The following is a 57,671-nucleotide window of genomic DNA, read 5'->3' on the forward strand; positions in this document are numbered from 1 at the left end:
TTATCAGCAAGATTGAACGGCTCGCCGGTCTGCGCTCCAAAGGTATAATTTCGGACGAAGAATTTGCAGCTAAAAAGACGGAGTTGCTGGATCGGCTGTGAGGTTGCCACAAAGGGAAACGCGCAGATCGATATAGTGGGCAGGCTGGCGCTTAGTGGGAAGCGTCGCGCCTGTGGCGCTGACCAACGCAGCCAAATGATCAAGCACCGATAAAAGCCAGGTTTTCGACAGGAGCCCTTGTCACTCAAGGGTCATAATGGCGGAGAGGGTGGGATTTGAACCCACGATACCCTTGCAGGTATGCCGCATTTCGAGTGCGGTGCATTCGACCACTCTGCCACCTCTCCGCGGGCACGACGTTTGTGGGTCGTGCGGGCGTTCTCATAACCAGCAAACCGGCTGCGTGCAAGGGTTAAATGGCTGTTCTGGCAGCGGTGTTGCAAGTTTTTGATGCTTTTGTGAACTTGCACTGTTTTGCCTGCCGAAATGTGTAAGCAGAAGCGGTTCCCATATCGGAATAAGGAACAAGTTGCATGTTTTCGTGTTTCCAAATCAACGCGTGAGGAGAAAACATGGCAAACAGCGTCGCGGAAACGGCTACTGGGGGACGGCATTTTTGGTCGATTGTATCAGGTGATTCTCCCGTCATCGCTACTGCGGTTCACGATGGCCACGCAACGCGGTCTGAGGTAGAGGAACTGCTGGCGCTGTCCTGTGCGGAGCGGCTTCGGGAAGAAGACCCGTTCACGGGTGATATGATCGCCGGCCTGATCAACCGCGTGATCGTCAACCACTCCCGGTTTGAAGTCGATCTCAACCGTGCAAGAGATGCGGCGATCTACCTTGAGCCGGAGCAGGCATGGGGGCTAAAGGTGTGGACGGACAGACCGCCCGAACAGGTGATCTCAAAGTCTCTCAATTTTCACGATGACTATTATGCCACACTCGAGCATCTTTTGATGCAAATGCAAGATCGTCACGGTGCATTCGTTCTTCTTGATGTTCACAGCTACAACCATCGGCGCGATGGTGCGGACGAAAAGCCTACAGCGCAAGCCAAGGCGCCCGATATCAATATCGGCACTATCTCGATGCAAAGAGACCGCTGGGCGGACGTGATCGACGCGACGATAGAGCACTTTAGCGCTGCCAAGATCGGCGGGCGACACCTCGATGTGCGGGAAAATGTCGCTTTTCAAGGCAAGGGTGAACAGACACGCTTCGTACACGAGCGCTTTCCTGAACATGGCTGCGCAATTGCAATCGAGTTCAAAAAAATCTTTATGGACGAGTGGACAGGCGAGCCGGACGTCTCGATGATTCGAGATATCGGCGAAGCGGTGAAATCGCTTGAACCGGTCCTTGAGGAACTGCTGGCAGGGCGCAGATGAGTGCGTCACAGACCAAGGATTTGACTGATACGTATCGAGGTTTGGAAGAGGTCTCAGCGCTGCTGGGCGCGGGAAAGGCCATTCGGCACGATATCGGTCATGATGGACGGTTGCACATCGACAGACCATTACCATTCATCTGCCTGCACCTTATCAACGGCTCGAACGGGCTCGCCGCGCGTGACATTGCGGCTGCAAATGCGTCCTATCTGATTGCAGCCAACATAGCGGAAGCGATTCCGATTCTGGATCTGGTCGGCGCCGAGATGAAGAAGCGCTTCGGCACCTTCGTCGTACTCGATATGGGCGAATTGGAACACGACGTCCTCCTGGCGGACGACTCGCCATTTTTACCGCAGTACGACGTGAGGGTCTCTGCCACGCAGGACCCCGAGGCGCAGAATGCGAAGCGTGTTTTTGTGAAAGCGGTTTGCGACGCTGATATTCGATTCCGGACGCCTCGCATTATCGACACGGAAGCTGAAAACGATCCCGTCTCGAAACTGAAGGCAGCCGGGCTGCGATTTTCTTGTATCGGCGTGCGCTTCGCGCCCATCTATCGCCAACCGGAATCGGGTGCGGATTATCCTGGACTTCGCGAAACAATGATTGCGGATTTGTTCGACGCGGGACTGCGGACATTTGCGGCTTTCGCAAGCGCGACGGATACGCTGAAAGCGACGTCTCATCGTGCGTTGGGTCGCAAGGCCTTCGTGGATGCCGTCCGCCGCGCCGACCGTTCGATCGATGACATCGCCGCGTCTTTCGACTTTCTTATTTCAGTTACGCCGATCAATGCGCGAAAAGCTTTTGCCGACTTCAAAGAGAGCGATTTTCAGTCCGCTCCGCATTTTCTCTATCGTCCTTTGAGTGTCGATATCGAAGAGCAGAAACGTAAACTTTATTCGGTTGCCTTTGATCACCTCGAAGACCCTGTCCTCTACCATCTCTACCGTGAAAAACAGCAGGAGATCGATCTTCAGCTCAGTATGCTGGCACATCTCCACAAACGTCAGTTCACGGATTTCAGCCGGGCGCTTTACGGCTCTGTCGAGCCATCGTTGCTTGCTCTTGCCCAGACTGTCCTGGTGCAATGCCCTCGTCCAGATCATGGCGAGGAGATTGCCATGGTGGATTGTTACGAGGTGACGAAAAAAGCCCGCGAAATGGTGGATGCCTATCGCCATGATGATCCTGAGTTCGACGCCCGCGTTGACATCCGTGACGATCTGCCACCGGGCTTGATGGTGTCTGGCAGCAAGTTGTTCGTGTCGCGACACACAGTCATGGAAAAAAGACGACTGGATGCCTTGTTGCATCATGAAATCGGCGTTCATCTTCTAACCTATTTCAATGGCTCCGCGCAGGGTCTGCGGCTCTTCAGAACCGGGCTTTCGGGTTACGAAGGTGTGCAGGAGGGCTTGGCCGTTCTGGCCGAATACCTCGCGGGAGGCATGACGCGTGATCGGTTGCGGTTGATCGCCGGGCGCGTCGTTGGTTGTGCGGCCATGCTAGGTGGTGCCGACTTCATAGACACTTATCGCTTGATGACGAGCGAACATGGCTTTGATGATGCTGCCGCGTTCAACATGGTGTTGAGAATTTATCGTGGAGGAGGGCTTTCCAAGGATGCAATCTATCTTCGTGGCCTGAATGAAATCCTTGAGCATTTGAGAAACGGCGGCTCACTCGATCCGTTCTGGATGGGCAAGATTTCTGCGGCTCATTTTCCGGTCATGCAGGAACTGGCGTCGCGCGGCCTGCTGCGGTTACCCGCCATAAGACCCGCATTTCTTGGTTCTGCTAAGGCCAAAGAACGCCTCGACATAATACGATCAGGACTACCGATAGCCGAAATGGCAACCTTGTAAGGGAGGACACATGCGTATCGCATTTTTCGTGAATTCAATCGAAGGCGAGCAGCCGACATTCGCGACAGGGCTGCTGGCCATGGCGGCACTCAACCGCGGCCATGAAGTAGTCTATCTGACGCCGGGCGATTTCACGCTGCGCCGGGACGACTCGCTTGTCGTGCATGGCCTCATGGTTCCACGTCAGAAATACAAGAAGACCGAAAACTTCCACGCGGTGCTTCAGGAAAAGAAACTGGAGCGGGAGACGATCGACATCGAGGATATCGATGTCCTGATGCTGCGGAATGACCCCTCTTTGGATCAAACCGCACGTCCATGGGCGGTTCATTCCGGTATTCTGTTCGGTCGTCTGGCCGAGCAGCGTGGCGTCGTCGTTCTGAACGATCCAGAAGGTCTCGCGCTGGCTCAGAACAAACTTTATTTCCAGAGCTTTCCGGAAATCGTCAGGCCGACAACGCTGATTTCGCGCAACGTCGAGGAAATTCGTGCTTTCGCCGATGCCCACCCAAAGGGCGTTATCGTCAAGCCCTTGCAGGGTTCGGGCGGTAAAAATGTTTTCAAGATCGGATCCAGCAAGGAGACAAATCTCAACCAGATTTTCGAGGCCGTCAGCATCGAAGGATATTTGATTGCGCAGGCCTATCTGCCTGCCGCCAAAGAGGGTGATATTCGCTTTTTCATGATGAATGGCGAGCCATTGATGCGTGACGGTCAGTATGCCGCCCTTCGCCGCGTACCTGCGAAGGGCGACCTACGGTCTAACATCCACGCCAGCGGCACCGCAGAGGCCGTCGAAGTGAGTGATGCGGTGATCGCACTGGCAGAAATGATGCGGCCTAAACTGGTGGAAGACGGCATGTTTTTGGTCGGCCTCGACATCGTGGGCGACAAGATACTGGAGGTTAACGTCTTTTCGCCGGGCGGACTTTCGCACATCCGGGAGCTTGCGAAAGTGGACTTTACCGACACGATTATCGAAGCCATCGAAAAGAAGGTCGCCATGCAGCAGGCATCTGCAGGCATGCTGAACAACCGGTTGCTGGCGACGCTGTAAAGGCCGCCAGCGAGATTATAGTCACGCGTTGCGAAGCCGCCCTTGCATCAGATCGATGACGGCACGGGCTGCTTCCAGCACGTTGGTGCCGGGGCCAAAAACAGCCGCCACGCCATTGGCCAGCAGGAACTCGTAGTCCTGCCGGGGAACCACACCGCCGACGATAACGATAACATTGTCCGCGCCCTTGTCCTTGAGAGCTTGAACAAGTTGTGGCGCAAGCGTCTTGTGGCCAGCGGCGAGCGATGACATTCCCACGACATGCACCTTGTTTTCGACGGCGAGCGTTGCAGCCTCCTCCGGCGTCTGGAACAGTGGCCCGGCCACAACGTTGAAGCCGATGTCACCAAAGGCAGACGCGATGACTTTGGCGCCGCGATCATGACCGTCCTGACCGAGTTTCGCGATCAGCATTTTCGGTTTTGAACCGACGATGTTGGCCAGTTCACCCAAGCGCGTACACAGTGTCGTATATTCCGGGTCGTCTTCATATGCGGCGCCGTACACATCATGCACGACTTCCGGGACTGCGCTATGGTCTCCAAAAACACTGCGCATCGCATCTGAAATTTCTCCGACACTTGCACGAGCACGTGCCGCTTCAATGGCGGATTCCAGCAAATTACCTTTCCCGGTGCGGGCAATTTCGGTCAATGTTGATAGAGCCGCATCAACGGATGCTTGATTTCGTTGGCGGCGGAGCGTGTCCAGACGTTTGATCTGCGATGAACGCACAGCACTGTTATCGATATCAAGGATCTCGATGGGGTCTTCATTTTCGAGACGGTATTTGTTGACGCCGACAATAATTTCTTCGCCGCGGTCCACCGCCGCCTGTCGCTTGGTGGCCGCTTCCTCGATCAACCTTTTCGGCAGGCCATCATCGACGGCCTTCGTCATGCCACCGAGCGCTTCCACCTCTTCCATCAACGCCCAGGCTTTCTCAGCCAGGTCGTTCGTCAGACTTTCAACATAGTAGGAGCCAGCCAGCGGATCGATAACTTTCGTGACGCCCGTTTCATGCTGGAGGATAAGCTGGGTGTTGCGGGCAATGCGTGCGGAGAAATCGGTCGGTAGCGCCATGGCTTCATCGAGCGCATTGGTGTGCAGCGACTGCGTTCCGCCGAGCGCGGCCGACAGTGCTTCATAGGCGGTGCGAATGACATTATTGTAGGGGTCCTGCTCCTGAAGCGATACGCCTGATGTCTGGCAGTGGGTGCGCAGCATCGAGGACGATGCCTTCTGCGGCTTGAACTCCTCCATGATCCGCGCCCACAGCAACCGGGCTGCGCGCAGCTTCGCCGCTTCCATGAAAAAGTTCATGCCGATGGCGAAGAAAAACGACAGTCGTCCGGCGAAATCATCGACGTTCAAGCCCTTGTTCAACGCCGCGCGGACATATTCGCGACCATCTGCCAGCGTGAAAGCCAGTTCCTGCACCAGTGTCGCTCCGGCCTCCTGCATGTGATAGCCGGAAATCGAAATCGAATTGAAGCGCGGCATCTCTCTGGCCGTATATTCGATGATGTCGGCAATGATGCGCATAGAGGGTTCAGGCGGATAGATGTAGGTGTTGCGCACCATGAATTCTTTGAGAATGTCGTTCTGAATGGTGCCGGATAACTTTGCTCTGGAGCATCCCTGTTCCTCACCCGCGACGATGAAGCTGGCGAGGATGGGGATGACCGCGCCGTTCATCGTCATGGAAACCGACATTTCGTCGAGCGGTATTCCGTCGAAGAGAATCTTCATATCTTCTACGCTGTCGATTGCGACACCGGCCTTGCCGACATCGCCGACCACACGCTCATGGTCGCTGTCGTAGCCACGGTGGGTCGCAAGGTCGAAGGCCACGGAAAGTCCTTTTTGTCCGGCGGCTAGGTTGCGTTTGTAGAACGCGTTGGATTCTTCCGCCGTTGAGAAGCCGGCATATTGGCGGATGGTCCAGGGACGGCCCGCATACATGGTGGCGCGAGGCCCGCGCACGAATGGCTTGAAGCCAGGCATGCTATCGAGGTGGGGAATGTCCTTGATATCATCGGCGGTGTAGAGCGGCTTGATATCGATACCTTCCGGCGTCTGCCATACAAGGCTGTCCGGCGACTGCTTGAGCTCCTTTTCCGCAAGCCCAGCCCAGTCCTTTACCGTCTTTTCGTCGGACATTCCCGTCTCCTCACATTGTTGCATTCCGGCCCTTGGCAACCGAAATGCGTCACTCCCGAACGGGTGCACGCACTCCACACACCTCTGTCGGCAAGATAGGCAGCCCGCAGCGGCAGCACAACCAAAAACACCGGTCCAGCAGGCTGGCGTCGTTTGGCAGCGATACGGCTGGCTTCAGAAACTTGTGCGTTTTTTAACAATACGCTCCCCGAAATTGATGTATCTTGAGGTCAATAAAAGGAACCGGAAAATCTGGACCACAGGGGAATGTCGAAGAATGAGATATGTCGTCGATAATGTCGGCGGTCTTGCTGGAGGCGATGCCTGGCAGGCCGCAGTAACAGAAACGTATTTTCCGCTGGATACCGAGTATCGCAGCCGACGCGAATTTACCGGGAAACTGGAGACTTGGTCTCTTGGGCTGGTGGGTGTGTCGCGGATGCAGTGTGACGGCGTGAACTACAAAAGGCACCGCCGCCATTTCCTGAACGAAAGTGATGCCAGCCTTCTGGTTTCCATTCCCGAGCTCAGCGAGATCAATTTTTCTCAGGGCTCGCGCAGCGTCAAATGCAATCCCGGCGGTTTTTTGTTGGAACGCGGTGATGCGCCCTACGAATTCTGGCATGGGCGACCCAACGCTTTGTGGGTCCTGAAGGTGCCATCCGCCAGCGTGCGGTCCCGCATCGGCTCGACCGACCGGTTCAGTGCTTTGAGTTTCGATGGCACGAGCGGCGTTGCCGCATTGTTTCTGGATACCGTGCGCACGACCATCGGGCATGTTGACGGGCTCAGTGAAGCGGCACGGGAAATGACCGGCCGGCATATTCTCGAAATGCTCTGCCTGTCGATCGTCAGCGACGACCGGGTGCTGGATAGCAGTATTTCCTCCATCCGGGCGGGCCATCTGCACCGCGCCGAGCAGTATATCCGCGACAACATCAAGAGCCGGTTGCTTGGGCCGCAGGCTGTGGCGGAAGCTGGCGGAATTTCCCTGCGCTACCTGCAGGGCCTGTTCCAGGAAAGCAACAAGTCGATCAACGGCTTCATCCGCGATAGCCGCCTCGACCATTGCGCCGAGGAATTGATGTCGGTGACCAATACGACGACCATTGCCGAAATCGCCTATCGCTGGGGATTTGCCGACCAGTCGCAATTCTGCCGACACTATCGGACCAGATTTGGGTGTTCCCCCAGTGACACCCGCCGACAGGCGGTGCTGCGGGCACGCTCATCGCCGGACACGCTTCGACACTGACGCAATAATCCATTCCATTTGAGAGGATATCCACCCTGGCCGCCCGTGCGGTTGGCCGGGCAGGGTAACTGCGGCCTCACATAGTCTTAAGGATACGAGAATGACCAGAACCAGAGTTGCCGTGGATGTCGGCGGAACCTTCACGGATATCTGCATCATGGATGAGGATACAGGCGCGATCCGTATCGAGAAAACCGGTTCAACGCCGGACGATCCGATGCGCGCCATTCTGAACGGGGTAGAGCAGGCCGGTATCGACCTGTCCGAAGTGACCATGTTTTCCCATGGCACGACGGTTGCGACCAATGCCCTGATCACGCGCCGCCTGCCGCGCGCCGCCATGGTCTGCACCGAAGGGTTTCGTGATGTCGTCGAAATTCGCCGGGCCAACAAGGAAGACCTCTGGGACACCTACAAGGATGTCGCAAAGCCTTACATTCCCCGTCGCGACCGGCTGACGGTGCGTGAGCGCGTGGATGCAGAGGGTGTGGTTTTGGAAGTGCTGAACGAGGAGGATGCGCTGCGCGTGGCCGAAATCCTCAAGAAGCGAGACGTGAAATCTGTGGCGGTCTGCTTCATGAATTCCTACGTCAACGGCGCCAATGAGCGGCGTATGCGCGATATTCTGAAACAGGTCATGCCGGATATTCCGGTGTCGGTATCTTCCGAGGTCATGCCGGAAATTTTCGAGCACGAACGGTTCTCAACCACCATGGCAAATGCTGTCTGCGCACCGGTCGTTGTGGATTACGTATCGCGCCTCAGCGATAAGCTCGCAGCGGGCGGATATCACCGGGATCTCCTGCTGCTCCACTCTGGCGGCGGCGTCATGACGCCTGCCAGTGTCAGAGAGTTTTCGGCCCGCCTTGCCGGCTCAGGCATTGCCGCCGGTGCCATCGCCAGCCGTTTCATTAGCAATCTTTGCGGCTTTCCCAATTCCATCGGCTTCGACATGGGCGGAACCAGCACGGATGTGTCGCTGGCATGGAACGGCCAGTCCCGTATCACCAAGGACTGGTACATCGAATATGGATATCCGATCCGTTTCCCATCAATCGAGGTTCTGACGATCGGTGCCGGTGGTGGTTCTCTCGCATGGCAGGATGAGGGCGGGTCGCTGCGCAACGGTCCGCAGTCTGCCGGTGCTCATCCGGGCCCCGCCTGCTACCGTAACGGCAACCCGGTCGCGACGAATACAGACGCGAATGTGGTTCTGGGGCGGCTTGGCAGCAGCCTTGCGGGCGGCAAGATCACGCTCGACCCGGCACTTGCGGCGACAGCGGTTCAGGAAACGGTCGCGACCCCGTTTGGAATGAGCCTTCACAAGGCTGCCGAAGCGATCATCGCGGTTGCCAACTCCAATATGGCCAATGCCGTACGCCTCCTGTCCGTCAGTCGTGGTTACGATCCGCGTGATTTTGCGCTGGTGGCCTTTGGCGGTGCTGGCGCTCTCCACGGGGCAGCGGTCGCCAGAGAACTCTCCATCCCAACGGTCATCGTGCCACCCAACCCCGGTGTAACCTCCGCCCTTGGATGCCTGCTGGTGGATGTGCAGCACGATTTCTCCGAAAGTTTCATGGCGGACGCATCCACCGTTGCCCCCGACGAGATGGAGGCGGCTTTCCAGCGCATGGAGGGCCAGGCGACAGAGCGGCTTTCCCATGAGGGGATTGCGGCCAGTGACATGGCTTTGCAGCGGACGGTGGAGATGATGTATCAGGGCCAATGGCGCTCGCTCGCTGTGAACGCACCTGCAAAGATCGAGAGCATCGGTGCGTTGATCGAGGCCTTCCACGCCGAACATGAGCGCGAGTTCAATTATCGCCGTGATGAGGCCCCTGTCTCGATCTTCCGTATTGCCATCAAGGCTGTCGGCATCGTTCCCAAGGCCGACCTGCCGAAATACGAGGTGAGGGACCACACGCCCGAACCGGTCACACGCCGGGCGGTCTGGTTCGATGGCATCTCCCATGACGCCGCCATCTATCAACGTGAAGTGCTGGAGGCGGGGGCGATGTTTACCGGACCCGCCATCGTGGAGCAGTTCGATTCCACCACCGTCGTGCCACCGGGCATGAGCGCGCGGGTCGATGCTTTCCTGAATATTCTGATCGGTACGAAAGGCTGAGACATGACCAAGTTTGCGGAAACAGAAAACGGCCTCGACCCCGTGACCTTCGAGGTCTTGAAGAACTCGTTCATCACCACTGTCGATCAGATGGCGGAGCAGATGCTGCGCACCTGCTATTCCTTCGTCATTTATAACAGAGACTTTTCCAATGCACTGCATGATGCCGACGGCAATTCCGTTGCGCAGGGCAATTACGATATCGCCGTGCATGTCGGCACCCTGCACAACACCTGCAAGGAAGTCATCCGTGTTTTCGAGGGCGATATGGCCCCCGGTGACGTCTACGCGATCAACGATCCCTATGCCGGCGGCACGCATTTCAGCGATGTGCGCTTGGTTCGACCGATCTTCGACGAGGATACGCTGATCGGGTTTGCGCAATCCAACGGACACTGGTCCGATCTTGGCGGTTCCGTTCCCGGCTCTTTCGATGTCACGGCGCGCGACATGTTCCGCGAAGGTTTGCGGATTACGCCCGTGCGGCTTTTTCGCCAGGGACAGTTCTGCTCTGACGTGGCCAACATGATTGCCGCCAACACCCGCGATCCCGCCTCCATCATCGGCGACATCCACTCGCAGGCGCAGGCAACGCAGGCGGCGGAACGCGAACTGCTGCGGCTGACGAAAAAATACGGTCGCGACAAGGTGACGCGCGGCATGGAGGAAGTGCAGGATTATGTCGAGCGTGCCGTGCGAAAGCGGCTCGCGGAACTGCCCGATGGCACGTGGGAGACCGTCGATTATATCGACCGCGATCTGGGTGCCGGGGAGGGAATGATCCCCATCCGCATCAAGATGACGATCAAGGGTGATGCGGTCCATTACGATTTCACCGGCAGCCATTCGACCATCGCTTCCATGTACAACTCGGCGCCGGGTGCGACATTCTCCGCGGTCGTTGCAGGCATGAAGACCTTCTTTCCCGATCTTCCGCTCAACAGTGGTTTTTACCGCATGATCCACGTGACGGCGCCGAAAAACAGCGTCGTCAGTGCCGAGTGGCCAGTCGCGGTGACCGGCTTCCTGATGCCATTCGAAAAAATCATGAATGCCATTTTCGAGATGTGGTCGCAGATCATGCCAGAACGCGCCATCGCCTGCGCTTTCAATCTTGAGTATCTGCTGGCCGGTGGCCGGGACGCACGCAAGCCTGAAAAGCCGATTTTCATGTTTTATGAATGGCTGCCAGGTGGATGGGGCGGTCGCAACGGCAAGGATGGCGCAGACGTGACAACCGCGTGCTTCGGCACCGGGCTGATGTCACAGCCCAATGAGGGCAATGAGCGCGTCAATCCAACCCGCACAACCGAGTTTCAGATCAAGCGAGATTCCGCCGGCCCCGGCAAATGGCGCGGCGGCGTCGGGGTGCAAAAAACATCTCTGCTGTTGGAGGCGGAAGGCGCCGTCATGTCCTACATCTGCGATCGCGAACGCGCCGTCGTCTGGGGCGTCGAGGGTGGGCTTCCATCCATGCCTCATGGCTTGACCATTCGGCGTGCCGGTGAAGATGCCGACACATGGCTTGGCTCCGTGTTTTCGGATTACCCCGTCTATACGGGTGACGAGTTTGCGCGACCGACCGCAGGCGGTGGCGGTTTTGGGGATCCACTGGAGCGCGATCCGGCGCACGTTATGGAGGACGTGATCGATGACTACGTATCGATCGAACGCGCAAAGGTGGATTACGGCGTGGTCGTGAAAGCCATCGATGCCGATCTTTGCCAATACGAGGTCGATATCGCTGCTACGCAGGCGGCACGCGACGAAATACGCGAAAACCGCAAGGACTGGGCGCGCATGGATCCACATGCTGTGTCCGCCCGCTACAAGGCGGGTGAAATCGATTCACTGGACGCCGTGCGCCGTTTCGCCGTCATTCTCGACTGGGAAAGCGGTGACGTCTTGGAAAAAACGACGGCGCAGTTTCGCGAGAGTTTCGAGAAACGCAGTGTTGCTCACTGGACGTGAGGGACGTTAGGCATCAGAGCCATCTGTTTAATCGATATGACTTTCAAGAAACAACTATTTCACATGGGGTGCAGGCTCGGCCACTATGACGCAACGCCGCAAAAGACGGCATCGAAGGGGTTCTGAACGATGGTCGACAATCTGGAGCGGTCCTTGACCGTTGCCGGCACGATCGGTGAGGCACTTGCCGCAAAGCGGCGAGGTGCCGCGATTTTGGCGGGTGGTACGTGGTTGATGCGTGATCCTAGACGCGGCATTTCGCTGCCGCGTGATCTGGTTTCTGTGCACGCGCTGGACGGTTTGAAGGCCATTGATATCGATGTCGGTACCGTCACCATCGGCGCATCCGTCACGCACGAGGCGCTCGGGCGGGCGCTTTGTGGGGTTGCAGGTCTCGAAGCGATCGCTAGCGCGGCCTCGGGTTCTGCCAACCCGGCCATTCGCCGTGTCGCAACGGTGGGCGGAAACCTGTGTACCTCCGATTTCGCCGCCGCCGACCTTGTTCCGGCACTTCTCGCAGTGGATGCCATTGTGGAGTTGCGGGCTGACCACGCACCGATGCGATTGCCGCTATCGTGCTTCCTTGCCAACCGTCAGGAACTGCTGGCCGATGCCATAATGACGCGTATTCTTGTTCCACGCACCACGATCGCCAGCGTCCACATCCGCCTGCCACTGCGCCGTGCCGGAGATTACCCGGTTGCAATCGTGTCCTGTGCTCTGTCGAGCAAGAGTAGGATCAACGTGGCGGTTGGTTCCGTCGAGCATGTCGCACGACGCTGGACGAGCCTTGAAGACGCATTTTCGAAAGAGCCGGGTGGACGTCCCGCTACTGCGCAGATTGCCGCATCGCTCGCACAGGAATGCAATGACTTCAACGGGAGAGACGGAATCGAAGCCGACAGCTGGTATCGCCGCCAGGTTCTGCCCGCACTGGTTCGTCGTGGCGTGGACACGCTTTTGCGCAAGGACGCGTCTTGATGACGGTTTCATTTCAAATCAACGGTTCCACTTGGCGTTACAGCGGTGATCCGATGACGCCGCTGGTCGATGTACTGCGAAGCGAACGTTTTCTGACCGGAACCAAAGCCGTGTGCAGGGAAGGTTTCTGCGGTGCCTGCACCGTGCATGTCGATGGAGAGGCTGTTATGTCGTGCCTTCAGCCGGTCGGCCTGCTGGAGGGCGCGAGCGTCACCTCTATCGAGGCCATGTCGACCGGTGACGGGCCGTTACACCCGCTTCAGGCAGCCTTCGAAGCTGCTGACGCGGTTCAGTGCGGAATGTGTTTTCCCGGCATGGTCATGAGCCTCTCGCATTTTCTGCGCGACAATGCCGGTGCGAGCCGTGCCGATGTGAAGGCGGCGATGGTCGGCAATATCTGTCGTTGCACGGGTTACGAGCGGATCATCGATGCAGCCATGGATGTAATCTCAGGAGGGCGCACCGATGTCTGAGATTTCCACGACCATCATGAATCTACCCCGCCGCGATGCCCGCGACAAGCTGCGTGGGCGTACCCGCTATACCAATGACCGCGCTCGTCCCGATATGTTGCATGCGGTTCTGTTACGTTCTGATGTTCCCTGCGGTCGCATCCTCAGGCTCGATGTGTCTGCCGCACGCGGTTGCCCTGGCGTGCTGGCTATTGCCACGGCTGCGGATGCGCCCGGCAATTACGGCATCGGCATTGCCGATCATCCGCTGTTTGCCGTCGATATGATCCGCTACCACGGCGAACCCATCGCCGCGGTCGCTGCTGAAACCGGGGCTGAGGCCCGCGCAGCGCTGAAGGCGATCATTCTTGAGATCGAGCCGCTCGACCCGGTTCTGACGATGGCCGACGCTCTGGAGCCTGACGCACGGCTGGTTCATGAAAACTGGCGTGATTACGAGGTTCTGACAGAGGGTGGTTCTCGCTCCCGCAACATTGCCTGGGAAGCAAAATCGATCCGGGGCGATGTCGATGCAGCGTTCGCACGCGATGACGTCACCATCGTCGAAAGCAGCTTTTCGGTTGGTAGACAGAGCCATGTTCCGTTCGAGCCGCGCGTGGCGATTGGCAGTTGGGAAGACGGACGCGCGCATATTCAGACGTCGACGCAGGTGCCATGGACGGTGCGCAATGTAACCGGACGGGTCATGCAACTGCCGCCAGGGCGTGTTCGGGTGACGGTACCGCCGGTCGGAGGCGCGTTTGGTCTGAAATTCGACGCCTCCATCGAGCCGATAACGGCCCTTCTTGCCCGGATGACCGGGCGCAGCGTCATTCTCGAAAACACCCGTCAGGAGGAAATGGCGACCTGTCTGTGCCGGGAAAACGCAGAGATCACCATACGCTCGGCGGTGACGGCGGAGGGTGAAATCGTTGGCCGCGAGGCTGTGGTGTTGATGGATTGCGGTGCCTATGGCGGCGAACAGGTGTTTCTGACCACCATGACATCGCACACGTTGGGCGGCAGCTACCGGTTGGGGAGTGCAAGGCTCGTCAGCCGCGCCGTCTATACCAATACGCCACCCAATGGCGCGTTCAGAGCGTGTAACGGCGTTTACAATGGCTTTGCGCTGGAACGTCACACCGACGAGATTTGTGATGCCATCGGTATGGACTGGGTCGAGTTTCGCAAGCGCAACGTGCTTGGCGACGGCGATCCCGGTCCAACCGGTCAGATTTTTGAGGGCAACGTCCTGCGTCCGATGCTGGAGCGTATGGACGTATTGCGAACGAAAACCGGCACTGCCGAGGACAAGGCCGATGGTCGTCTCTACGGTCGCGCCACCACGGTTGGGACGTGGTTCATCTTTGTCGGCCCGTCTGCTGCTACGATCAATATGAATGCGGATGGCAGCGCCACGTTGGTGACCTCGGGTGTTGAGATCGGCTCAGGTACCATGATGCAGTCCCTGCCGCAGATCGTGGCGGGCCAGTTGGGATTGAGCCCCGATCAGGTGGTGGTGAAAGAGGCCGATACGGATGCAGCAGGTCTGGATGCGGGCGTCGGCGGCGGTCGAACCACCGTCTCCATCGGCGCTGCCAGTGTCGGTGCTGCCGCCGAAGTGAAAGAGAAGCTTTTGCGCGCCGCAGGCGAGATGCTCCAGACCGCGCCGAGCGACCTGGTCTTACGCGAGGGACGGGTGGAAATCACTGGCCGTCCGGGCTCTGGGGTCACGATCACGGCTGTCGTCGCACACGCCCAGGCGACGACGGGTCCGATCACCGGTACCGGCAGCTTCACCGCAAAGAACACGCCTGCCATGGCGGGTTGCGCGATGGGGCATTTCATCGACGCTCTCGATATTCCGGTCTTTGTCGTCCACGAGGCAGAAGTGGCGGTCGATCCTGATACCGGTCACGTCGAGGTTTTGGCCTATCGCGTCGTGCAGGATGTTGGGCGCGCGCTCAATCCACGCGCCATCATGGGGCAGGTTCAGGGCGGTGTCGTGCAGGGTTTTGGCTACGCGTTACACGAAGAGGTGACGATAACGGTTGATGGTCGCATCGCGCAGGATGGTTTCGAGACCTATCGGGTACCGCTGGCGCAGGATGTCATTCCCGTGGTCGCCGATCTCTACGAAGGCGCCCCGTCGATGGGGCCGCTGGGAACAAAAGGGGCCGGCGAGGTGCCGATTCTCGCTGTTGGGTCCGCCATCGCCTGTGCTGTTTCACGGGCTATCGGCAAGCCGGTTTCGCGTTTGCCGCTGACCCCTCCGCGGGTTCTGCGTCTGCTCCATGATCTGGAGCCGCCCTCCCGGCATCCTCACATCGCGCGCGCATGGGTCGATAACACGTTGCGCTGAAAACCACATTGAACGATATTTCGCATTACAACTCCAGCCAATGGGATCGACATGAACATTCTTTCCAACTCGCTCGCCGCCGCAGACATCGCCTCGACGATGCACCCGAATACCAATCTGCGTCAGCATGAGCGCACGGGTCCGTTGGTGATCGAACGGGGCGAGGGCATTCGTGTTTATGACGATCGCGGCAAGGAATATATCGAAGGTCTGGCTGGTCTGTGGTCGGTGGCGGTCGGGTTCTCGGAGCCTCGTCTGGCTGAGGCGGCCTACAAGCAGATGCTGAAGCTGCCTTATTACCACACGTTCTCATCCAAGTCGCATGAGCCATCTATCCGGTTGGCAGAGAAGCTCGTGGAGATGACGCCTGCCAACATCACTCGCGCTTTTTTCACCTCGTCTGGCTCTGAAGCCAACGATACGATCGTGAAAATGGTCTGGTACATGAACAATGCGCTGGGCCGTCCGAAGAAGAAGAAGTTTCTGTCGCGGATCAAAGGCTATCACGGCATCACTGTCGCATCCGGGAGCCTGACGGGCCTGCCAATCAACCACCGGGACTTCGATCTGCCTGCAATTCCGGTACACCACCTGACCTGCCCCCATTTTTATCGCTTCGGCGCGGAGGGAGAAGATGAGGCGGCGTTCACAGCGCGCCTGCTTGCTGAGCTCGAAACCGTCATCGCAACGGAGGGTGCCGATACGATTGCCGCCTTCATAGGCGAGCCGCTGATGGCCGCTGGTGGCGTAATGCCGCCGCCAGCGGGCTACTGGGAGGGTGTCGAGCGGATTTGCCGTGCCAACGATATCCTGATCGTTTCGGACGAAGTCATTTGTGGTTTCGGTCGTCTGGGAACACCTTTCGGTTGCCAGAAATTCGGCTTCACACCGGATATCATGACGCTTTCCAAGCAGATTACCTCCTCCTACATGCCGTTTGCGGCAGTGATGTTCTCCGATGCCATCTATCAGGCGATCGCCGATAATTCCGAAAAGATCGGCGCGTTCGGTCACGGTTTCACGGCATCCGGCCATCCGGTGGCTTCGGCCGTTGCGCTGGAAAACCTTGCTATCATCGAGGAGCGTGACCTGATGGGTAACGCTGCCCGGTTGGAAGCGCAGTTTCAAGCCGGCCTGCGTTCCTTTGCGGATCATCCACTCGTCGGTGAAGCACGGGGTACGGGCCTGATCGGTGCGGTGGAACTGGTGGCCAACAAGGAAACTCGCAAGCCGTTCGAGAAGATCGGTAAGGCAGGTGCGATCGCGTCGATGATCGGCCATGAGGAAGGGCTGATCTTCCGCGCCATCGGTGACCAGCTGGCTCTTTGCCCGCCCATGATCATCACCTCGGACGAGGTCGACGAAATCATGGTCCGCATGGGCCGTACCCTTGACCGTTTGACGGGGGCAATAGCCGCTGAGGGGCTGGTCTAAAGCCACCGAGACTTCGCGCTTTCAGCCTCCGCCGCCCATCGTGACGGACATGAAGGCGCGGAAGGTCCCGGCTGCGGCTGGAAGAGGGCGGGCTTTTGCCCATGCAAGACCGACGTCCATACTCGGAATGGGCTCGACCAGTCGTTTGAGTTCGATGCGCTGGCCTTCCAGCGACCAGGGACGATAGACCATATCCGACAGAATCGTCACGCCGACGCCTGCCGCCACAAGCGAGCGGACGGCCTCCACCGAGCTGGTGGTCAGAACCGTGCGGGGTTCGAGCCCGGCAACATCCCAGTACCGTGCAGCGGTTTCGTTGGCCTCATCGACTGTCAGCATCACATAGTCTTCCTGCGCAATATCTGCCAGACTGATGTCATTTCGTAAAAGCAGATGGTGATCTGCCGAAAGCCAGAGGCGACGGCTGGACCGCATCAGAACCTCTTCCTCCAGCTCCTCTGTATTGCAAAGGTTCGACACCAGCATCAGCGCCATGTCGATGTCACCGCGGGCCAGTTGTCGTTCAAGTTCCGTGCGCGGCAGCTCTTTCAACTCGACGGAGATTTGCGGATAGGTCTTGCGAAATCGCGCGTAGTACTTGGACATGAAGTAGCCGGTGACGGTATAGGTCATTCCTAGTGTCAGTTTGCCCGAGTAGCCTTCGCGCTCTCGCAAGGGGCTGTGCACGGCAGCGGCCACTGCACCGGTGATAATACGGGCGTGTTCCAGAAACCTTGCGCCTTCCATCGTCAAGCGCACTCCGGCGTGGGTGCGCTCCAATAGTTTTACACCGAGCTCCTCTTCAAGCGCTTTTATCGCAGCTGTGACCGCCGATTGGGAGATATTGAGATTGACAGCGGCGTGGCTGACCTGTCCGCTCTCAGCCGAGGCAATGAAATAATCCAGCTGTTTCAATGTGATGCTCATGGAAGTTCACCCTTCGAATGATTATCGTTTTTTTTGATAATACATTAAAAAAATTACTATTTCACAAGAGTAAAAACCTCAGACAAGATTTGTGCAACGCCGCAAAGACGGCAGCATAAACAAGGGGAATATCGATCATGAGCGTCACGCTGAACTGTGACATGGGGGAGAGCTTTGGCCTCTACCGACTGGGTGATGATGCTGGCTTGATGCCGCTTATCGATGTCGCCAACGTTGCCTGCGGCTTCCATGCATCCGACCCTGACCATATGCGTATGACAGTGCGGCGCGCCAAAGAGAACGGCGTGAAAGTCGGCGCTCATCCATCCCTTCCCGATCTGCAAGGGTTCGGTCGACGCGAAATGAAGATGAGCCGTGAGGAAATCGCCAACAGCGTCATCTATCAGGTCGGCGCATTAGTGGGTTTCCTCAAAGCTGAGAACATGCCGCTGCACCATATTAAGCCGCATGGCAGTCTGTACGGCATGGCAGCGCGTCAGGAAGAAATCGCGCATGGCATTTGCGACGCCGCTGAAATTTTTGGCGTGCCTTTGTTCGGAATGACGAATACGTTGCATGAAACAGTTTATCAGCAGCGTGGCATCACCTTCGTCCCCGAATTCTATGCCGACCTCGAATATGCCCCCGGTGGTATCTTGATCGTCACCCGTGAGCATGATGCAAAGGACCCGGACCTGATGGCGCAGCGTTGTTTGCGTGCTCTGAAGGACAATAACGGGACGGCCAACGACGGTAGTTTCTTTCCGGTCAGGTGTGAGACGATTTGCGTTCATTCCGATACGCCGAACGCCATCGATATAGCCAAGACCGTGCGCGATGCCATCGCGCCCTGGCACTGACATCGACAGCCGCCTCATTGAGGCGGAGCTATTGCTTACAGCCATTTTGCATCGTCGGAACCGGAGAACCTTGCCATGACGCAGATACTTTCACCTCTTCCAGGAACGTTCTATCGCAGTGCGGCGCCGGGCCAGCCACCCCTCAAGGCAGATGGTGAGGATGTCGCCGTCGGTGATGTCATCGGCCTTATCGAAGTGATGAAATCCTTCCACGAAGTGCGCTCCGAAGTGTCGGGTAGCGGTATCAACTTTATCGTTGATAATGAGGACCCGGTCATGGCCGGTGCGGCGCTGGCGGAACTGCGCTGATGCTGAAGAAGCTGCTGATCGCCAACAGAGGAGAGATCGCGGTGCGGGTGATCCGCGCTGCCCAGGATCTCGGCATCTTGACCGTCGCTGTTTATTCCACAGCCGATGCAGACGCCTTGCACGTTCGCCTCGCAGATGAAGCCGTCAACATTGGCCCGCCCGCAGCGAAGAAGTCCTATCTCAACATCGCAGCTCTGCTTGAAGCGGCACAAAGCACGGGTTGTGACAGTGTGCATCCCGGTTACGGTTTTCTGGCAGAGAATGCGGAGTTTTCCGATGCTGTGACCGCAGCAGGACTGGTCTTCGTTGGTCCATCCGGCAACGCGATCCGTTTGATGGGCGACAAGGTATCGGCGCGATCGGCTGCTGCCGCCGCCGGGGTGCCTGTGGTTCCGGGTTCGGTTGGCCGGGTCGAAAGCGTGGAAGCGGCACGGGATGTTCTGACGGAAACCGGCTTTCCGGTCATGATCAAGGCGGCTGCCGGTGGCGGTGGGCGCGGTATCCGTATCGCAAATTCACTCGCCGAATTCGAACAGGCTTATCCACAGGCGCAGGCCGAAGCATTGGCGGCCTTTGGCGACGGTGGCCTCTACATGGAAAAGGTCATCGGACGGGCGCGCCACATCGAGGTGCAGGTTCTGGCGGATGGGCAGAATGCGGTTCATTGCTACGAGCGGGAATGCTCGCTTCAGCGCAGACGCCAAAAGGTATGGGAGGAAGCGCCTTCACAAGCCCTGTCGGATGCCCTGCGCGAAAAGCTGTGCGCGTCGGCTGTAGCGCTGGCGAAAGCTGTGTCTTACTCGGGTGCAGGCACTATCGAATATCTCTATGACGATGCAGCCGACACGTTCTATTTCATCGAGATGAACACCCGTATTCAGGTGGAACACCCCGTAACTGAAGCGATTACCGGTATCGATCTCGTTGCGGAAATGCTGCGGATTGCCGGTGGTGAGCCGCTGCGACTGGTGCAGGACGACATCAAAGTCAACGGCCATGCCATCGAGGTGCGCCTGAACGCGGAAGACCCGGCCAAGGATTTCGCGCCGTTTCCCGGCAAGGTCGATGATCTGAGGATACCGGGCGGTCCCGGCGTCCGGTTCGATTCCATGCTTTATAATGGCTACCAGATACCGCCATTTTACGATTCCCTTCTTGCAAAGCTCATCGTGCATGCAGAAACGCGCGAAGCAGCGATTGCTCGCTTGAAGCGTGCACTGAACGAGCTTGAAATTACCGGCGTGAAGACAACCAAGCCGCTGTTTCTGGCCCTTGCCGCTGACGCTTCAGTGCAGGCCGGAGACGTGCACACCCGCTGGCTGGAAGGCTGGCTTACCGAAAACGCAGCGGCGCTCGCCGGCTGAAAAGGAGAAGTGATGTCGATACGATTCAACTTCGGCGGTGACGAACATATTTTCGGTGAAGTGTCCGAAGAGATGTCGCTGGCTTCGTTCTTCACCGGCCTGTCGATGATCAATGCTGTGCGTGAGGCGAAGATTAGGGGTGTTACCGAGACGTGCCCGGCCAATGCCAGCTTTCAAATCCGCTTCAACCCGGACATTATTTCCCCGCATGATCTGCTGAAAGAGCTGACCTCGATGGAGGATGCGGCATCGAAATCCGATGCCGCTTTGAAGACGCGGATCATCGAACTGCCGGTCTATTTCCAAGATCCTTGGACCCACGAAACCGGCATGCGCTTTCGTGAGCGCCATCAGGACCCAAGCTCGACCGATCTTGAATACTCGGCGCGCATCAACGGATACGGTACGGTCGAGGAGTTCATCGCAGCCTATTCCGGCCAGCCATGGTTCGTCTCGATGGTCGGATTCGTTGCCGGTCTGCCGTGGCTCTATCAGATGGTCGAGCGCAAAAAGCAGATCGAAGCGCCGAAATACCTGCGCCCTCGCACGGATACGCCAAAATTGACGGTGGGGCATGGCGGTTGCTTTGCCGCGATCTATTCCGTGCGCGGTGCCGGTGGCTACCAGATGTACGGCGTCACACCCGCTCCGATCTATGATCCCACCCGCAAGGTGCGGTACCTCACGGACGAGATGTGCCTGTTCAAACCCGGTGATATCGTCAAGTTTAAGTCGATCACTCGCGACGAATACGACGCGACGCTTGAAGAGATCGAGGCTAACCGCTGGCAGCCGACGGTGCGTGACTGCACCTTCAGCCTGACCAGTTTCAACAGCGACATTTACGGCACCAATGCCCAACTGATGGAGCTTCTCAATGGCCGTTAAAGTCATCACACCCGGCCTTGCTACATCAGTTCAGGATCTCGGTCGCCCCGGCTATTATCATTCCGGTATTCCCGAAGGCGGCGGCATGGACCGCTTTTCCACCCGCATCGCCAATCTTCTGGTGGGCAACGAACCCGGTGCCGCTGTGCTGGAAGTCACCTTCATGGGGCCTGAACTGGAGTTCACCAAGCCTTTGACCGTTGCCGTGACGGGTGGCGAGCTTCCGCCTAAGGTCAATGGCGTGGAGCAGCCGACATGGGAAAGCTTTGCCGTGAAGGCAGGTGATCGTCTGTCGTTCGGATATCTCAAGGCAGGAGCACGCGCCTATATCGCCATATCGGGCGGTATCGACGTTCCGGTCGTTCTGGGGTCTCGCTCCACATATGTGCTTGGTGCCCTGGGTGGTTTTGAGGGGCGCGTGCTGAAGGCGGGTGACGAACTTCCGGTTGGCGAAGGTTCCGGCAAAGCAGGGCTTTCCCTTCCGTCGCATCTGCGCGGTTTGGGTGCCATGCCAGCCGAACTCCGTATGCTGCCCGGCATTTACTGGCACCGTATAACCGACGCCGCGGGCAAGCGATTTTTCGAGGATACCTGGAAAGTCGCGCCGGAAGCGGACCGTATCGGCTATCGCTTCAAGGGTGGCACGCCACTGGAATTCATCCCTCGCGAGCAGCCATTCGGTGCCGGTTCGGACCCCTCCAACATCGTCGATGCCTGTTATCCCTACGGGTCGGTGCAGGTGCCGAGCGGTACGGAACCGATCGTGCTTCATCGCGATGCGGTGTCGGGTGGCGGTTACATGATGCTGGGCGTTGTCATTTCTGCGGATATGGACCGTATCGCGCAAATGCAGCCGCACACACCGGCGCAATTCGTACCCGTAACGCTTGAGGAGGCGCTTACGGCACGTGCCGATAGAACAGCGGCCCTTGCAAAAGCAGAGGAATTCCTGATCGCTTGATGCGGTCGGATCTCTCCGGACGAGGAACCGGAGATTGTAGGGGAGAGGTTGGTCAATCGAAATTGGCCCTCCGCAGCGCCAGATTACTATATCAGGCGCGCGCAACGACAAGACGAAGCCGGTAAACGGCGTGAATTTGTTATCCGAGCGATCCGAAGAGATTGCCGGAAGAATAAGGGGAACATCGCTGGTATCTTAAGGTCGTGACACGGCCCGATCCAGCATGCCCTCTCCTGAAAACATAAGGAACAGGGGAATGGGTCAACTTAGCGCGGAAAACGTGTCCGTCGCCTTCGCAGGGCTAAAGGCGCTGTCGTCGGTGACGCTGGATATAACGCCCGGACACATCAGTGGTCTGATTGGTCCCAATGGTGCTGGCAAGACGACACTGGTCAATGTGCTGACGGGTTTTCAGGCTCCGACCGAAGGGGCCATCAATCTCGACGGAGCATCGATCAGCGGGCTCAAGCCGCATATGGTGCGCCGTCGTGGCATTGCCAGAACCTTTCAGGGCGGCCGTCTTTTCCGGGATTTGGCCGTTATCGACAATCTCGAAGTGACCGGTGTAGGCCTCGGAATGAGCAGGCGAGCCGCCGTTGCCGAAGCGCAGGCCATGCTGGACTGGATGGGCATCGGCGCTCTCGGCTCCCGCATTGCCGGAACGCTGCCCTACACCGACGAGCGCAGGGTTGCCATCGGGCGTGCTCTCATCGGTCGCCCCTCCTATATTCTTCTCGATGAGCCCGCTGCCGGAATGAGCAGCCATGAGGCGTCCGACCTATCGTCGCTGGTCCGGCGCATTGCACGTGAACTTGGCTGCGGCGTTCTCATCATCGAGCATAATGTCGGCCTCGTGCTGGGGCTGTGCGACCATATCGTTGTCCTCGATTCCGGTGCGGTCATCGAAGAGGGCACACCCGCCGCCATCCGCGGTAGCGAGAAGGTGCGGCATGCCTATATGGGCACCGCAGCCGACACGGATTTGCCCGTCGTGGAGGCCCTGCAATGAGTATTCTCAACGTATCGAACGTCGAAATCCGCTATGGCAGACTGACTGCCGTGCGGGGTGTTTCCTTTTCAATCGATGAGGGCGAAATTCTCTTCATAACCGGTCCGAACGGTGCTGGAAAATCATCGTTGATGCGGGCGATTGCGGGCGTTACCCCGGCCTCTGCCGGGCGCATAGATTTCCATGGTAACGATATCACCGGCAAAGCCCCGGAGGACATTGCACGCCTTGGTTTTTCCATGGTGCCGGAGGGGCGGGAGGTTTTTGGCTCCCTGACCATCGAGGAAAATCTTCTGGTCGGCACGGGAATGCACGCCAGAGATCGCGGTTGGCGTGCGCGCGCCGCGACCGAACTGGAGGCAGTTTACGCGACCTTTCCCATGCTGAAAGACCGCCGAAACGGGCAGGCCGGCCTTCTGTCCGGCGGTCAGCAACAAATGCTTGTCATTGGTCGTGCACTGATGACAAACCCGCGCCTCATCGCCATCGATGAGCCGTCACTCGGACTTGCGCCCAACATCACCGATCAGGTTTACGAGCGGCTGATCGCACTGCGGGCCGAGCGTCGATTGACCCTGCTTGTCGTGGAGCAGAGCTCTGCCCGCGCCGTCATGGTCGGCGGACGTATGATCCTCATGCGCGGCGGCGAGATCGTGCTGGACGGCGATGCGCGCGCACTCGGCAACAGCGAGGCCATTCAGGCCGCTTATTTCGGTTACGAGGATCAATGAGATGTTACAAATCGTCTTCGACTCGCTGTCTCTCGGTTCGCTCTATGCGCTCGGCGCACTCGGCATCGCGCTGATCTTCGGCGTCATGCGGCTGGTGAACTTTGCGCATGGCGATGTCATCGCCTTTTGTATCTTCGCGCTGTTATGGCCCTCGACCGATGCCATGGCTATCGTCTTTGCCGGTCAACTGCCTTGGTACCTGCTGGTGCCGCTGGTGTTGATAACGGGCGCAGGGCTTTCGGTTCTGTGTGAGATCGTTGTGTTTCGCCGCTTCAGGCGTGCCAGCCCGGCCACGATGATGATTGCCTCTTTCGCGCTCGGTTTCGTCATCCGCTACTTCCTGCTGATGTTGTTCACCAGCCGGCCAAAATCCATATCGCTGTTGCCGATGCTGTCACAGCCGGTGGAAATTTTCGGGGCACGGCTACCGCTTTTGCAATTGATCACCATCATCGCGACGGTGCTTATCCTCATCGGCCTCTCGCTCTTCCTGCGGCGGACCCGGTTCGGGCTGGAAATGCGTGCGGCGGCAGAAAACTTTTCCATGGCCCGCATGCTGGGTGTTCGCGCCAACCGCGTCATCATGGGTGCCTTTGCCCTTTCAGGCGCGCTGGCCGGTGCCATCTCTCTGATCTTCGGCAGCCAGACAGGCACCGCCGATATCCAGATGGGTGCATCCATCATGCTGATGGCCTTCATCGCGACTGTGATCGGCGGTCTCGGCAGTCTGGCTGGGGCGGTGCTTGCAGGCTTTCTGCTGGGTGCTGCCTCCGTCATCATGCAGGTCGTGCTGCCGGTGGATGCGCGCCCGTTTCGTGATGCCTTCGTTTATGGGGCGGTCATTCTCGTCCTGTTGTTCCGCCCGCAAGGCCTGATCGCCGCGCGCGGCACCAAGGAAAGGGTCTGACGCCATGACGATCGCAACCACACAAGACCTTCCCGCAGCATTGGCAGCTCCGAAAAAACCAGCGCCGTTCACACTGGCGCGCCGTACCATCATGACGCCCATCCTGTTGTCATTGCTGCTTCTGGCCATCGCGGCGCTGACGGTGATGACCGGTTCCAAGCCGTTCAACCAAGCCGTCATCGATGTCTTCGTCCGCGTCACGCTGGTCGTCGGTCTCTATATCTTCATTGGAAACTCGGGCGTTCTGAGCTTCGGCCATATCGGCTTTACCTGCCTTGGTGCCTATGCGGCGGCGTGGTTGACCATCAATCCGATCATGAAGAAAAGCGCGCTTCCCGGCCTGCCGCAATGGTTGCTGGACACGCGGCTGCCCTATTGGGAGGCGGCGATATTGGCAGCACTCTTTGCCGGCGTGGTGGCGCTTGTCTTCGGCAAGGTCTTGATGCGGCTTTCCGGCATCGCTGCATCAATTGCGACATTTGCCGTGCTGGCTATGATCAACACCGTGTATTCCAATTGGGAAGATGTCACCGGCGCAACGTCTTCTGTGGTCGGAATCCCCATTGTCAGAACCATATGGCCCTATGTGGGCGCAGCCGTCATCGCCGTTTTCATCGCATGGGCGCACGCCATCTCCCGGTCCGGTCTGGCACTGCGCGCCGCGCGTGATGAGCCGACGGCTGCTGCCGCATCGGGGGTGGACATCCCCAAGGAGCGTCTCGTCGCCTTCACCATATCAGGTGCGGTCATGGGGCTGGGTGGCGCCCTGATGGCACATTCCATCGGTGTCGTCACGCCTGATACCTTCTATCTCGGCCTCACCTTCATCACGCTTTCCATGCTCGTCGTCGGTGGCATGAGCAGTCTGTCAGGTGCTGTGATCGGTGTGGTTCTTCTCTCTGCCCTCATTCAGGCGCTTCGCATGCTTGAGGCCGGTGTCCCCGTTGGTGCCACGACCTTTGCCCTCCCCAAGGGGCTTCAGGAGATAGCCCTTGGTGTCATCATGATCGTGATCCTCGCGCTTCGTCCTGCCGGATTGATCGGCAACCGCGAGATCACCTTGTTTCGTCGCAGTCAAAACAAATAGCCGACGGAGAGGAAACCGTACGGCAATAAAGGAGAACGGAATGGCTTACATGACGAGAATACTGTCTGCGGTTCTGGCAACCGCCATGACCACCTTACCGGCTTGGGCAGACGACGACAAAATCGTCGTCGGCTTTGCCACCGGTGCTTCCGGTTTCATGGAAGCTTACGACAAACCGGCGCAGGATGCGGCGATGATCCGCATCGATGAGATCAACGCCGCTGGCGGCCTGCTCGGCAAGAAGATCGAGGTCGTCAGTGCCGATACGAAGTCCGACCGTGCGGAAGGTGCCAAAGCCGGTCTGTCGGTCATCGATCAGGGCGCAGACCTCGTCGTCGTATCGTGCGACTACGACTTCGGAGCTCCAGCAGCGCTGGCGGCTGAAGACGCGGGACTGGTCTCGTTCTTCCTCTGCGCAGAATCCGTGAAAGCGGGCATTCAGGGCGTCGGCCCACACAGTTTCTCTGCCTCCGTGCTGGCTGCCGTGCAGGGTGCCACGATGGCTGAATGGGCTTTCAACGAGAAAAAGGCCAAGACCTACTACCGCCTGCTCGATACCTGGACCGAATATAACAAAGGTATCTGCGATGGCTTCGACTGGATGATGCCGAAGCTAGAGGCAAAGGGCGCGAAGCTCGTCGGCAAGGACACCTTCAAGAATGAGGACGCGTCCATCGCTGCGCAGATTAGCCGCATCAAGGCGTTGCCGCAGGAGCCGGATGCAATCATGCTGTGCACGATGATGCCCGGTGCCGTATCAGCCATCAAGCAAATCCGCGCTGCCGGTATCAACTCGATGATCCTCAATGGTTCCGGCGTGGACGGAAGCTACTGGCTGTCGGCCGTGCCGGACCTATCCAACTTCTTTACGCCTGTTCAGGGCTCGATCTATGGCGACGATCCGAACCCGGCCGTTCAGACCTTCAATGCCGCCTATAAGAGGAAGACAGGGTCTGACCCATCCAGCCAATATGTCTATCCTGGCTACTCGATGATCGACGTCTGGGCGAAGGCCGTTGAGCGGGCGAAAACCACGGAAGCCAGTGCAGTCGTCGCAGAGCTTGAAAAAATGAAAGACGAGCCAACGCTGTTTGGACCGCGTACTTTCACGGCGGAACTGCATCACCAAAATCAGGCTCGCTACCTCATCGTGGAGACAAAAAACGGGAAACCGGGTGTCGTCGGCAACTGGACGATATCTGAACCCGTTCCTCTCAGCGCTCTCGTGAAGTAAAGCGACCTTTAGCATCGTGCGCCATGCATCCAATAAGGATGCGTGGCGTTTGCGTTTCTAGACGCAATGCATGGGCTGCTGCTTCACGGGGCTGTACAAATGAAATTCGGGCAATTTGCCATCGATGACGCCAAGGGTCTTTTGCTTGCCCATTCTCTCCGGCTGGCCGGGGTCGAATTGTCGAAGGGGCATGTGCTTGACGTGTCGGATTTGGCGCGCTTGAAAATCGCTGGATTAGAAGTCGTAACGGGTGCTCGTCTTGAGAACGATGACATCAGTGAAAATGACGCGGCCTCCATGCTGTCGGTGGCAGCACGCGCAGACAGCTTGAGGTTTTCCGAAGCGACGACAGGTCGGGTTAACGTCTACTCGACTGTCAAAGGCGTTTTTGTTGCACACAAGGCTGTCATTGACCGTTTCAACAGCATCGATCCTGCCATCACCGTTGCCTGTCTAGCAGACCACTCGAGAGTGAATGCTGGAGACTTGGTCGCGACGTTTAAGATCATCCCGCTTGCCGTCCCGGCGTCAACGATCCAGAAAGCCTGTATCTTGATAGAGGATCAGGCCGCATTTTGTCTGCGACCATTCCAACGCTTCTCCGTCAGTCTTGTTGCCACCGAGTTGCCGCGACTAAAACCTTCTGTCATGGACAAGACAGCCCGGATTCTAGCCAGACGTCTTGCCGTTTGTGGCAATTCCCTACAGCGGGAGAGGCGCACGACGCATGAAACGGAGGCGCTTTCCCAAGCGCTTCGAGAGTTTTCAGCCCTGCCCGAGATTGCCCCCAAATTGATCGTCGTTTTTGGTGCGTCTGCGGTAATCGATGAAAGCGATGTGATTCCGCAGGCCATCCGGCAGGCTGGCGGGACGGTTTTGCGTGTTGGAATGCCAGTCGATCCGGGAAATCTTTTGGTTTTGGGCCTCATCGGTGAAACCTATGTCATAGGAGCGCCGGGATGCGCGCGCAGCCCGATGGAAAACGGGTTCGACTGGATCCTGGAGCGCGTTTTGGCGGGTGAAAAGCCTGATGGGAGCGTGATAGCAGGCATGGGGGTCGGCGGCCTGTTGAAAGAAATTCGCTCACGGCCCATGCCGCGAGATACCGTATCGGAAAGGCAAGACCAGATGTCTGTCGCAATAGTTCTTCTCGCAGCCGGAATGTCAAGCCGCATGGGTAGCAGCGGTCTTCACAAGTTGCTGGCCGAATTCGATGGTATTCCACTTCTGCGTCGGACTGCCACCGTCGCGATTGGTAGCAAGGCGTCGTCGGTTGCACTGGTTCTAGGCCACAGAGCAGACGACCTGCAAAATGTCCTGTCAGGCCTGAAGTTGTCAACGATCATCAACCCGGATTACGCATCGGGCATGGCGAGTTCCCTCGCGACGGGGTTCGCCACGCAAGAGGCGCGCAATGCGGATGGCATCATGGTTATGCTGGCGGATATGCCGGACCTCTCCAGCGCGCATCTCGATCAACTGATCGATGCTTTCGACGCATCGGGGGCCACCGCAATCGTGCGGGCAGTTTTTGACGGCAAACCCGGTAATCCCGTTATCCTGCCGCGCTCCTTGCAGGACGCCGTCCTGCGTCTGGAAGGTGATGTCGGTGCCCGGCATCTGATCGAGACTTCAGGCCTGCCGATCATCAACGTCGAGATCGGTCCCGCGGCGCAAGTCGATGTCGACACACCGCAAGCTGTAGAAGCCGCAGGGGGTGTTTTCGTCGAGAGCTTACGCCTCCCGCCCGGATAGGCTTGACTTGCCAGAGCGCAATGTACTGATGATTTCTGCGAGGATAGCGACAGCGATTTCAGCGGGGTTCGCCGCACCGATATCAAGCCCGATAGGTGCGTTGATGCGGGCAAGCTCCGCCTCGGTTAATCCCCGTTCTTTCAACCGGCCCAGCCTCGCCTGGTGGGTTTTGCGACTCCCAAGAGCGCCGACGTAAAAGCACCCGGTTCGGACTGCTTCGGCGAGCGGACCATCATCAATCTTCGGATCGTGTGTAACGGCAACAAGCGCCGTATGTTGATCGAGCGGACGGTTCTTCAAGACGTCTTCCGGCCAATCGGCTATCAAATCCATCTGTGCGAAGCGTTCTGTGGTGGCGAACGCGGTCCGCGGGTCGATTATGCTGACATCAAAACCGGTCAGCTGAGCCATCTGTGCGAGTGCTTGTGTGATATGGACTGCACCGATGATGACGATCCGCGTTGCGGGGACATAGACATTGACAAAATAGGACGTGCCTTCGGCGGTGACGCTAGCAGATTTTCCAGATTGTAGCGCAGCTTTGATGGTCTGGCCGAGAGTGCCATCCACAGTCTCGATATCGGTGACAACGCGGCTTATTCCGGTATCAAGATTGGTAATCGTTGCTGCCGCGATACGGTCCAGACGGTAACGGTTCAGCGTTTCAAGGCTGGTCAGATCCATCAGTGCACTTTCTCGACGTAGACGCGAATGCGTCCACCGCAGGACAAGCCCACTGCCCATGCGGTCTCATCGGCGACGCCAAATTCAAGCATTTCCGACTTCCCGCTGCCGATGACATCGATCGCTGCAGCGATTACCGAGCCTTCAACGCAGCCGCCCGAAACCGAGCCTTCGAAATTGCCCTCTGCATCGATGACGAGGTGACTGCCGGGAGGCCTGGGTGCTGAGCCCCAAGTCTCGATGACCGTCGCTATGGCGACGTCACGGCCGCTTTTTTTCCAACGTTCGGCGACATCGAGCGGATCTGCATGCCCATGGTCGTCTTCAGTCCTCATCACAGTCTCCAGATATTCGGTGTCTGCGCATACCGACGCGGTCGCCGGAAACGCTGCAGCAAACACTGAGACTTTACGCTTATCATCATGTTGCACAAGCGCGAGCATGTCTTCATTGGCTGGAAATCTCTGCAACTCCGACTGTGCGTCGCGTCGTAAGATTTGAACAAACACGCTTGTCACGACGACATATGCCTGTGCAACCATAAGGCTGTTAAAAAATCAGGGGAACTTTTTGAGTTGAACTGACTTACCAAGTTGTCGCGTTGAATGCGGCAGAGGGTGTCGCCGGAAGCGCGGTGGCGCGTATTCCGGGGAGCCAAATGGAACATTCTTCTCAAGTCAGACTCAATGTAAACGGTAAGGGCCACGTGCTCGACCTGGATAACAGAACGACGTTGCTTGACGCTCTGCGTGAACATCTTCATCTCAATGGAACGAAAAAAGGCTGCGACCATGGTCAATGTGGTGCCTGCACGGTCATGGTCGATGGCAAAAGGATAAACTCCTGTCTGTCGCTTGCCGTGATGCACGAGGGCGACGACGTCACGACAATCGAGGGGCTAGGGGAGCCCGGCAACCTTCACCCTATGCAGGCTGCCTTCATCAAACACGACGGCTTTCAGTGTGGCTATTGTACGCCTGGGCAAATCTGTTCCTCCGTGGCGGTGCTGGAGGAGATAAAAGCGAATATCCCAAGCCACGTCACAGACGATCTTAACAACCCGGTTCAGTTGACACCCATCGAAGTCCGAGAGCGCATGAGCGGCAACATCTGTCGATGCGGCGCTTACGCCAACATCATTGATGCCATTTCGGACGTGGGGGGGATCAGAGCATGAAGGCCTTTACCTACGAGCGCGCAACCTCAATCGAAACAGCGGTGCAGTCTGCCGCTTCCAATTCCGATGCAAGATTTATCGCTGGCGGCACAAATCTTCTTGATCTGATGAAACTCGAGATCGAAACGCCAACCCATCTGATCGATGTCAATGGTCTGGGGCTTGATGGCATTGAAGCGACGCCGGAAGGCGGCCTGCGCATTGGCGCAATGGTGCGCAATACAGAGTTGGCTTCCCACGCTGTTGTCCGCCGTGATTATGGGCTTGTATCCCGCGCCCTTGTCGCCGGTGCTTCCGGCCAGCTGCGAAACAAGGCGACAACCGCAGGCAACCTGCTGCAGCGGACCCGCTGTCCGTATTTCTATGATCCCAACCAGCCTTGTAACAAGCGCAAGCCAGGTAGCGGCTGCTCCGCCATCGCTGGTTTTAGTCGGCAGCACGCGGTGGTCGGTGTCAGCGATGCCTGTATCGCGACCCATCCGAGTGACATGGCAATCGCCATGCGGGCGTTGGATGCGACGGTGGAAACTGTCAAGGCCGACGGTACCAAACGCGCCATCCCCATCGAAGAGCTTCATCGCCTGCCCGGTGACACGCCGCATATCGAAACAACGCTTGAAGCCGGAGAGTTCATTACTTCGGTGGTTTTGCCCGCACCCGTTGGTGGAAAGCAGATTTACCGAAAGGTCAGAGACAGGGCATCCTACGCGTTTGCTTTGATTTCCATTGGCGCGGTTCTTCACGAAGATGGAACGGGCCGGATTGCTGTCGGGGGGGTCGCCCCTAAGCCTTGGCGCGTTAAAGCAGCGGAGGCGGAACTGACCAACGGTGCCCGTCAAACGGCGCGCGCAATCCTTGCGGATGCGCATCCAACTGAACAGAACCGCTTCAAAGTCGATCTCGTCGAACGCACGCTCGGCGCTGTCCTGTCCGAAGCAAGGGGTTGAGTCATGAAGTTCGATACACCAGCAACCACCAATCCCATTGATCGCCTCAAGGTCGTTGGCAAGCCCATCCACCGCATCGACGGCCAGCTCAAGACGACAGGGCGGGCGACCTACGCCTATGAATGGCATGACCCCGACCTGCATTATGCCTACGGCTATCCCGTCGGCTCGGCCATCGCGAAAGGTCGTATCAAGGCGATGGATGTCAATGCTGCCAAAGCAGCGCCCGGCGTTCTGGCCGTTGTCACCACGCTAGACGTTGGCAAGCTTGAGAAGGGTGAGTTCAATACGGCAAATTTGTTCGGCGGCGATGAGATCCAGCATTACCATCAGGCTATTGCAGTTGTCGTCGCTGAAACCTTCGAGCAGGCGCGAGCCGCTGCATCTCTGGTCAAGGTCGATTATGCCGAAGAAAAAGGGGCCTTTGATCTCCGTGCCGAGAAAGATTCAGCAAAAAAGCCGGGCGAAAAACAAAAGCCGGATACTGCGGTCGGTGACTTTGATGTCGCATTTCGGGCGGCACCGATAACGCTGGACCAATCCTACACAACGCCGGATCAATCTCATGCGATGATGGAACCGCACGCGTCGATCGCCTCATGGGACGAGGACAAATTATTTATTTGGTCTTCCAGCCAAATGATCGATTGGTGGCGTACGGATCTCGCCACGACGCTTAGTATCGACAAGGATAAAATTCAGCTGAGGTCACCTTATATCGGAGGTGGTTTCGGCGGAAAGCTGTTCTTGCGCGCCGATGCCGTTCTCGCCGCACTGGGTGCAAAGGAAGCGCGATGCGCCGTGAAAGTGGCGTTGCCGCGCCCTTTCATCATCAACAATGGAACGCACAGACCGGCCACTATCCAACGTATCCGCATCGGTACGGATATGGAGGGCAAGATCACCGCTATCGGACACGAGAGCTGGTCGGGCGATCAACCCGAGGGCCAGCTTGAAGTCGCGGTGAACCAGACCCGCCTGCTGTATGCAGGCAAGAACAGAATGACAGCCATGCGGCTGGCCGAGTTGAACCTTCCAGAAGGCAACGCCATGCGCGCGCCCGGCGAAGCACCAGGTTTGATGGCACTCGAGATTGCGGTTGACGAGATTGCGGAAAAGGTGGGCGTCGATCCCATCGAGTTCCGTATCATCAATGACACGCAGGTCGATCCGGAAAAACCCGAGCGCCCTTTCTCTCATCGAGACCTCATCGGCTGCCTCACCCTCGGCAAGGACCGCTTTGGCTGGAGTAACCGCCCTGATGTTGCCACCCGCCGGGATGGGAAATGGCTTGTCGGCATGGGTGTCGCTGCGGCCTTTCGCGACAATCTCGTTGTCCCCTCAGGTGCGCGTGTGACGCTCGATAACGGCGGAAAAATCACCGTCGAGACCGATATGACCGATATCGGCACGGGAAGCTATACGATCATTGCGCAGACCGCCGCGGAAATGATGGGGCTCTCCGTCGACCAGATCGATGTGAAGCTGGGCGATTCCGCCTTTCCTGTGTCGGCCGGTTCGGGCGGACAGTTTGGTGCAAACTCTTCGACATCTGGGGTTTACGCTGCCTGTGTGAAACTCCGCGAGGAGATCGCCAAAAAGCTGGGCTTCAACTCGGAGGACGCAGTGTTCGAGGGCGGCGCAGTCATATCCGGCAATCGCACCGTACCACTTGCGGAAGCTGCTGGATCGGACGGTTTGGTGGGTGAAGACAAGATGGAGTGGGGCGATCTGACGGAAACATACCAGCAATCCACTTTCGGCGCACATTTCGTCGAAGTTGGAGTCGACATCGCGACCGGTGAAATTCGCATTCGTCGCATGCTCGCGGTCTGTGCCGCAGGACGTATCCTCAACCCGATCACCGCACGGAGCCAAGTTATCGGTGCCATGACCATGGGCGTAGGCGGTGCACTGTCCGAAGAACTCGTGGTCGATACGAAACGTGGTTTTTTCGTCAACCATGATCTGGCTGGCTACGAAGTTCCCGTTCACGCAGACATCCCCGTACAGGAGGTCATTTTTCTTGATGAAACCGACCCGATGTCGTCGCCTATGAAGGCAAAGGGTGTGGGAGAACTTGGCCTCTGTGGCGTATCTGCTGCAATAGCAAATGCAGTCTACAACGCCACCGGCATTCGCGTCAGAGACTATCCCGTCACGCTTGACAAACTTCTGAGCGGATTGCCCGAGATGGCGTAGTCGGCGATAGCTTGCAACGAACTTAAAAAACCGTGTGAAAGCCGCCCTTCACACGGTTTTTTACCAATTGTGCTGCGGGCTAGATCGGCCAGACCATGAGTAGGACGGGAACGCTGACGATCAATACGATGAACGACAGGGGCAGGCCCAGACGTGCATAATCTCCGAAGCGGTATCCGCCAGGTCCCATGACGAGCGTGTTACACTGGTGTCCGATCGGCGTCAGGAAGTCGCAACCTGCCCCAATGGCCACGGCCATCAAAAATGCGTCCGGTTGAAAGCCGAGCTTCCCAGCAAAGGTCGCTGCGATGGGGGCCATGACGAGCACCGTTGCCGCATTGTTGAGGAACGGCGTCACTGCCATGGCAGCCACCATGATCAGCGCCAGCGCCCCGTAAGGCGGCAACATTTCAGCCGTGCGCGATAGCAAGTTGGCGATGATGTCGGTTGTGCCGGTCGTTCGCAGTGAATCGCTGATCGGGATCAGTGCTGCCAGCATAATCAGAATAGGTGCGTCGAGATGGTGGTAAACTTCGCGCAATGGCGAGGCGCCGGTGACAACCATCAGAAAGGCCGCTGCGAAGAACGCTGCAGCGACCGGCACGCCACCAAATGCCGTCGCTGCTATCGTAACTGCGAGAATAGCGACCGGAAGCAAAGCGTTGCGCGTGCTGCCAAGCTTGAGATTTCGCTCGACGAGGGGAAGGCATCCCCATTCCCTCAAGAGATCGGGAAGGGTTTGAAGGTCGCCTTGCAGCACGAGGATGTCACCGTTGCGGATCTTTATTTCTCCCAACCGTTCGCTGAAGCGCTTGTCCCGACGGCTGACGGCGAGCAGGTTGAGGCCGGTGCTATCGAACAGCGCCACATCCTTGGCACTAAGCCCCACCAGACGCGAATGTTCGCCAACGATCGCCTCGACTGCGCTGATGTCTCTGGAGCTTGAGGGCTCATACTTGCGATCGGATAGTTGCAGCTTGGCTTCGCTGACGAGTTTGTCGAGGGCGCCTTGCTCGCCTTCGATGATCAAAAGGTCACCATCCTTCAAAATGGTATCGGGTAGGGGTGTTCGCTTCTTTCCAGCCGGGCTGACGATGGCCGTGACCATCGCGTCACCGCCACCTGGTTTTTGGAGCCAGCTGATGGATTGGCCAATGGCGGTCGATGTAGACGTGATCTTGGCTTCGGTCGTGTAGTTCTTGATCTTGACAGCCTCATCCATCGAGGCTTTGTCACGGCTTCGCTCCGGTAGCAACGTGTAGAAAAAGCCAAGGAAAATGACTCCTGCGACCACGAGCGCCAATCCGACCGGCGTGTAGTCGAACATGGTGAAAGGCTGGCCCGTAATTTCTTCCCGCACCCGGGAGACGATGATGTTGGGAGAGGTTCCGATCTGCGTCATCAGTCCGCCGAGCAGCGATGCAAATGACATCGGCATCAGGAACATGGATGGTGACACGCTCGACTTTCGTGCCATCTGGATGGCCACGGGAATCATGATCGCCAATGCGCCGATGTTCTTGATGAAGGCCGAAAGCACCGCAACGATCACCACCAGTATGACCAATTGAGCACGAGGGCCTCGCCTTTCGGGTGAAAGACGTCGTAACGCGACATCCATGATGCCGGATCTGGATATGGCAGCACTGACAATCAGCGCGGCGCCGACGATAATGACGATGTCGTCTGAAAACCCCGAGAACGCTTCTTTCGCTGGAACGATACCGACGCATATGGCCGCGAGCAACGCTCCGACCGCAACTACATCGTATCTATATTTTCCCCAGAGAAAAGCGCCCATCATCAGCGCGATGATGAGAAGAGATAGCCATTGATTGGTGAGCATGTGAACATCCTGATGGCAATATCATAACGCATAACGGGGCAAACGGTGCCGTTTGGGAAATGTTTTTTGAGTTATTTTGGAGAGCAGTATATCGGGGGATATTCTCTGCCTAGTATCTAAATTTCACGTGCCTGAATAATAATCAAGTCATTGAATTTTAAATATTATTATCAGCGTGTAAACGATAGTGTTTTCCTCGATAAGGTGGCATGCGGTAGGAGGGTACCCCTTACCGATAGGACTTAGGGAAAAGGTTCGTAGCCGGGTTACCATTTTCGTAACTATGAAAAGAACTCCTGCGGAACGATTTATATGTAGTTCAATTATTGTGATGTAAAACAATGGCAATACGGAATTTCGCAAGAAGCTTAGGCATGATGCCTTAAAACTGTCGGGTCGACCCCAGCCGCAATTTGGCAAGAGCTCCCCGGCATCGCTGCATCAAGAATGAAAAGACCCCTCAGTTAAGTGACGCGGACGTGCAGGCCTGCACGATCGCTTTGCTATGGACACGAAGAATGCACGACGAAATTGCCAGACTTGCCAGCCTCAAGAACTTGCGCCTCCTCGATACGCTTCCAAGCGAGAACTTCGATCGGATAACGCGGCTTGCCGCGAATATTTTCGGGCTTCCGATCGCTGCGGTTTCCCTGACCGACATGCATCGCCAATGGTTCAAGTCAAAAGTTGGTGTCGAACACAATGAAATTCCACGTCACAAGGCGCCATGTTCTGAGGTCGCCGAAAGCAGAAAACCTTTTGTGATCAATGATTTTCAACAGGACGACTGTTATTTAGACAGCACCCTTGGCAATGCCGGCATTCGTTTTTACGCCGGAGCGCCGCTTCTGACTGCCGAGGGTTTTGGCCTCGGCGCATTGTGTGTTCTGGGAACGGAACCACGCGAAGTAAGACCCGACGAGATGGCGACATTGGTCGATCTTGCAGCAATGGTCATGGATCAGGTGGAACTGACCCACGCCTTGGGGCGCATAGAGCCATCCAGCGGACTTCCAAACCGCTTTCAGTTGCTCAACGACCTGTCGGATATGGCAGCGCGTGCAGATATGAAAGACCGGATCATCTGTCTGCTGGACTTGGCGCAGAGCGAACAGTTCGAGCATCTTTCGCGCGTTCTCGGCCCATCCTATTTCGATACGTCCATTCAGGTTGCCGCCAACGTCTTGAGAGAGCATGTCGGGCCGGATGACGTTCCCTACCATGTCGGCCCCACACAATTTGCATTCTTTGCGGAGGAAGGCGTGTGCGTTGATGATTATATGGTCCTGCTGGAACAGAAGCTGCAAGAACTACAAGGCAACAGCGCCTTTCAGATGGCGATGACCCCATCGATCGGCATCGTTGCCTTCCATCCACAGGATACGTCTCCGGAAGATGTTCTGCGCTCGATGCAAAGCGCTGCGCAGGATGCGCGCGAAAGTGTCAGCAAAATTGGGTTGTTCTCGCCCGCAATGGATTTGCGCCACCGCCGCAATTATAGAATCCTCCAGGATTTCCGGGCAGCGTTGACGTCCGATGACCAGTTGTCCCTCGTTTTCCAGCCGCGTATGGACGTGGAGACAGGTGAGGTCCTGAGCGCTGAAGCGCTGCTGCGCTGGGATCATCCCGTTCTTGGGCCGATATCGCCGGTAGAATTCATCCCAGTCATCGAGGTTTCGTCCTGCGCGCGCAGCCTGACAGACTGGGTGTTGGACGAGGCTTTGTCGAATCTGTCCCAATGGCGCGCCCGTGGCTTGCGCTTCAAGTTATCCATCAATCTCTCGGCACTGAACCTCGAGGAGCAGGATTTCTTCGAAAGACTGATGATGAAGCTTGCAAAATACCATGTGGATCCGGACCAGATCGAACTGGAATTGACTGAAACTGTCATGATGAAGGAAACCGAAGGTGCCTTCGGACTGCTCGATCAATTGAAGGCGGCCGGTGTGCAACTCGCCATCGATGACTTCGGTACCGGCTACAGCAGTATTGCCTACCTACAGAAACTGCCTGCGGATATCGTCAAGATCGATCGTTCGTTTGTGTCGGATATGATCAATGGCAATCGCGAGCGCGTGTTGGTTCGCTCGATGATCGATCTATCCCACAGTCTCGGCTACCGGGTCGTTGCCGAGGGTGTCGAAACGGTTGAGACCGCTGATTTGCTTCAGGCAATGGGTTGCGACGAAATCCAGGGTTACTGGTTGTCACGTCCCGTCAGAAGCGCCGCACTGGTGGAATGGTTGATGGAGCGCCAACAGCCGGAAGTCCTCCTGGCGGGTTGATGCTCTTCTTCAATCCTCTTTTCGAGAGAGTATCGCTCCTTTGAGATCCCTAAAAGGTCAGTGACATGAAAGATTTTTTCGCACGCATGGCGAATGGCACGACCAGATTCGATGAGGACCTGATCGTTATCCTAGACACCTTGCCGATTCCAATTTCCTGGGCATCCATTCCCGACGGCCACATACGGTTCGTGAACAAGGCTTTCACCCGGACGTTCGGATATCAAAACGGGTGCTTCATGACGGTCGATAATTGGATCGATGAAACCTACCGCGATGACGCCGAGCAGAAACAGGCGCGCATTCGCTGGGAAACCCTTTGGAAGAGCAAGGCGGCGGGAATAACCGAAATACAGGAGTTTGAAATCAACGTCCGGCATGCCAATGGCTCCACCGTATCGGCTTTGCACAGAGGTATCGTTCTACACGAGTTCGATCTGGCTATTGCAGTGTTTGAAGACATCTCCGCGCAGAAGCTCACGGAAAACGTGCTGAAACGCATTGCCAATGAAGATCCTTTGACAGGGCTTGGAAACCGGCGTGTTTTGAAAGAGAAATGGCTCGAGCTCATCGCGAACAAAGACGCATCACGGCGGCAGCCGAAGACGGCGCTTCTGATGGTTGATCTCGACAATTTCAAGCCCATCAACGACTACTATGGTCACGAAGCCGGAGACGATATTCTTAAAATGGTGGCAAAACGGCTCCGCCAGTCTGTTCGTCACAATGACACGATCGTGCGAATGGGTGGGGACGAATTCGTCATTCTCCTTCCAGGACTGAGAGATCAGGTCGTGGCCGAGCGTGTGTGCCAAAGGATCGCGACGGCTTTTCAAAAGCCCTTTTGCGTGCGGGGAGAAAACGTGGAGGTCGGCGCCACAATCGGTGCCAGCCTCTACCCGGATCATGCCGACAATTTGGACGAACTCCTACATGCCGCCGATCAGGCGCTTTATCGCATGAAACGAAGCCAGAAAAACAGCTGGGACTGGTTTGATCCATCCGTCAGACAAACTGTTGCCGAGCAGCACGCTGCCGTCGCTTGATCTTGCTAGCAGACGCCCTTGGTGAAGATGAAGCAGCCATAGGGTCCAGGATCGGACGTTCGTACGATGCTAAATGAACGCTTCGCTGCTTCGTAGAATGCAAAGCGTTCCAGCGCCTCAATCCGGATCGAACGTTCCTCTGCGGTATTGACGACGGTCTGCATCGCTGAGAAGATGGGGACCTGTCCGTCCGGGTCGCCGACGACTTGCATACGCTTGACCGGTGCCTCAACGAATGTATCCAACGGGAAGAGCTTGAGGATTGCCTCGGCAGTTCGTTCGAGACCGCAGCCAGACACGTTAATGAGGTGACCATGGGTGGTGTGTTTTGCGATGGTCTGGGCTGGGTGATTGATGTCGCACAGGACCAACTGGTCACCATGACCCATCAACATGAGTGCATATAGAAGTTCAGCATTGATAACCGGATCTATTCCCTTGAGCACGACCATTCCCTCCCTTAATATCCAAATGTGCACTTCACAAATTAGACCATATTTGTAATGTCGGCAACGGACGGCTGTGAAGACTGTGAGCCAATTTTCGAAATTCCACCAAATTCACTATCAGAGTCGACAGTAAATATGATATTTTAGGGCTAGGCTGTTGTGAATCGATAAATATTTCGCGTTATCCAAATCGCCCAATTTACAATCAATAAAATCTGTGTGAAGTTTGCGCAACGGATGACATCCTCCCAAGGATAGCTCCGGCGGGTGCGGCGCTTCGCTGTACCCGCCGGCTGACAAGGGCGGGATGCGACGTCGCGAGGAGTGCGCGGCGCCGTAGGAGGAGAAAGACTTTTGGCATCGATGAACATCGTCAATGTCGGAAAGGCCTATGGCAGCCTTACGGTCATCCATGGCGTTTCCGTTGAAATACCGGACGGCGAATTCGTCGTTCTGGTGGGACCATCCGGCTGCGGAAAGTCGACGCTGCTGCGCATGGTTGCCGGGCTCGAACCAATCACGTTCGGCGATATCCAGATCGATGGCAAAGTGGTCAACGACTTGCCGCCGAAGGACCGTGATATCGCGATGGTCTTTCAGAGTTACGCCCTCTATCCGCACAAGACCGTTGCGGAGAATATGGGGTTTGCGCTGAAAATGCGCGGTGAACCCAAAGCCGATATCGACGCGCAGGTGCGCAAGGCAGCCGAAATCCTCGACCTCATACCCTATCTCAACCGCTACCCTCGCCAGCTTTCCGGTGGTCAGCGCCAGCGTGTGGCGATGGGGCGTGCCATCGTGCGTGACCCCAAGGTCTTTCTATTCGACGAGCCGCTTTCCAACCTCGATGCCAAGCTGCGTGTTCAGATGCGGGCTGAGATCAAGGAATTGCAGCGGCGGTTGGCAACGACGATGATTTACGTGACGCATGACCAGGTCGAGGCCATGACCATGGCTGACAGGATCGTCGTGCTACGCGATGGCCGTGTGGAGCAAATCGGCTCTCCATTGACGCTTTACGACGAGCCCGCCAACACATTCGTTGCCGGTTTCATCGGGTCCCCCTCCATGAACCTGATAAAAGGCCATATCCGCAATTCTCCGGAACCGTATTTCGAGACGGATGAGGGGATTCGATTGCCGCTTTTGCGCGTTCCACCCGGATCGGACGGAAAGTCTGCGTTTTACGGTATTCGGCCTGAGCATTTCACACTCGGCGGTGCGGTCGATGCCCAGGTCACGGTGGTGGAGTCGACAGGTTCGGAAACGCAGGTGTTTGCCAAGCTCGGACAGCAGAAGATCATCGGTGTGTTTCGCGACCGTGTCGAAGAGCCGGCAGGCGGCACGATTGCAATGACGCCGAACGCAGCGCTGGTTCATCTGTTCGATGGCGAAAGCGGGCTGCGGCTGGAGTGAAATCTTTTCGTCGCTTCGAGGAGAAGGGCGACGATACCAAATCAACGGGAGGAGAACCGCATGAAAGTCAGTGATTTCGAGAGAATGATGGCGATCGGCTTGAGCCGCCGCGCTATCTTGAAAACGAGTGCAAGCCTCGGCGCGGTGGCGGCCGCGGGTAGCATGCTCGGTCCCTTCGGCGCAGCTTACGCGCAGGACGCAAACCTTCGGACGCAAATTCTGCAGGTGCCGGGCGTGGGCAAGGGGTCGCCGACCGATGCCGACTGGCAGAAGGTTGGTGAAATGTGTCTTGAAGCCACCAAGAAGACGGTGAAGCAGGGCGAGTTTGCCGGTGTCGAACTGTCCTTCATGGGCCTCAACAACCAGAACCTCCACAACGTCCTGTTCCGCGGCTTTCTGAAGCCATGGGAAGATTATACCGGTGCCAAGATCGCCTGGATCGATTTGGCCCAAGCCGATTACAATCCGCGTCTCCAGCAGGCGATCGCCACCGGAACGGTCGACTTCGACCTGCTTGAAATGGGCGCACCATTCGAAGGGGATGTCTGTGGCAAGGGGCTCGCATCCGAGATGCCGGATTGGGTCAAGGCCCAGATCGACATGGACGATTACGTCGATTACCTGAAAGCGCCTGTCGGGACATGGGACGGCAAGACCTACCGTGTGTCCGTCGATGGCGATTGCCATAACTTCAATTATCGCACCGATTACTTTGCCGACGCGGATTTGGCAAAAGCCTGGAAGGATGAAGGTCATCAGGGGGATTGGGCCGTGCCGAGAACTTGGCAGAAGGTGCAGGAAGTCACCAAGTTCCTCAAAGGCAAGAAAATTGCCGGCTCGGACGCCATAGGCTATCTCGATTCGCCAAAGGCATGGGGCGGTTTTGGCTTCTACTTCCTCGGCAGCCGCGCCACGGCCTATGCCAAGCATCCCGAAGACAAGGCCTGGTTGTTCGATACCGACACGATGAAGCCGCGTATCAACAACCCTGCTTGGGTTCGCGCCATTCAGGACGTGATCGATGCGCTGCCATCGGAAGCGGGCGATCAGCTCAACGCCGATCCCGGCACTGCGGCTTTCCAGCAGTTTCTGGCAGGCACCGGATCGATGGTCTCGTGGTGGGGTGATGTGGGGGCTGCCGCGCGCACCAGCGACACGTCAGTCATCGGTGACACCATCGGCTTCGATATTCTGCCGGGCTCTGATGATGTCTACAATTCCAAGACCGGCAAATGGGACAAGCTCGCAAGCGGTCCCAACTTCGCCCCGAATATGGCCTATCTCGGTTGGGGCGTTTACGTCATGGCACGTGTCGACAGCGACGAGAAAAAGAAGAAAGCCGCGTGGAGTGCGGCGGCCCATCTCGGCGGCAAGGATTTGGCCCTGTGGACTGCAGCCTATCCGTCCGGTTTCCAGTGCTATCGCAAGAGCCAGTTCGATATCAAGGAATGGGTAACGGCTGGATATGACGAGGCGTTCATCTCCAATTACCTCGCGTCCCAGTCCAACTCCTACAACCACCCGAACGCTGCGATCGAGCCGCGTATCCCTGGCATTTTCCAATACTATAGCGTGGCGGAAGACGAGTTGGCCAAGGTGTTTGCCGGTCAGGCAAGCGCACAGGAAGGGGCCGATGCCATTGCGGCCGCGTGGGAGAAGGTAACCGACCAACTGGGCCGCGAAAAGCAGATAGCGCTCTATAAGGCTTCACTGGGCGTTTGATGCCGTAACCTTCAGGCTCAGGCGGCACATAATGCGTCGCCTGAGCCACGACCGCTTGAATACGGCTTTCCAGCCTTGAGGTTTGCCCATGTCGCATACGATCACACCAACTCTGCAACCCGTCGAACAGACAACTGTTAAAATGAGCGCTGTCAGACGGGGCAAGCTTTTGCTTTCGGCTGCGACCGTTCTGTTTTTCGTCGTCTTGGCGTTACAGATTTGCGAGGCAGTGGGCCTTACCGCGTTTGGTCTCGTCAGTTGGCGACCTCTGCTGCTTGCCTACATCATCTGGGCAACAGCACTCTGCGCCGCGCAGATCCTGATCCGAGGAGAAGCGGGCCAGCGCGCTGTTTTCGTGCTTCCCGCCGTCCTGTTCACTGTCGCCATGGTCGTGTTTCCCACGGTGTTCGGCCTTTACATCGCGTTCACAGACTGGAACCTCAGCGCTGCTGCCGGTCGACGCTTCAACGGTCTGGATAATCTGCGAACCCTCTTCGCAGATCGCTATTTCTGGAACGCGCTGCTGAACATGGTCTATTATGTTCTGTCGGTGCTGGTGCAGTATGCCATTGCCTTCGGTCTGGCATTGCTTCTCAACGCCGAGATCAAGGCGCGCAAATTCTTTCGTGTCGCCTTCCTGTTGCCACTGATGCTGAGCCCTGTGGCGGTCAGCTGGATGATCGGCAAGTCGTTGATGGAATACCGCTTCGGCCCGGCTGCAACGCTCGCCCGCCATCTGGGCTGGGACAATCCGGCATTCTTTTCGACACCCTGGCTTGCCCGGTCATCGATCATTGCAATGGATGCCTGGGTATCCATTCCCTTCATGATGATCCTTCTGCTCGCGGGCCTCCAGGCCTTGCCGTCAGAAATCAAGGAAGCTGCGAAGGTGGATGGCGCCTCCGGTTGGCAGAGCTTTAAGGAAATCACGTTTCCGCTCATGCTGCCTGTCAGCATCACCGTCATCATCCTGCGCATCATCTTCCAGCTGAAACTCGCTGATATCGTTATCAATGTCACCGCTGGTGGACCGGGCGGTGCAACGGACACCGTGTCCAGCTTCATATTCCGTGAATACCGGGACCGCTCCAACGTCGGCTATGGCACCATGCTGGCGGAGTTCTATCTGGTCATCATCATTATCTTCGTCGCGCTCATCCTCAAAGGAACGAGCCGGTGGATGCAACGCGACAATTGAGGCTGGAGCTGATGGCAACACACGTTGAGATATCCACTACACAGCCAAGCCTGTGGTCCCGCCGTCCGCAGTTTCTAACAAAGAGCCTGCTGATCTATGCGGCTCTGGTCTTCTGGTCCTTCATTTCGCTGTTTCCGATCTACTGGACGATCACGACGTCCTTCAAGACGGCCGTCAATGTTACGCAGGGACATCTCATTCCCTTCGTTGACTTCACGCCGGACTGGAAGGGGTGGCGTTCTCTTGGGCTCTCCCCGGATACGATTTTCGTTCAATCGACTGTCCGCGACGAATTCGTCCGACGCTTTTTCAACAGTATCGTCGCCTCGGTTGGCGCTTCATTTCTCGCCGTGGTCATCGGCTCTCTTGCCGCTTATGGCCTTAGCCGCTTCTCCTACAAATTCCTTTGGATGAAGAACAAGGATATCTCCTTCTTCTTCCTCTCACAGCTCATTCTGCCACCCGTTGTTTTGGCTATGCCGTTTCTCGTGCTTTACAAGCATCTGATGCTGCTGGACACGCTGGTTGGCCTCATTCTCGTCTATACGCTGATGGTGCTGCCAATCGTGATTTGGATCATGCGCGATCAGTTCGACACGATCCCGGTTGAGCTGGAACAGGCTGCATTGGTGGACGGCTGCTCCATCTGGGGTGCCTTCATGCGCATCGTTTTGCCCATCGCTCTGCCGGGGATGGTCGCTGCTTTCATTCTATCGGTCATTCTGTGCTGGAACGAGTATTTCTTCGCAGCGCTGCTGACAAGCTCCAACGCCAAGACACTTCCGGTCATGGTCGCAAGCCAGACGGGCTCGCAAGGCATCAACTGGTGGTCCATGGCGGCGATCGCGACAGCTGCCATCATGCCTTTGGTGCTGGTCGGGATTTTCCTGGAGCGTTACATCGTCAAGGGCCTAACAGCCGGGGCGGTTAAATAGGGCGTGGAGGAGGACAACAACATGAAGTCGGGCATATCCATTCTGGGCATTTTCGTTGCCGACACAGCTTATCTTGCACCACGAATGCCCGCAGTTGGTGAAACCATCAGCGGCAGTGGTTTTTCCGTTGGTCCTGGCGGAAAAGGCTCCAACCAAGCCGTGGCCGCCGCACGTGCCGGTGCCGAAGTCTCTTTCATCTCCAAAATAGGTCGGGATACGTTCGGTGACCTTGCGCTCAAGACCTATGAGCAGGCTGGCGTAACTGCCAAGCTGACGATCATGGACGATCAGCCCACCGGCGCAGCCTTCATCTATGTCAACGATTCGAACGGCGACAACGCCATCATCGTTTATGCGGGTGCAGCGGGCACGATCGATATCGGCGATGTCGAATCGGCACGGGATACCATCGAGACATCGGCGGTTTTCGTGACGCAGTTGGAGCAGCCTGCACGGGCTGCGCACGGGGCGCTTGAAATTGCTCGCAAAGCAGGTGTCACGACGATTTTCAATCCCGCTCCGGCGGACGCTTTCCCGGATGAAATCTATCCGCTTTGCGACTTTATCGTTCCCAACGAAACCGAAGCCGCAGCACTTGTGGGCCATCCGCTTGACACACTGGAGGACGCAAGGCGCGCAGGTGACATGTTGCTGTCGCGCGGTGTCGGTGTCGCGCTCATCACGTTGGGAGCGCGGGGCGTGTTGTTTCATGCGCGAGACCAGTCCGTCCATGTCCCCTCCGTCAACTGCGGTCCAGCCATCGATACGACCGGTGCCGGGGACGCCTTTGTGGGCGGTTTTGCTGCAGCACTTTCGCGCGGATCCAGTCCACTCGATGCTGCTCGGTTTAGATGTGCAACGGCTGGCATTGCCGTCACACGGCGCGGAACAGCTCCTGCCATGCCGACCCTTGATGAAATCGAGGCCGTTCTAGCGGGCTGATACGACGTTTCTGCCTATGCACGTTTCTGAGTTATGAAATCCGCGATGACACTCCCGGAGTGCACATCCGCGTGGTGGCATAAGCTAGAAATGACGGTGGAAAAGCGTGCTGAAAAAGCGATTTGATGCGATGCACAACATATATAGCTTTACAAAATAAAATTAATTTGTGAAGTTGAGATAACAACGATTGAAGTGAGCCATTGCCGTGACCCCATTGAAATTTGCCACACGTTTGAATTCTTTCGCCTCGAAGCCGCAGGCCGAATGGCCTGACCTTTCCGGCAAGCCGACGATGCTGCAGATGGCGACGCGCGCTGCCAAGGTGGACGGATTAACCGATCTCGATCTCAATTATCCAGACCACGTGGCGGATGATCCTGCTGTTCTGGCCCGCCAGATTGGCGATCTCGGCCTTGCGATCAATGGTTTCGCCATGCGCTATTATACAAATCCGGCCTTCAAGATCGGCGCTTTTACCAATCCCGATGCTTCGGTGCGGCGTGAAGCAATCGATCTGACCAAGAAGGGCATCGATGCAGCTCGTGCAGCGGGCAGCAACCTCATGACCTTGTGGCTCGGTCAGGACGGGTTCGATTATGCGTTCCAGGCAGACTACCACACCCTATGGCAACACGAGATTGATGGAATTCGTGAAGTATGCGAGCATGATGAGGATTGTCTCGTCAGCATCGAATACAAGCCCAACGAGCCGCGCTCCTATAGCCTGATGCCTGATTGCGCCACGACATTGCTCGCCATCAAGGACGTTGACATGCCCAATCTGGGCGTAACGCTGGATTTTGCGCATGTCCTCTACGCCGACGAGCAGCCAGCTTTTGCCGCCGCCTTGATTGCCCGCTACAGCCGCGTTCTGGGTGTTCATCTCAATGATGGTTATGCCAAGCGCGACGATGGTTTGATGGTTGGCGCCGTCCACACGCAGCAGACGATCGAGCTTCTGCGGCAGATCCGCAAGGATGGCTACGATGGCGCGATCTACTTCGATACGTTCCCGGATATGACGGGCCTCGATCCCGTGCACGAATGCGAGGTCAATATCCAGACCGTCAAGCGCATGCTGAAAGTCGTTGATCGTATCGACCAGGACAATCGCCTGTCCGGTGCCATAGAGCGGCAGGATGCCGTCTCAGCCCAGGCGGTCATTCAGGAGCTCATGCTCGGCTGAAGGCAAACCGCTGACATTCTCTAGATCTGAACCTTTTACCAAAGGCACGCCGAAGGTTTGCCGAAAACAACACCATCCGGGAGGAAACCGATGAAGACCTTTTTGAAGACGACACTTGCCGCCGGGCTTGCCGCCAGCTTCCTGTTCAGCGCGGCTTTCGCACAGGACCTAGTGCCGCTGAATTCAGACACCGAAAAAGACCGCATGGACTGGTCGCAGCTTGAAGCAAAGCTTGGCCCGTTCCCCAAGCTGCCAGAGGGTACGAAGGCCGGTGCGGTTTCCAAGACGCTGACCAACGAATATTGGCGCTCGCTCGGCCTGGGCTATGAGGCGTTCGGAAAGAAGGTCAACGTTCCCGTCGCCTATCAGGCGGCCCAGAGCGAGGGTGATCAGCTCGGCCAGCTCACGATTGCCGAAGGCATGATCACGCAGGGCTATAACGTTCTGCTCGTATCGCCGCAGACGGATGCCAACTTGCAGCCGGTTATCGAACAGGCCAAGGCGGCCAATATTCCAGTCGTCAACGTCAACGACGCGGTCATCCCACAGGCCGAACACTACGTCGGTAATGTTCAGCGCGACAACGGCGTGCGCGTCGCCAAGTGGTTCATTCAGAACCGTCCGCAGGGCGGCAAGGTCGCGATTGTCGAAGGTCAGGCCGGTGTTTACGCCGCCGTGCAGCGCACGGATGGTTTCAAGTCGACTATCAGCGAGGGCGGCAAGTTTCAGGTCGTCGCCAGTGTTCCCGGCAATTGGGATCGTCAGACATCCTATGACGCAGCCACCAACATTCTCAACCAGCACCCCGACCTGATCGGCTTCTACGCCAACAATGATGGCATGGCCTTGGGCATCGTCGAAGCAGTCAAGGCAGCCGGTCTTGCCGGCAAGGTCGCAGTCTTCGGCACGGATGGCATCTCTGATGCCTATGCTTCCATCAAGGCTGGCGAATTGACCGGTACCGTGGACAGCTTCCCGGTTCTGACAGGTGAAGTTGCCTTGGAAACCGCGCTGCGTCTCGTCGCTGGTCAAAAATTGCCGCGCGTGGTTGCGACACCGCAGGCGCTGATCACCGCCGACAATCTCAGCCGCTATCAGGGCACGGGCGTCGATGTGCGCGCCGTTCTGATGGAAGATGCCAAGACTGCAAAGTAACGAACGCGAAAGGGGAGGCCGGTTCTGCCGGCATCCCCATCAAGCAGGAGATTGAGCGATGACGCCGAGACTGAGATTCGAGACGATTTCCAAGAGTTTTCCCGGCGTAAACGCATTGACGGATGTTTCGTTTGAGGTCGCCCCCGGCGAAATCCACGGACTTCTTGGTGAAAATGGTGCTGGAAAGTCTACGCTTTTGCGTATCCTGTCCGGCGTCTTTCGGCCAACATCCGGCACCGTCTTTGTCGATGGCGAGGCTGTCGCCTTCAAGAAGCCGATGGACGCACGTGCCGCTGGCATTGCGATGATCCATCAAGAACTCCAGCAGGTGCCACATCTCAGTGTTGCCCAGAACATGTTTCTTGGACATTCTCTGACACATATGGGTGGCATGTTCGTTTCGCGTCGTGAGCAGGAAGCGCGCGCCGCCGACGCCTTGTCCATGATCGACAAGACAATCGATCCTTCAGCCCCGATATCGTCTCTCAAGGTCGCTCAGCGCCAGATCGTCGAAATCGGCCGCGCGCTTCTCGACAAGGCGAAGGTCATCGCCATGGACGAGCCGACCTCGAGCTTGACGCCCAGCGAGTTTGATCGACTGGCGGAGGTCATCGCCAGCCTGTCGCAAAGTGGCGTATCGATCATCTATGTGTCGCACAAAATGGATGAGGTTTTCCGCATCTGCCAACGCTCCAGCATCATGCGTGACGGAAAGCTGGTCGATATCGTTGACCTCGCCAAGGTTTCGGAAAAGGACGTGATCGCCAAGATGGTCGGTCGCGAATTGATGCAGGAACACCATAATTCCTTCGTTACCAATACCGTCAAGCTCGAAGCCAGAAATCTGTCGTCAACGACCAGAATTCGCGATGTGTCCCTCACCCTGCACAAGGGTGAAGTTCTTGGCATCGCCGGGTTGGTCGGCTCCGGCCGCACGGAACTGCTGCGCTTGCTTGCCGGTGTTGATCGCCTGAGCGCTGGTTCGATTGTCATTGACGGGAAAGAACAGAGCTTTTCCAATCCACGCGATGCAATCGCCGCTGGCATCGGACTGGTGCCGGAAGAGCGCAAGCGCGAGGGCATCATTCCCCTGCGCCCCGTCGCCACCAATATGGCACTGGCCTCGCTTGGCAAGTTTTCATCCGGTGGGATGATTAGCAATTCGAAACTGCGCGCCACTGCCCAGGACTTATTGAAGCGCGTCAATCTGCGGCCCTTCCAGCTGGATCGACCGATCCGATTGTTCAGCGGCGGCAACCAGCAAAAGGCCATCATCGCGCGCTGGCTCGCGGCCAAATCACAAATTCTGCTCTTCGATGAACCCACCCGCGGCATCGACGTGGGAGCCAAGTCGGAAATCTATCATCTGATCGAAGACCTCGCCCGTGAGGGTCATTCCATCATCGTTGTTTCCTCCGAACTGCCCGAGGTCATTCGCCTTTCGGACCGCGTGCTGGTCATGCGGGAAGGGCGGATTGCGGCAGATATTCAACGTGATCAACTGAGCGAAAGCGCGATTGTCGCGCATGCCATTCCAGGGGCGAATGCCGATGCGGACGACGCGCGCATTGCGCGACCCGTATGAACCGACAGGACCATTCATGACCAGCACTTCCAATGACACGCCTAGCTCTGCCCCGGCCTTCCGTCGCTTCTCGTTTTCGCTGCGCGATGCAGGAACGTTGATCGGCCTCATCGTCATCATGGCGGTGTTTGCCGCACTCGTTCCGGGTTTCATTTCCGAGCGTAACCTCGTCAACATCCTGCAGCAGTCCAGCATCAACGCGTGCCTGGCACTCGGCATGACACTTGTCATCATCTCCGGTGGCATCGATCTGTCAGTGGGGCCGACGGCTGCAATCTCTGCGGTCGTTACTGCCAGCCTGCTTGTGGCGGGTACACCGATCCCGCTAGCCATTCTGGCGGGCCTCGGCGTTGGCGTTCTCTGCGGTTTCATCAATGGCGCGCTGGTTGCCTATGTCGGCCTGCAACCCTTTATCGTTACCCTGGGAACGCTCAGCACCTACCGCGCGATCGCGTTGATCTACACCGGTGGCAATCCGGTCCTGGGCATCCCCGCTGGTTTCCGGTCGTTGTTTAACGGTAACCTCTTCGGCATTCCGACGCCAGTCCTGATCGTTGCCGTTGTCGCCATTGCCGCATGGATCTTGCTCAAGAAGACCCCGATTGGCGAATATCTGATGGCGGTTGGCGGTAATGAAGAAGCTGCCTATGTCGCAGGCGTGCCCATCGCCCGCACCAAGATCACGGCCTATGTCATTTCCGGTGGTCTGGCTGCACTTGCCTCGCTCATTCTCATCGGCCGCCTGGGTGCTGCCGAGCCAATCCTCGGCAATCTCTGGGAACTGGATGCCATCGCTGCGGCGGCCATTGGCGGAGCGTCTTTGATGGGGGGCAAGGGCAGCATTCTCGGGACTATTCTGGGCGCCATCATCTTGGGTGCGATGCGCAACGGTTTGACGTTGATGAATGTTCAGGCCTTCTATCAACTGCTCGCTACTGGCCTTATAATCCTCGTCGCTATGATGATTGATCGTGCGACAAGGGGAAGAGAATGAATTCGGAAAGCTTCGACACGAAGACAGTCGGCCCGCGCATTCGCATGATGATGCCTTTGCTGACACCGCTCGAAGCAAAGGTCGTGGATACCGTTTTCGCGATGCGTGATTTCAGCGACGAGACGTCGCTGAAACAGATCGCTGACGACGCGGGTGTGTCGGAAGCCATGGTGGTGAAGATCACCAAGAAGCTCGGCTTTTCCGGATATCGCGATTTTCGCACCGCGGTGAGCCAGTATAATCGCCAGCCGACGGCAGAAATGCACCAGGAACTGTCCGTTGAGGACACGTCTCAGGAGATCGTTCAGAAGGTATTTCGTACCTCGATCAATGCTTTGGAAGAAACACTTTCCATTCTGGATATGGTGGCTTTCGACAAGGCGGCAGATCTCATTCATAGCGCTAGGCAACGGGATTTTTATGGCGTCGGCGGCTCGGCACAGATTGCACGGGACGTCTCGCACAAGTTTTTGCGCATTGGCGTGCGCGCATCTGTCTTCGATGATGTGCATATGATGCTGATGTCTGCGGCGTTGCTCACGGAAGGCGATATCGCCATCGGCTTTTCCCATTCCGGCAACACAACCGCCATCATCGAGGCGCTTCAACTCGCCAAGCGCAACGGCGCGCAGACAATTGCAGTGACCAACTATAATTCGTCTGCCCTGGCGCAGGCCGCCGATGTGGTTCTCTGTTCCACCGCACAAGGCTCTCCGCTGATGGGTGAGAACGCTGCCGCCCGCATCGCACAACTGAATATTCTCGACGCGGTCTTCATGGCGGTTGCGCAACGCGACTACCAAGCCGCCGAAAGAAACCTCGATCACACCATGTCCGCCGTCAAATCCAAACGGAAAGATAGACTTTCATGACACCATCGCCGCTTGTCACCGTTTTCGGCAGCCTGCACTACGATATCGCCGTCATGGGTCCATCGCGCCCCCGCAAGGGCGAAACCGTGACAGGCACGTCTTGGCATCCCAAGTGCGGTGGTAAGGGTGGCAATCAGGCGGTGTCTTCGGCTCGCATCGGGGTGCCCACGTCGATGATCGGTGCCGTCGCCGATGATGATTTCGGGCGGTTCCTGCTGGCAAATCTTGAGCGTAAAGGCGTCGACCACACCTTCGTCCGGCGCGACGCATCGCAATCCACAGGCATGAGCGTTGCCATCTTCGATAGCGAAGGAGACTATGGTGCGGTCATCGTATCAGGCAGCAATCTGACCCTTGGCGGAGCAGATGTAAGCGCTGCGCACGAAATGCTGGCCAGGACCACTCTGCTCGTTCTGCAAAACGAAATTCCGGATTCGGCCAACGTTATCGGCGCAAGGGCCGTAAGGCAGGCCGGTGGCCGTGTGCTGATCAATGCCGCCCCGGCCAGAGTGCTGTCGAAAGACCTCCAGCCGCTCATCGATGTTCTTGTCGTCAACGCCATCGAAGCTGAAATGCTTGCGGAGACCCCAGTGGTGGAAACGCTGGATGGCGCTTTGGCCGCAGCGAAAATACTGGCGCAAACCTATCCCGATGTCGTGGTCACAGCGGGCGGCGCAGGTGTTGCCTATGCCAATAGGAATGGCGAGGAAATTGTCATCCCCGCAATTAAGGTGGACGTTCAGAGCACGCACGGTGCCGGAGATGAGTTTATTGGCGTTCTCGCTGCAGAACTCGCCTTGGGTAAGGCAATGACAGATTGCTTGCATAAGGCAAATGCGGCTGCAGCACTCCTGGTCAGCACGCCTGAGCGGGACCGGCTCTAAACTACCGGTCCCGACTTGTGGCTTGCGTGTCTGTCAGACCGGCTTTTCGCCGGCGTCGGATTTTGGTTTTTCGTGGTGACCGCCAAAGGCAAACCGCATGGCAGACAGCAACTTGTCTGCATAGAGCGACTCGCCCTGCGAACTGAACCGCTGAAACACGGCTGAAGACAAAACGGGTGTTGGCACGCCGGTGTCGATTGCCGCTTTCAGTGTCCAACGTCCTTCGCCGGAATCGGAGACGCGACCACCGTACGATGCGAGTTCTGGGTCCTGCTTCAGGGCATCCGCTGTCAAATCCAGAAGCCAGGAACTGATAACGCTGCCGTGTCTCCAAACTTCGGAGACAGCAGCCATATCGATGTCGAACTGGTAATATTGCGGTGTTGGCAGCGGGCTGGTTTCGGCGTCTACATCCCGGGTCTTTTTGCCTGCATTGGCAGCTTTCAGAATATTCATTCCTTCTGCATAAGCAGCCATCATGCCGTATTCGATACCGTTGTGGACCATTTTGACGAAGTGACCTGCACCGGTGGGGCCGCAATGAAGATAGCCCAGCTGCGCCGTCTTCATAGCTGCACTCGGGGCTTCCACGTCATGTGGATTGCCGCCGGGCGCCAATGTCGCGAAGACGGGGTCGAGATGGCGCACCGCGTTTTCAGGCCCGCCGATCATCAGGCAATAACCGCGCTCCAGGCCCCAGACGCCGCCGCTGGTGCCGACATCGACGTAATCGATGCCTTTGGCGCGCAGTTGTTCTGCTTTGTCGACGTCATCGTGGTAGTATGAGTTACCTCCGTCGATGATGATGTCGCCTGGTGCCATCAGCGCCGCGAGTTTGTCCACATTCTGCCCGGTAATTGCAGCCGGGAGCATCAGCCAGGCGCAGGCGGGTTTCGTCAGTTTGGAAGTGAAATCCTCCATCGACGTCGCGCCCGTGGCTCCCTCTGCGACCAGTGCGGCAACGCTCGCGGGGTTGATATCGAAGACAACGCATTCATGGCCACCCTTCAACAGGCGTCGAACCATGTTCGCGCCCATTCTGCCCAGTCCCATCATTCCAATTTGCATCTCATTTTCCTTTAAGTCGTTGTATCCGGTTGTTGAATTGTGCTGGCGTCGCCAAGCGTTTGCCGCGACTTGTTCAACCAACGTCATCGGCAATTGCGACTTATCGATGGTATTTTCCGTCACGGTGCGTGCAGGGCCATCATTGCGATTTTAGTCCGGGAATGCAGATAAACACGGATGAGTGCTGGAACATCTGATGCTCCAATTGGCTTATCCAAGGTGGCGCCGCGAACGCGTGCATGCCCGAGGAGTTTTCCCATGCAGGATCAATCAACCGTCTTACCTCAGAAATCTGTCCCGCCGCCGCGTGACCCGCATCTGCGCGAACTTGCAAACTGCATCCGGTTCCTGTCGATGGACGCCGTGCAGCAGGCAAAAAGCGGCCATCCCGGCATGCCAATGGGCATGGCGGATATTGCAACGGTTCTGTTTTCCGAATTCATGACCTTCGACCCGAAGGAGCCACATTGGTTCGACCGTGATCGCTTCCTTATTTCCAACGGTCACGGCTCCATGCTGTTGTACAGCCTGTTGTATCTGACGGGTTATGAGGACATGACCCTCGATGAGATCAAGCGCTTCCGCCAAATAGACAGCCGAACCGCAGGCCATCCGGAATACCATCACGCAACAGGCATCGAGACCACGACCGGGCCGTTGGGGCAGGGGCTGGCGAACTCGGTCGGCTTTTCTTTCGCCGAGAGAATCATGAACGCGCAATTTGGGGATGATCTCGTTGATCACTTCACCTATGTGTTCCTCGGTGATGGATGCCTCATGGAAGGCATCAGCCAGGAAGCGATCTCCTTCGCGGGGCACCGTAAGCTGGGGCGGCTTATCGCCTTCTTTGACAATAATTCGATCTCGATCGACGGCGCGACTAACCTTGCCGAATCGGATGATCAAACCGCTCGTTTCCACGCATCCAACTGGCACGTCGTGGAAATCGATGGACACGATACGGATGCGATCCGCGCTGCGATCATCGAAGCCAGAAATGTAACCGACAAACCGTCGCTGATCTCCTGCCGCACAATTATCGGTTTTGGATTTCCAACGAAGGCCGGCACGCAAAAAGCGCACAGCGACGCGCCAGGTGAGGAAGAGATCGCAGGTGCGCGTAAACTGTTGAACTGGTCGTCACCCCCATTCGAAATCCCTCAGAATCTTCTCGATGACTGGCGCAGGATTGGTGCTAAAGGTCGTTCGGCACAGCAGGCGTGGACAAAGCGGCTGGCCCAGACGAAGAGCGAGTTGGCTGAAGACTTCAAGCGCCGTATGGACGGCGAGCTCCCTTCCGGTTGGCGAGCAGCGATAACGGGCGCGAAGACAGAGCTGGCAAAAAGCGAAAAGGATCTCGCAACCCGGCAGGCCAGCGGCATCGTTCTCAATCATCTGTTTGATGCTATCCCTGAAATGCTAGGCGGATCAGCGGATCTGACGCCGTCCAACAACACAAAAGCAAAGAACCAGACCGAGATCGTACCCGGCGCGTTCTCCGGTTCCTACGTGCATTACGGCGTACGCGAGCACGGAATGGCGGCCATGATGAACGGTATTGCCCTGCATGGCGGCTTGATCCCCTACGGTGGAACCTTCATGACATTCTCCGACTACTGCCGTCCGGCCATTCGGTTGGCTGCAATGATGGAAATTCGAACCATCTTCGTGATGACCCATGATTCCATCGGTCTGGGAGAGGACGGTCCAACCCACCAGCCCATAGAGCATCTCAGCGCCCTTCGCGCCATTCCACAGCTTGCCGTCTATCGCCCCGGCGATTCCATCGAGACAGCTGAATGCTGGGAGGCCATATTGGACGCGCCACGACAGGCGGCCTTGATTGCTCTTTCCCGTCAGCCGATGCCATTGCTGAGACAAGACGCTGGGGACGAAAATCGTTCCGCCCGGGGAGGTTATATTCTGCTCGAAGCGGATGGCGGCGAGCGGCAGATGACGATATTTGCCTCCGGCTCGGAATTGCAGCTCGCCGTCAACGCCCGCAATCTTCTTCAACGGGATGGCGTTCCGACCGCCGTTGTCTCCATGCCATGCAGATTGTTGTTCGAACAGCAGGACAGTGCCTATCAGCGGTCAGTTGTCGGCAAAACACGCGCGCGCGTTGCCGTCGAAGCGGCTGTGCAGGATTCCTGGGATCGGTATATCGGCATCGACGGCAAGTTTGTCGGCATGCACCATTTCGGCGCTTCCGGCAAGATTGATGATGTCTACCGCAAATTCGGCATCACCACCGAAGCCGTTGTCGCTGCTGCGCGCGCGGTGATCAAGCAACTGGAAGGCTGATATGACCGTCGCCGCGCCACCAAGTTGCTCGGCGCGACGACGGAACTCTTCACATCTCCATCCATCATTGTTGGGGGTGGTTGCCGATACCCGCCTGTTCTCGCGGCATAAAGTGTGGCATGGCAGGTTTTCTCAAAGCTGCTGAACCACCCATTCGTCAACGACCGAGACTTTTGAGCCCAAGCGGCCTGAATTTTAAAAAAACGGAGGCGCTCATGAGTGTCGGACTGATCGCGCTTCTCGATGACATCGCAGCTCTTGCCAAAGTTGCGGCAGCCTCCCTGGACGACATCGCCGGTCAGGCTGCCAAGGCTGGCGCCAAGGCCGCAGGGGTTGTCATCGATGACGCCGCTGTGACGCCCCGCTACGTGACCGGGTTTTCACCGGCACGCGAATTGCCGATTATCTGGAAGATCGCACTGGGTTCTCTGAAGAACAAATTGTTGATCCTGCTTCCGGTAGCTCTGGTGCTCAGTCTGATTGCACCGCAGGCGATCACTCCGCTGTTGATGCTCGGCGGCCTCTACCTATGCTACGAGGGTGCGGAAAAGGTCTATGGGCTTGTCGTTCCCCATGCCGCAGATGCGCATGAGTCCAAATTGGAAACGGCAAGTATCAACCCACAGGCACTTGAGGATGCAAAAGTTGCTGGTGCGATCAAGACTGATTTCATCCTGTCGGCTGAAATCATGGCGATAACGCTTGGCGCGCTTGATCCGGGCAGCGTGGTTTCGCAAGCATTCATTCTTGCAGCTGTGGGTCTGGGCATCACCGTTCTCGTGTATGGTGGTGTGGCCGTTATCGTCAAGGCGGACGACTTCGGCCTCATGTTGGCACAGGTGAAATCGAACTCGACCATCGGATCGATTGCAAGAGGCTTTGGGCGCAGCATCGTTGTCGCGATGCCGTATTTTCTTAAAATCCTGGGCGTGGTTGGTACCGCCGCCATGATCTGGGTCGGTGGGGGCATTGTCGTTCACGGGCTGGAAACATTCGGCATAGAGGCTCCTGCGCATCTGATTGAGGCGGCAGGGCATGCCGTCTCTCAGGCCGTTCCTTCCGTTGCCTCCATCATGGCGTGGGTTGTCGAGGCTGCCGGTGCTGGCGTCGTAGGCATTATCGTCGGCTTCATCGCCATCCCCGCAGCGACCTACATCGTGTCGCCGACATGGAGCCTTTTGAAGTCGCTTCTCCCAAGGCGCTTCAGGAAAGCAACCTCTGCTGAAAAAAACTGAGAACCCAATCGGGGCTTGGTCGTATCGGTCGTCGTCTCCACCAAAACATCAATTGGCTTGACCAATTTATCCGCAAGACTAAAATTCCATTGTCTGTGCAGCAGGGAGGCGATTGTGCAGGCACGGGAGGAAGAGCATGGCGGCCTATCAGGTCAATTGTGGAGCGGATGCTGTCGTCAGCTCTCAGCATGCTATTTTTCAGCATAACGATATCACGAGGGAATTTCCCGGCGTTGCCGCGTTAGCAGGTACGACCTTCGACCTGAGGCAGGATGAAACGCGTGCGGTCTTGGGCGAAAACCGAGCTGACAGATCGCCGCTGATCAAGGGCTTCGGCAGTGGTCGCCGTTCAGATCGCCCTCAAGGTTATCGACAAATCCGAAGCGAAAACCGTTCTCATTAAGTGGATCAACCCACGACGCCCATATCGATCAGGGCG

The 57,671-nt window shown here is 57.2% G+C and carries 48 protein-coding genes and 1 tRNA gene (1 of these 49 cut by a window edge); 41 read left to right on the forward strand and 8 right to left on the reverse strand.

What is annotated here, in order from left to right:
- Positions 1-101: the final stretch of an SHOCT domain-containing protein gene (locus RMR21_RS21245; protein ID WP_498671392.1), read on the forward strand. It extends 637 nt beyond the left edge of the window; only the last 101 of its 738 coding nucleotides appear in the window; its start codon lies off the left edge, out of view; it ends in the stop codon at positions 99-101.
- A gap of 156 nt (positions 102-257) precedes the next feature.
- On the opposite strand, the gene RMR21_RS21250 is transcribed toward RMR21_RS21245, so the two are convergent.
- Positions 258-347 (reverse strand) — tRNA-Ser (locus RMR21_RS21250).
- A gap of 225 nt (positions 348-572) precedes the next feature.
- Between RMR21_RS21250 and RMR21_RS21255 the strand changes: the two genes are divergently transcribed.
- The 3 genes from RMR21_RS21255 to RMR21_RS21265 are packed head-to-tail and all read left to right on the forward strand — an operon-like array spanning position 573 to position 4,319.
- A complete protein-coding gene (locus RMR21_RS21255) occupies positions 573-1,391 on the forward strand; it encodes an N-formylglutamate amidohydrolase (RefSeq protein ID WP_498671393.1) in 819 nt (272 codons plus the stop codon).
- The gene (locus RMR21_RS21260; protein WP_498671394.1) at positions 1,388-3,262 is read left to right on the forward strand and encodes a flavohemoglobin expression-modulating QEGLA motif protein; all 1,875 of its coding nucleotides are present in this window, start codon (positions 1,388-1,390) and stop codon (positions 3,260-3,262) included. The genes RMR21_RS21255 and RMR21_RS21260 overlap by 4 nt, the downstream gene beginning before the upstream one ends.
- Before the next feature lie 10 nt (positions 3,263-3,272).
- Entirely contained in the window at positions 3,273-4,319 is a 1,047-nt protein-coding gene (locus RMR21_RS21265; protein ID WP_498671395.1) for a glutathione synthase, read from the forward strand.
- 21 nt (positions 4,320-4,340) lie between these two features.
- Here the strand turns inward: RMR21_RS21265 and scpA are convergent, their stop codons facing one another.
- Positions 4,341-6,482: a methylmalonyl-CoA mutase gene (scpA, locus tag RMR21_RS21270; RefSeq protein WP_498671396.1), complete on the reverse strand. Its 2,142-nt coding sequence runs from the start codon at positions 6,480-6,482 to the stop codon at positions 4,341-4,343.
- Positions 6,483-6,759: 277 nt separating this feature from the next.
- On the opposite strand from scpA, the gene RMR21_RS21275 reads away from it, so the two are divergent.
- The 7 genes from RMR21_RS21275 to RMR21_RS21305 all read left to right on the forward strand — a co-directional run bounded on the left by RMR21_RS21275 (position 6,760) and on the right by RMR21_RS21305 (position 17,065).
- The gene (locus RMR21_RS21275; RefSeq protein WP_498671397.1) at positions 6,760-7,737 is read left to right on the forward strand and encodes an AraC-like ligand-binding domain-containing protein; all 978 of its coding nucleotides are present in this window, start codon (positions 6,760-6,762) and stop codon (positions 7,735-7,737) included.
- Between the two features lie 100 nt (positions 7,738-7,837).
- Positions 7,838-9,865, forward strand: a complete 2,028-nt coding sequence (locus RMR21_RS21280; protein WP_498671398.1) for a hydantoinase/oxoprolinase family protein — start codon at positions 7,838-7,840, stop codon at positions 9,863-9,865.
- 3 nt (positions 9,866-9,868) lie between these two features.
- A complete protein-coding gene (locus RMR21_RS21285) occupies positions 9,869-11,836 on the forward strand; it encodes a hydantoinase B/oxoprolinase family protein (RefSeq protein ID WP_498671399.1) in 1,968 nt (655 codons plus the stop codon).
- 129 nt (positions 11,837-11,965) lie between these two features.
- Complete coding sequence (locus tag RMR21_RS21290) at positions 11,966-12,817, forward strand: FAD binding domain-containing protein (RefSeq protein WP_498671400.1); 852 nt, start codon at positions 11,966-11,968, stop codon at positions 12,815-12,817.
- Entirely contained in the window at positions 12,817-13,290 is a 474-nt protein-coding gene (locus RMR21_RS21295) for a (2Fe-2S)-binding protein (protein ID WP_498671401.1), read from the forward strand. Before RMR21_RS21290 ends, RMR21_RS21295 begins: the two co-directional genes overlap by 1 nt.
- Positions 13,283-15,631 carry a xanthine dehydrogenase family protein molybdopterin-binding subunit gene (locus RMR21_RS21300; protein ID WP_498671402.1) on the forward strand — a complete coding sequence of 783 codons (2,349 nt, stop codon included), beginning with the start codon at positions 13,283-13,285 and terminating at the stop codon, positions 15,629-15,631. Before RMR21_RS21295 ends, RMR21_RS21300 begins: the two co-directional genes overlap by 8 nt.
- Positions 15,632-15,682: 51 nt before the next feature.
- Complete coding sequence (locus RMR21_RS21305) at positions 15,683-17,065, forward strand: aspartate aminotransferase family protein (RefSeq protein WP_498671403.1); 1,383 nt, start codon at positions 15,683-15,685, stop codon at positions 17,063-17,065.
- 21 nt (positions 17,066-17,086) lie between these two features.
- Here RMR21_RS21305 and RMR21_RS21310 read toward each other — a convergent pair whose 3' ends face one another.
- The gene (locus tag RMR21_RS21310) at positions 17,087-17,992 is read right to left on the reverse strand and encodes a LysR family transcriptional regulator (protein WP_498671404.1); all 906 of its coding nucleotides are present in this window, start codon (positions 17,990-17,992) and stop codon (positions 17,087-17,089) included.
- 137 nt (positions 17,993-18,129) lie between these two features.
- Between RMR21_RS21310 and RMR21_RS21315 the strand changes: the two genes are divergently transcribed.
- The 11 genes from RMR21_RS21315 to RMR21_RS21365 all read left to right on the forward strand — a co-directional run bounded on the left by RMR21_RS21315 (position 18,130) and on the right by RMR21_RS21365 (position 29,097).
- On the forward strand, positions 18,130-18,852 hold the full coding sequence (locus RMR21_RS21315; RefSeq protein WP_498671405.1) for a LamB/YcsF family protein: 723 nt from the start codon (positions 18,130-18,132) through the stop codon (positions 18,850-18,852).
- 75 nt (positions 18,853-18,927) lie between these two features.
- Positions 18,928-19,161 (forward strand): acetyl-CoA carboxylase, encoded by a 234-nt coding sequence (locus RMR21_RS21320; protein WP_498671406.1) that lies wholly within the window; start codon positions 18,928-18,930, stop codon positions 19,159-19,161.
- Positions 19,158-20,525 (forward strand): acetyl-CoA carboxylase biotin carboxylase subunit, encoded by a 1,368-nt coding sequence (locus RMR21_RS21325; protein WP_498671864.1) that lies wholly within the window; start codon positions 19,158-19,160, stop codon positions 20,523-20,525. Before RMR21_RS21320 ends, RMR21_RS21325 begins: the two co-directional genes overlap by 4 nt.
- 12 nt (positions 20,526-20,537) lie before the next feature.
- Positions 20,538-21,413, forward strand: a complete 876-nt coding sequence (locus RMR21_RS21330) for a 5-oxoprolinase subunit B family protein (protein ID WP_498671407.1) — start codon at positions 20,538-20,540, stop codon at positions 21,411-21,413.
- Positions 21,403-22,374, forward strand: coding sequence for a 5-oxoprolinase subunit C family protein (locus tag RMR21_RS21335; protein ID WP_498671408.1), 972 nt, complete (start codon positions 21,403-21,405; stop codon positions 22,372-22,374). The genes RMR21_RS21330 and RMR21_RS21335 overlap by 11 nt, the downstream gene beginning before the upstream one ends.
- Positions 22,375-22,630: 256 nt before the next feature.
- Positions 22,631-23,383: an ABC transporter ATP-binding protein gene (locus RMR21_RS21340; RefSeq protein WP_498671409.1), complete on the forward strand. Its 753-nt coding sequence runs from the start codon at positions 22,631-22,633 to the stop codon at positions 23,381-23,383.
- A complete protein-coding gene (locus RMR21_RS21345) occupies positions 23,380-24,114 on the forward strand; it encodes an ABC transporter ATP-binding protein (RefSeq protein ID WP_498671410.1) in 735 nt (244 codons plus the stop codon). The genes RMR21_RS21340 and RMR21_RS21345 overlap by 4 nt, the downstream gene beginning before the upstream one ends.
- Position 24,115: 1 nt before the next feature.
- A complete protein-coding gene (locus RMR21_RS21350; RefSeq protein ID WP_498671411.1) occupies positions 24,116-25,021 on the forward strand; it encodes a branched-chain amino acid ABC transporter permease in 906 nt (301 codons plus the stop codon).
- A 4-nt stretch (positions 25,022-25,025) separates the two neighbouring features.
- Positions 25,026-26,108, forward strand: coding sequence for a branched-chain amino acid ABC transporter permease (locus tag RMR21_RS21355; RefSeq protein ID WP_498671412.1), 1,083 nt, complete (start codon positions 25,026-25,028; stop codon positions 26,106-26,108).
- 40 nt (positions 26,109-26,148) lie between these two features.
- Positions 26,149-27,342, forward strand: coding sequence for an ABC transporter substrate-binding protein (locus RMR21_RS21360; protein WP_498671413.1), 1,194 nt, complete (start codon positions 26,149-26,151; stop codon positions 27,340-27,342).
- Between the two features lie 99 nt (positions 27,343-27,441).
- Positions 27,442-29,097: an NTP transferase domain-containing protein gene (locus tag RMR21_RS21365; protein WP_498671414.1), complete on the forward strand. Its 1,656-nt coding sequence runs from the start codon at positions 27,442-27,444 to the stop codon at positions 29,095-29,097.
- On the opposite strand, the gene RMR21_RS21370 is transcribed toward RMR21_RS21365, so the two are convergent.
- On the reverse strand, positions 29,077-29,781 hold the full coding sequence (locus RMR21_RS21370) for an XdhC family protein (RefSeq protein ID WP_498671415.1): 705 nt from the start codon (positions 29,779-29,781) through the stop codon (positions 29,077-29,079). The genes RMR21_RS21365 and RMR21_RS21370 overlap by 21 nt on opposite strands.
- Complete coding sequence (locus RMR21_RS21375) at positions 29,781-30,116, reverse strand: XdhC family protein (RefSeq protein WP_498671416.1); 336 nt, start codon at positions 30,114-30,116, stop codon at positions 29,781-29,783. Before RMR21_RS21375 ends, RMR21_RS21370 begins: the two co-directional genes overlap by 1 nt.
- Before the next feature lie 245 nt (positions 30,117-30,361).
- On the opposite strand from RMR21_RS21375, the gene paoA reads away from it, so the two are divergent.
- The 3 genes from paoA to paoC are packed head-to-tail and all read left to right on the forward strand — an operon-like array spanning position 30,362 to position 34,107.
- Entirely contained in the window at positions 30,362-30,958 is a 597-nt protein-coding gene (gene paoA, locus RMR21_RS21380; RefSeq protein ID WP_498671866.1) for an aldehyde dehydrogenase iron-sulfur subunit PaoA, read from the forward strand.
- Positions 30,955-31,905, forward strand: a complete 951-nt coding sequence (locus RMR21_RS21385; RefSeq protein WP_498671417.1) for an FAD binding domain-containing protein — start codon at positions 30,955-30,957, stop codon at positions 31,903-31,905. The genes paoA and RMR21_RS21385 overlap by 4 nt, the downstream gene beginning before the upstream one ends.
- Before the next feature lie 3 nt (positions 31,906-31,908).
- Positions 31,909-34,107 (forward strand): aldehyde oxidoreductase molybdenum-binding subunit PaoC, encoded by a 2,199-nt coding sequence (gene paoC, locus RMR21_RS21390; RefSeq protein ID WP_498671418.1) that lies wholly within the window; start codon positions 31,909-31,911, stop codon positions 34,105-34,107.
- Between the two features lie 79 nt (positions 34,108-34,186).
- On the opposite strand, the gene RMR21_RS21395 is transcribed toward paoC, so the two are convergent.
- On the reverse strand, positions 34,187-35,953 hold the full coding sequence (locus tag RMR21_RS21395) for an SLC13 family permease (protein ID WP_498671419.1): 1,767 nt from the start codon (positions 35,951-35,953) through the stop codon (positions 34,187-34,189).
- Between the two features lie 518 nt (positions 35,954-36,471).
- Between RMR21_RS21395 and RMR21_RS21400 the strand changes: the two genes are divergently transcribed.
- Together RMR21_RS21400 and RMR21_RS21405 are read left to right on the forward strand one after the other, a co-directional pair.
- Positions 36,472-38,238, forward strand: a complete 1,767-nt coding sequence (locus tag RMR21_RS21400) for a sensor domain-containing phosphodiesterase (RefSeq protein WP_498671420.1) — start codon at positions 36,472-36,474, stop codon at positions 38,236-38,238.
- Between the two features lie 65 nt (positions 38,239-38,303).
- Positions 38,304-39,284 carry a diguanylate cyclase domain-containing protein gene (locus RMR21_RS21405; protein ID WP_498671421.1) on the forward strand — a complete coding sequence of 327 codons (981 nt, stop codon included), beginning with the start codon at positions 38,304-38,306 and terminating at the stop codon, positions 39,282-39,284.
- Positions 39,285-39,289: 5 nt separating this feature from the next.
- Here RMR21_RS21405 and RMR21_RS21410 read toward each other — a convergent pair whose 3' ends face one another.
- Positions 39,290-39,730: an RbsD/FucU family protein gene (locus RMR21_RS21410; protein WP_498671422.1), complete on the reverse strand. Its 441-nt coding sequence runs from the start codon at positions 39,728-39,730 to the stop codon at positions 39,290-39,292.
- Positions 39,731-40,087: 357 nt separating this feature from the next.
- On the opposite strand from RMR21_RS21410, the gene RMR21_RS21415 reads away from it, so the two are divergent.
- The 11 genes from RMR21_RS21415 (at position 40,088) to RMR21_RS21465 (ending at position 52,625) form a co-directional block, all read left to right on the forward strand.
- Entirely contained in the window at positions 40,088-41,149 is a 1,062-nt protein-coding gene (locus RMR21_RS21415; RefSeq protein ID WP_498671423.1) for an ABC transporter ATP-binding protein, read from the forward strand.
- A 60-nt stretch (positions 41,150-41,209) separates the two neighbouring features.
- A complete protein-coding gene (locus RMR21_RS21420) occupies positions 41,210-42,871 on the forward strand; it encodes a sugar ABC transporter substrate-binding protein (RefSeq protein ID WP_498671424.1) in 1,662 nt (553 codons plus the stop codon).
- A gap of 88 nt (positions 42,872-42,959) precedes the next feature.
- Positions 42,960-44,069 (forward strand): carbohydrate ABC transporter permease, encoded by a 1,110-nt coding sequence (locus RMR21_RS21425; RefSeq protein WP_498671425.1) that lies wholly within the window; start codon positions 42,960-42,962, stop codon positions 44,067-44,069.
- A gap of 11 nt (positions 44,070-44,080) precedes the next feature.
- Positions 44,081-45,004: a carbohydrate ABC transporter permease gene (locus RMR21_RS21430; protein WP_498671426.1), complete on the forward strand. Its 924-nt coding sequence runs from the start codon at positions 44,081-44,083 to the stop codon at positions 45,002-45,004.
- Between the two features lie 21 nt (positions 45,005-45,025).
- Complete coding sequence (rbsK, locus tag RMR21_RS21435; RefSeq protein WP_498671427.1) at positions 45,026-45,946, forward strand: ribokinase; 921 nt, start codon at positions 45,026-45,028, stop codon at positions 45,944-45,946.
- 217 nt (positions 45,947-46,163) lie between these two features.
- Positions 46,164-47,135 carry a sugar phosphate isomerase/epimerase family protein gene (locus RMR21_RS21440; RefSeq protein WP_498671867.1) on the forward strand — a complete coding sequence of 324 codons (972 nt, stop codon included), beginning with the start codon at positions 46,164-46,166 and terminating at the stop codon, positions 47,133-47,135.
- Positions 47,136-47,225: 90 nt separating this feature from the next.
- The gene (locus tag RMR21_RS21445; protein WP_498671428.1) at positions 47,226-48,290 is read left to right on the forward strand and encodes a sugar ABC transporter substrate-binding protein; all 1,065 of its coding nucleotides are present in this window, start codon (positions 47,226-47,228) and stop codon (positions 48,288-48,290) included.
- A gap of 58 nt (positions 48,291-48,348) precedes the next feature.
- Complete coding sequence (locus tag RMR21_RS21450) at positions 48,349-49,875, forward strand: sugar ABC transporter ATP-binding protein (protein WP_498671429.1); 1,527 nt, start codon at positions 48,349-48,351, stop codon at positions 49,873-49,875.
- Positions 49,876-49,891: 16 nt separating this feature from the next.
- On the forward strand, positions 49,892-50,869 hold the full coding sequence (locus RMR21_RS21455; RefSeq protein WP_498671430.1) for an ABC transporter permease: 978 nt from the start codon (positions 49,892-49,894) through the stop codon (positions 50,867-50,869).
- On the forward strand, positions 50,866-51,741 hold the full coding sequence (locus tag RMR21_RS21460) for a MurR/RpiR family transcriptional regulator (protein WP_498671431.1): 876 nt from the start codon (positions 50,866-50,868) through the stop codon (positions 51,739-51,741). Before RMR21_RS21455 ends, RMR21_RS21460 begins: the two co-directional genes overlap by 4 nt.
- Positions 51,738-52,625: a ribokinase gene (locus RMR21_RS21465; RefSeq protein WP_498671432.1), complete on the forward strand. Its 888-nt coding sequence runs from the start codon at positions 51,738-51,740 to the stop codon at positions 52,623-52,625. Before RMR21_RS21460 ends, RMR21_RS21465 begins: the two co-directional genes overlap by 4 nt.
- Positions 52,626-52,658: 33 nt before the next feature.
- Here RMR21_RS21465 and gnd read toward each other — a convergent pair whose 3' ends face one another.
- The gene (gene gnd, locus RMR21_RS21470; RefSeq protein WP_498671433.1) at positions 52,659-53,693 is read right to left on the reverse strand and encodes a phosphogluconate dehydrogenase (NAD(+)-dependent, decarboxylating); all 1,035 of its coding nucleotides are present in this window, start codon (positions 53,691-53,693) and stop codon (positions 52,659-52,661) included.
- 258 nt (positions 53,694-53,951) lie between these two features.
- Between gnd and tkt the strand changes: the two genes are divergently transcribed.
- From tkt to RMR21_RS21485, 3 genes are all read left to right on the forward strand, one after another.
- A complete protein-coding gene (tkt, locus tag RMR21_RS21475) occupies positions 53,952-55,997 on the forward strand; it encodes a transketolase (RefSeq protein ID WP_498671434.1) in 2,046 nt (681 codons plus the stop codon).
- A 215-nt stretch (positions 55,998-56,212) separates the two neighbouring features.
- Entirely contained in the window at positions 56,213-57,232 is a 1,020-nt protein-coding gene (locus tag RMR21_RS21480) for a DUF808 domain-containing protein (protein WP_498671435.1), read from the forward strand.
- A gap of 136 nt (positions 57,233-57,368) precedes the next feature.
- Positions 57,369-57,635, forward strand: a complete 267-nt coding sequence (locus tag RMR21_RS21485) for a hypothetical protein (RefSeq protein WP_498671436.1) — start codon at positions 57,369-57,371, stop codon at positions 57,633-57,635.
- Positions 57,636-57,671 lie beyond the last annotated feature (36 nt).

Origin of the sequence: Agrobacterium sp. rho-8.1, assembly GCF_033957725.1 — a bacterium.
Lineage (GTDB): Bacteria > Pseudomonadota > Alphaproteobacteria > Rhizobiales > Rhizobiaceae > Agrobacterium.

Coding starts and splice junctions, on each gene's coding strand:
- RMR21_RS21255 (WP_498671393.1), top strand. CDS start 573: ATGGCAAACAGCGTCGCGGAAACGGCTACTGGGGGACGGCATTTTTGG.
- RMR21_RS21260 (WP_498671394.1), top strand. CDS start 1,388: ATGAGTGCGTCACAGACCAAGGATTTGACTGATACGTATCGAGGTTTG.
- RMR21_RS21265 (WP_498671395.1), top strand. CDS start 3,273: ATGCGTATCGCATTTTTCGTGAATTCAATCGAAGGCGAGCAGCCGACA.
- scpA (WP_498671396.1), bottom strand. CDS start 6,482: ATGTCCGACGAAAAGACGGTAAAGGACTGGGCTGGGCTTGCGGAAAAG.
- RMR21_RS21275 (WP_498671397.1), top strand. CDS start 6,760: ATGAGATATGTCGTCGATAATGTCGGCGGTCTTGCTGGAGGCGATGCC.
- RMR21_RS21280 (WP_498671398.1), top strand. CDS start 7,838: ATGACCAGAACCAGAGTTGCCGTGGATGTCGGCGGAACCTTCACGGAT.
- RMR21_RS21285 (WP_498671399.1), top strand. CDS start 9,869: ATGACCAAGTTTGCGGAAACAGAAAACGGCCTCGACCCCGTGACCTTC.
- RMR21_RS21290 (WP_498671400.1), top strand. CDS start 11,966: ATGGTCGACAATCTGGAGCGGTCCTTGACCGTTGCCGGCACGATCGGT.
- RMR21_RS21295 (WP_498671401.1), top strand. CDS start 12,817: ATGACGGTTTCATTTCAAATCAACGGTTCCACTTGGCGTTACAGCGGT.
- RMR21_RS21300 (WP_498671402.1), top strand. CDS start 13,283: ATGTCTGAGATTTCCACGACCATCATGAATCTACCCCGCCGCGATGCC.
- RMR21_RS21305 (WP_498671403.1), top strand. CDS start 15,683: ATGAACATTCTTTCCAACTCGCTCGCCGCCGCAGACATCGCCTCGACG.
- RMR21_RS21310 (WP_498671404.1), bottom strand. CDS start 17,992: ATGAGCATCACATTGAAACAGCTGGATTATTTCATTGCCTCGGCTGAG.
- RMR21_RS21315 (WP_498671405.1), top strand. CDS start 18,130: ATGAGCGTCACGCTGAACTGTGACATGGGGGAGAGCTTTGGCCTCTAC.
- RMR21_RS21320 (WP_498671406.1), top strand. CDS start 18,928: ATGACGCAGATACTTTCACCTCTTCCAGGAACGTTCTATCGCAGTGCG.
- RMR21_RS21330 (WP_498671407.1), top strand. CDS start 20,538: ATGTCGATACGATTCAACTTCGGCGGTGACGAACATATTTTCGGTGAA.
- RMR21_RS21335 (WP_498671408.1), top strand. CDS start 21,403: ATGGCCGTTAAAGTCATCACACCCGGCCTTGCTACATCAGTTCAGGAT.
- RMR21_RS21340 (WP_498671409.1), top strand. CDS start 22,631: ATGGGTCAACTTAGCGCGGAAAACGTGTCCGTCGCCTTCGCAGGGCTA.
- RMR21_RS21345 (WP_498671410.1), top strand. CDS start 23,380: ATGAGTATTCTCAACGTATCGAACGTCGAAATCCGCTATGGCAGACTG.
- RMR21_RS21350 (WP_498671411.1), top strand. CDS start 24,116: ATGTTACAAATCGTCTTCGACTCGCTGTCTCTCGGTTCGCTCTATGCG.
- RMR21_RS21355 (WP_498671412.1), top strand. CDS start 25,026: ATGACGATCGCAACCACACAAGACCTTCCCGCAGCATTGGCAGCTCCG.
- RMR21_RS21360 (WP_498671413.1), top strand. CDS start 26,149: ATGGCTTACATGACGAGAATACTGTCTGCGGTTCTGGCAACCGCCATG.
- RMR21_RS21365 (WP_498671414.1), top strand. CDS start 27,442: ATGAAATTCGGGCAATTTGCCATCGATGACGCCAAGGGTCTTTTGCTT.
- RMR21_RS21370 (WP_498671415.1), bottom strand. CDS start 29,781: ATGGATCTGACCAGCCTTGAAACGCTGAACCGTTACCGTCTGGACCGT.
- RMR21_RS21375 (WP_498671416.1), bottom strand. CDS start 30,116: ATGAGGACTGAAGACGACCATGGGCATGCAGATCCGCTCGATGTCGCC.
- RMR21_RS21385 (WP_498671417.1), top strand. CDS start 30,955: ATGAAGGCCTTTACCTACGAGCGCGCAACCTCAATCGAAACAGCGGTG.
- paoC (WP_498671418.1), top strand. CDS start 31,909: ATGAAGTTCGATACACCAGCAACCACCAATCCCATTGATCGCCTCAAG.
- RMR21_RS21395 (WP_498671419.1), bottom strand. CDS start 35,953: ATGCTCACCAATCAATGGCTATCTCTTCTCATCATCGCGCTGATGATG.
- RMR21_RS21400 (WP_498671420.1), top strand. CDS start 36,472: ATGCACGACGAAATTGCCAGACTTGCCAGCCTCAAGAACTTGCGCCTC.
- RMR21_RS21405 (WP_498671421.1), top strand. CDS start 38,304: ATGAAAGATTTTTTCGCACGCATGGCGAATGGCACGACCAGATTCGAT.
- RMR21_RS21420 (WP_498671424.1), top strand. CDS start 41,210: ATGAAAGTCAGTGATTTCGAGAGAATGATGGCGATCGGCTTGAGCCGC.
- RMR21_RS21425 (WP_498671425.1), top strand. CDS start 42,960: ATGTCGCATACGATCACACCAACTCTGCAACCCGTCGAACAGACAACT.
- RMR21_RS21430 (WP_498671426.1), top strand. CDS start 44,081: ATGGCAACACACGTTGAGATATCCACTACACAGCCAAGCCTGTGGTCC.
- rbsK (WP_498671427.1), top strand. CDS start 45,026: ATGAAGTCGGGCATATCCATTCTGGGCATTTTCGTTGCCGACACAGCT.
- RMR21_RS21445 (WP_498671428.1), top strand. CDS start 47,226: ATGAAGACCTTTTTGAAGACGACACTTGCCGCCGGGCTTGCCGCCAGC.
- RMR21_RS21450 (WP_498671429.1), top strand. CDS start 48,349: ATGACGCCGAGACTGAGATTCGAGACGATTTCCAAGAGTTTTCCCGGC.
- RMR21_RS21455 (WP_498671430.1), top strand. CDS start 49,892: ATGACCAGCACTTCCAATGACACGCCTAGCTCTGCCCCGGCCTTCCGT.
- RMR21_RS21460 (WP_498671431.1), top strand. CDS start 50,866: ATGAATTCGGAAAGCTTCGACACGAAGACAGTCGGCCCGCGCATTCGC.
- RMR21_RS21465 (WP_498671432.1), top strand. CDS start 51,738: ATGACACCATCGCCGCTTGTCACCGTTTTCGGCAGCCTGCACTACGAT.
- gnd (WP_498671433.1), bottom strand. CDS start 53,693: ATGCAAATTGGAATGATGGGACTGGGCAGAATGGGCGCGAACATGGTT.
- tkt (WP_498671434.1), top strand. CDS start 53,952: ATGCAGGATCAATCAACCGTCTTACCTCAGAAATCTGTCCCGCCGCCG.
- RMR21_RS21480 (WP_498671435.1), top strand. CDS start 56,213: ATGAGTGTCGGACTGATCGCGCTTCTCGATGACATCGCAGCTCTTGCC.
- RMR21_RS21485 (WP_498671436.1), top strand. CDS start 57,369: ATGGCGGCCTATCAGGTCAATTGTGGAGCGGATGCTGTCGTCAGCTCT.